The 42,268-nt window shown below is 70.0% G+C and carries 35 protein-coding genes and 9 pseudogenes; 24 read left to right on the forward strand and 20 right to left on the reverse strand.

Translation table 11 applies throughout. From position 1 onward, the window contains the following. Nucleotides 1–444: 444 nt before the first annotated feature. The 3 genes and pseudogenes from AB0E67_RS32355 to AB0E67_RS32365 all read right to left on the reverse strand — a co-directional run bounded on the left by AB0E67_RS32355 (nucleotide 445) and on the right by AB0E67_RS32365 (nucleotide 2,555). A pseudogene (locus AB0E67_RS32355) lies at nucleotides 445–1,432 on the reverse strand (MBL fold metallo-hydrolase). Beyond that, a complete protein-coding gene (locus AB0E67_RS32360; RefSeq protein WP_362033539.1) occupies nucleotides 1,429–1,875 on the reverse strand; it encodes a PaaI family thioesterase in 447 nt (148 codons plus the stop codon). The pseudogene AB0E67_RS32355 and the gene AB0E67_RS32360 overlap by 4 nt, the downstream one beginning before the upstream one ends. Nucleotides 1,876–1,937: 62 nt before the next feature. After that, entirely contained in the window at nucleotides 1,938–2,555 is a 618-nt protein-coding gene (locus AB0E67_RS32365) for a LysE family translocator (protein WP_362033541.1), read from the reverse strand. A gap of 110 nt (nucleotides 2,556–2,665) precedes the next feature. Here AB0E67_RS32365 and AB0E67_RS32370 point away from each other — a divergent pair, with 110 nt between their 5' ends. Continuing rightward, on the forward strand, nucleotides 2,666–3,118 hold the full coding sequence (locus AB0E67_RS32370; RefSeq protein ID WP_362033544.1) for an Lrp/AsnC family transcriptional regulator: 453 nt from the start codon (nucleotides 2,666–2,668) through the stop codon (nucleotides 3,116–3,118). A gap of 41 nt (nucleotides 3,119–3,159) precedes the next feature. Here the strand turns inward: AB0E67_RS32370 and AB0E67_RS32375 are convergent, their stop codons facing one another. After that, nucleotides 3,160–3,627, reverse strand: coding sequence for a ferritin family protein (locus AB0E67_RS32375; protein ID WP_362033547.1), 468 nt, complete (start codon nucleotides 3,625–3,627; stop codon nucleotides 3,160–3,162). Nucleotides 3,628–4,053: 426 nt separating this feature from the next. Between AB0E67_RS32375 and AB0E67_RS32380 the strand changes: the two genes are divergently transcribed. Continuing rightward, nucleotides 4,054–4,491: a CBS domain-containing protein gene (locus tag AB0E67_RS32380; RefSeq protein WP_362033549.1), complete on the forward strand. Its 438-nt coding sequence runs from the start codon at nucleotides 4,054–4,056 to the stop codon at nucleotides 4,489–4,491. Between the two features lie 139 nt (nucleotides 4,492–4,630). Then, a pseudogene (locus AB0E67_RS32385) lies at nucleotides 4,631–4,961 on the forward strand (CapA family protein); the annotation flags it as partial. A 31-nt stretch (nucleotides 4,962–4,992) separates the two neighbouring features. Here the strand turns inward: AB0E67_RS32385 and polX are convergent. Both polX and AB0E67_RS32395 read right to left on the reverse strand, forming a co-directional pair. Beyond that, nucleotides 4,993–6,720 carry a DNA polymerase/3'-5' exonuclease PolX gene (polX, locus tag AB0E67_RS32390; protein ID WP_362033551.1) on the reverse strand — a complete coding sequence of 576 codons (1,728 nt, stop codon included), beginning with the start codon at nucleotides 6,718–6,720 and terminating at the stop codon, nucleotides 4,993–4,995. 409 nt (nucleotides 6,721–7,129) lie between these two features. Next, nucleotides 7,130–7,483: pseudogene (locus tag AB0E67_RS32395) on the reverse strand (CBS domain-containing protein); the annotation flags it as partial. Nucleotides 7,484–8,726: 1,243 nt separating this feature from the next. On the opposite strand from AB0E67_RS32395, the gene AB0E67_RS32400 reads away from it, so the two are divergent. The 8 genes and pseudogenes from AB0E67_RS32400 to AB0E67_RS32435 all read left to right on the forward strand — a co-directional run. After that, on the forward strand, nucleotides 8,727–8,888 hold the full coding sequence (locus AB0E67_RS32400; protein WP_362033554.1) for a hypothetical protein: 162 nt from the start codon (nucleotides 8,727–8,729) through the stop codon (nucleotides 8,886–8,888). Between the two features lie 394 nt (nucleotides 8,889–9,282). Continuing rightward, nucleotides 9,283–10,209, forward strand: a complete 927-nt coding sequence (locus AB0E67_RS32405) for an alpha/beta hydrolase (RefSeq protein WP_362033556.1) — start codon at nucleotides 9,283–9,285, stop codon at nucleotides 10,207–10,209. After that, nucleotides 10,206–10,769 (forward strand): hypothetical protein, encoded by a 564-nt coding sequence (locus AB0E67_RS32410; protein WP_362033558.1) that lies wholly within the window; start codon nucleotides 10,206–10,208, stop codon nucleotides 10,767–10,769. Before AB0E67_RS32405 ends, AB0E67_RS32410 begins: the two co-directional genes overlap by 4 nt. Before the next feature lie 162 nt (nucleotides 10,770–10,931). Further along, a complete protein-coding gene (locus AB0E67_RS32415) occupies nucleotides 10,932–11,138 on the forward strand; it encodes a linaridin-like RiPP (protein ID WP_362033561.1) in 207 nt (68 codons plus the stop codon). Between the two features lie 120 nt (nucleotides 11,139–11,258). Next, nucleotides 11,259–12,134, forward strand: coding sequence for a hypothetical protein (locus tag AB0E67_RS32420; RefSeq protein WP_362033563.1), 876 nt, complete (start codon nucleotides 11,259–11,261; stop codon nucleotides 12,132–12,134). A 52-nt stretch (nucleotides 12,135–12,186) separates the two neighbouring features. Further along, the gene (locus AB0E67_RS32425) at nucleotides 12,187–12,942 is read left to right on the forward strand and encodes a class I SAM-dependent methyltransferase (protein ID WP_362033566.1); all 756 of its coding nucleotides are present in this window, start codon (nucleotides 12,187–12,189) and stop codon (nucleotides 12,940–12,942) included. After that, a complete protein-coding gene (locus tag AB0E67_RS32430) occupies nucleotides 12,939–14,810 on the forward strand; it encodes an ABC transporter ATP-binding protein (RefSeq protein WP_362033568.1) in 1,872 nt (623 codons plus the stop codon). Before AB0E67_RS32425 ends, AB0E67_RS32430 begins: the two co-directional genes overlap by 4 nt. Before the next feature lie 400 nt (nucleotides 14,811–15,210). Beyond that, nucleotides 15,211–15,578, forward strand: a pseudogene (locus AB0E67_RS32435) (site-specific integrase); the annotation flags it as partial. A 376-nt stretch (nucleotides 15,579–15,954) separates the two neighbouring features. Here the strand turns inward: AB0E67_RS32435 and AB0E67_RS32440 are convergent. From AB0E67_RS32440 to AB0E67_RS32470, 7 genes and pseudogenes are all read right to left on the reverse strand, one after another. Further along, nucleotides 15,955–16,452, reverse strand: coding sequence for a hypothetical protein (locus tag AB0E67_RS32440; RefSeq protein ID WP_362033570.1), 498 nt, complete (start codon nucleotides 16,450–16,452; stop codon nucleotides 15,955–15,957). A gap of 64 nt (nucleotides 16,453–16,516) precedes the next feature. Then, nucleotides 16,517–17,026 (reverse strand): hypothetical protein, encoded by a 510-nt coding sequence (locus AB0E67_RS32445; RefSeq protein ID WP_362033573.1) that lies wholly within the window; start codon nucleotides 17,024–17,026, stop codon nucleotides 16,517–16,519. 695 nt (nucleotides 17,027–17,721) lie between these two features. Then, a complete protein-coding gene (locus AB0E67_RS32450; RefSeq protein WP_362033576.1) occupies nucleotides 17,722–18,126 on the reverse strand; it encodes a GNAT family N-acetyltransferase in 405 nt (134 codons plus the stop codon). A 468-nt stretch (nucleotides 18,127–18,594) separates the two neighbouring features. After that, nucleotides 18,595–18,910, reverse strand: a pseudogene (locus AB0E67_RS32455) (nitroreductase family protein); the annotation flags it as partial. A gap of 59 nt (nucleotides 18,911–18,969) precedes the next feature. After that, nucleotides 18,970–19,200 (reverse strand): annotated as a pseudogene (locus tag AB0E67_RS32460) (hypothetical protein); the annotation flags it as partial. A gap of 71 nt (nucleotides 19,201–19,271) precedes the next feature. Next, a complete protein-coding gene (locus AB0E67_RS32465) occupies nucleotides 19,272–20,186 on the reverse strand; it encodes an MBL fold metallo-hydrolase (protein ID WP_362033579.1) in 915 nt (304 codons plus the stop codon). A gap of 497 nt (nucleotides 20,187–20,683) precedes the next feature. Further along, a complete protein-coding gene (locus tag AB0E67_RS32470; RefSeq protein WP_362033582.1) occupies nucleotides 20,684–20,809 on the reverse strand; it encodes a hypothetical protein in 126 nt (41 codons plus the stop codon). Between the two features lie 19 nt (nucleotides 20,810–20,828). Between AB0E67_RS32470 and AB0E67_RS32475 the strand changes: the two are divergent. From AB0E67_RS32475 to AB0E67_RS32485, 3 genes and pseudogenes are all read left to right on the forward strand, one after another. Next, nucleotides 20,829–20,963, forward strand: a pseudogene (locus tag AB0E67_RS32475) (LuxR C-terminal-related transcriptional regulator); the annotation flags it as partial. Between the two features lie 3 nt (nucleotides 20,964–20,966). Beyond that, nucleotides 20,967–21,827, forward strand: a pseudogene (locus AB0E67_RS32480) (histidine kinase); the annotation flags it as partial. A 245-nt stretch (nucleotides 21,828–22,072) separates the two neighbouring features. After that, nucleotides 22,073–22,204: a hypothetical protein gene (locus AB0E67_RS32485; RefSeq protein WP_362033585.1), complete on the forward strand. Its 132-nt coding sequence runs from the start codon at nucleotides 22,073–22,075 to the stop codon at nucleotides 22,202–22,204. 1,166 nt (nucleotides 22,205–23,370) lie between these two features. On the opposite strand, the gene AB0E67_RS32490 is transcribed toward AB0E67_RS32485, so the two are convergent. Continuing rightward, nucleotides 23,371–23,868, reverse strand: coding sequence for a hypothetical protein (locus tag AB0E67_RS32490; protein WP_362033588.1), 498 nt, complete (start codon nucleotides 23,866–23,868; stop codon nucleotides 23,371–23,373). 93 nt (nucleotides 23,869–23,961) lie between these two features. On the opposite strand from AB0E67_RS32490, the gene AB0E67_RS32495 reads away from it, so the two are divergent. The 3 genes from AB0E67_RS32495 to AB0E67_RS32505 all read left to right on the forward strand — a co-directional run bounded on the left by AB0E67_RS32495 (nucleotide 23,962) and on the right by AB0E67_RS32505 (nucleotide 27,424). Continuing rightward, nucleotides 23,962–24,453, forward strand: a complete 492-nt coding sequence (locus AB0E67_RS32495; protein ID WP_362033591.1) for a helix-turn-helix domain-containing protein — start codon at nucleotides 23,962–23,964, stop codon at nucleotides 24,451–24,453. A gap of 476 nt (nucleotides 24,454–24,929) precedes the next feature. Then, the gene (locus AB0E67_RS32500) at nucleotides 24,930–26,069 is read left to right on the forward strand and encodes an ABC transporter substrate-binding protein (RefSeq protein WP_362033594.1); all 1,140 of its coding nucleotides are present in this window, start codon (nucleotides 24,930–24,932) and stop codon (nucleotides 26,067–26,069) included. 143 nt (nucleotides 26,070–26,212) lie between these two features. After that, entirely contained in the window at nucleotides 26,213–27,424 is a 1,212-nt protein-coding gene (locus AB0E67_RS32505) for a fumarylacetoacetate hydrolase family protein (protein ID WP_362033597.1), read from the forward strand. A gap of 382 nt (nucleotides 27,425–27,806) precedes the next feature. Here AB0E67_RS32505 and AB0E67_RS32510 read toward each other — a convergent pair whose 3' ends face one another. Continuing rightward, entirely contained in the window at nucleotides 27,807–28,802 is a 996-nt protein-coding gene (locus AB0E67_RS32510; RefSeq protein WP_362033600.1) for a LacI family DNA-binding transcriptional regulator, read from the reverse strand. A gap of 319 nt (nucleotides 28,803–29,121) precedes the next feature. On the opposite strand from AB0E67_RS32510, the gene AB0E67_RS32515 reads away from it, so the two are divergent. From AB0E67_RS32515 to AB0E67_RS32530, 4 genes are all read left to right on the forward strand, one after another. Beyond that, the gene (locus AB0E67_RS32515) at nucleotides 29,122–30,315 is read left to right on the forward strand and encodes a CoA transferase (protein WP_362033603.1); all 1,194 of its coding nucleotides are present in this window, start codon (nucleotides 29,122–29,124) and stop codon (nucleotides 30,313–30,315) included. Between the two features lie 102 nt (nucleotides 30,316–30,417). After that, entirely contained in the window at nucleotides 30,418–31,803 is a 1,386-nt protein-coding gene (locus AB0E67_RS32520) for an MFS transporter (protein ID WP_362033605.1), read from the forward strand. 1 nt (nucleotide 31,804) lies between these two features. Next, nucleotides 31,805–32,242 (forward strand): MaoC family dehydratase, encoded by a 438-nt coding sequence (locus AB0E67_RS32525; protein ID WP_362033608.1) that lies wholly within the window; start codon nucleotides 31,805–31,807, stop codon nucleotides 32,240–32,242. A gap of 70 nt (nucleotides 32,243–32,312) precedes the next feature. Next, nucleotides 32,313–33,920, forward strand: a complete 1,608-nt coding sequence (locus tag AB0E67_RS32530) for an aldehyde dehydrogenase (NADP(+)) (RefSeq protein WP_362033610.1) — start codon at nucleotides 32,313–32,315, stop codon at nucleotides 33,918–33,920. A gap of 59 nt (nucleotides 33,921–33,979) precedes the next feature. Here AB0E67_RS32530 and AB0E67_RS32535 read toward each other — a convergent pair. Continuing rightward, nucleotides 33,980–34,083 (reverse strand): annotated as a pseudogene (locus AB0E67_RS32535) (IS5/IS1182 family transposase); the annotation flags it as partial. 24 nt (nucleotides 34,084–34,107) lie between these two features. Between AB0E67_RS32535 and AB0E67_RS32540 the strand changes: the two are divergent. Continuing rightward, the gene (locus AB0E67_RS32540; RefSeq protein WP_362033613.1) at nucleotides 34,108–34,245 is read left to right on the forward strand and encodes a hypothetical protein; all 138 of its coding nucleotides are present in this window, start codon (nucleotides 34,108–34,110) and stop codon (nucleotides 34,243–34,245) included. A 780-nt stretch (nucleotides 34,246–35,025) separates the two neighbouring features. Here the strand turns inward: AB0E67_RS32540 and AB0E67_RS32545 are convergent. Then, complete coding sequence (locus tag AB0E67_RS32545; protein WP_362033615.1) at nucleotides 35,026–36,210, reverse strand: FAD-dependent monooxygenase; 1,185 nt, start codon at nucleotides 36,208–36,210, stop codon at nucleotides 35,026–35,028. Then, nucleotides 36,207–39,236, reverse strand: a complete 3,030-nt coding sequence (locus AB0E67_RS32550) for a LodA/GoxA family CTQ-dependent oxidase (RefSeq protein WP_362033616.1) — start codon at nucleotides 39,234–39,236, stop codon at nucleotides 36,207–36,209. The genes AB0E67_RS32545 and AB0E67_RS32550 overlap by 4 nt, the downstream gene beginning before the upstream one ends. A 696-nt stretch (nucleotides 39,237–39,932) precedes the next feature. On the opposite strand from AB0E67_RS32550, the gene AB0E67_RS32555 reads away from it, so the two are divergent. After that, nucleotides 39,933–40,241 carry a hypothetical protein gene (locus tag AB0E67_RS32555; protein WP_362033619.1) on the forward strand — a complete coding sequence of 103 codons (309 nt, stop codon included), beginning with the start codon at nucleotides 39,933–39,935 and terminating at the stop codon, nucleotides 40,239–40,241. A 118-nt stretch (nucleotides 40,242–40,359) separates the two neighbouring features. Here AB0E67_RS32555 and AB0E67_RS32560 read toward each other — a convergent pair whose 3' ends face one another. Then, nucleotides 40,360–40,827: a hypothetical protein gene (locus AB0E67_RS32560; protein ID WP_362033622.1), complete on the reverse strand. Its 468-nt coding sequence runs from the start codon at nucleotides 40,825–40,827 to the stop codon at nucleotides 40,360–40,362. 504 nt (nucleotides 40,828–41,331) lie between these two features. Here AB0E67_RS32560 and AB0E67_RS32565 point away from each other — a divergent pair. Next, complete coding sequence (locus AB0E67_RS32565) at nucleotides 41,332–41,580, forward strand: hypothetical protein (RefSeq protein WP_362033625.1); 249 nt, start codon at nucleotides 41,332–41,334, stop codon at nucleotides 41,578–41,580. A 40-nt stretch (nucleotides 41,581–41,620) separates the two neighbouring features. Here AB0E67_RS32565 and AB0E67_RS32570 read toward each other — a convergent pair. After that, nucleotides 41,621–42,268 (reverse strand): phosphotransferase (locus AB0E67_RS32570; RefSeq protein WP_362033627.1); only part of this gene is annotated, 648 nt, incomplete at its 5' end.

The following is a 42,268-nucleotide window of genomic DNA, read 5'->3' on the forward strand; positions in this document are numbered from 1 at the left end:
GAACTGCAGACCCTGCTCGCGGTCTGGACCGGCGCCTGCCCCACCTGCCACCGCGACATACCCACCCCAATACCAACCTGACCAAGCACTACTAGCGGCTGCTCTTGCTGGCACGTTGGTACCGCTCTGGGCACCCAGTGCCCAGGCGCAGCCGACGGCGATGGAAGTCGTCTCGTACATGCTGCCACTCGGCGCGAGAAACGGGTGCGACGCGCAGGTGCTGGTCTGGCAGGACATGGCGGGGCCTGCGGGTGGGGCGGCTGCCGCGCTTCGTGAAGCAGTACGCCGATGTGCACGATGTACTGCGCGAGGCGGCCCGGGACTTCGCGACCGACGTGGCGGCGGGGACGTTCCCGGTACCGGAGCACGCCTTCCGACCGGAGCGGACGCACGAGGGGCGGGCGAGTGGCTGGAGGCCGCTCGCCCGCCCCACGTTCCAAGGTGTCAGTGCGGCTCGGTCGCCGGCCAGGCTCGGGGGTAGGGAAGGGACAACGCTTCGGGCGCCACAGGGGTGTGGTCGGCGGCGGCGTGGATACGGCCGTCGCGCAGGACTATGGCACCGCTGCCGAGCATGGTCGTGACCAGTTCGGCGGCGAGGACCTCGGGGGTCACGTCCAGGAGGCGGGCGGCGTCGGTCAGCCAGGCACGGTCGTGGAGGTACGACTCGACCTCGTCGGCCGGGATGCCGGCGCGGATCATCAGGGCGAACGCGAAGATCCGCCGGGCGCCGTACCAGACTGCTCCGGTCGGGTCGTCGACGAGCCGCTGGGCACGGAGCAGGGCGGCGGCGAACGCGGCTGCGGAGTCGGCGGGGATCGGGCCGTGGGAGGGGAGGATCCGGGTGGGGGCGAGGTCGGCCATCCGTTTGAGGGAGGCGAGCGCAGTGGCGGCCGCGTCGGGACCGTCGAGGGCGAGGTTGACCCAGCCGACGTCGTAGTCCGACAGCGCGTCACCGACCACGAGCAGCCGCTCCTCCGGCTGCCACAACGCCAGATGGCCCGGAGTGTGGCCGGGGGTGCGGACGACTTCCCAGTCGGCATCGCCCAGCCGTAGGACCTGGCCGTCGTCGAGCGGGACGTCCACGGTGTACGGGGCGACCGGCTGGTCCAGGTACTCGGCGGCGCAGCAGCCGGGGTCCCCGGCGGGAGATCGCCTCGGCCTCCGGGGTTCCTGCGGCGATGCCGGCGCCCTGGGCCTGGAGGAGGGCGTTGCCGCCGACGTGGTCGGAGTGCCAGTGGGTGTTGACGACCAGGTCGATGTTCCCGGCATGTGCGCGAGCCCAGGCGGCGGTCTCGTCGGCGTGGCCGACGAAGCCGGTGTCGATCAGGGCCGGTCGTTGTCCGGGCAGCAGGAGGGTGTTGGCGTCCGGGAAGGGGCGCTGCCACCAGGTCAGCCAGGACGGCAGGGCCGGAGTGGGCGGCTGGGGAGTCATCCGGCGGTCCTGTTGACGCGGATCAGGGTCTGCTGGCCGTTGGCGACGAGCTTGCGGACGCCGTCGGCCTGGACGCCGTAGACCTCCAGCTGGCAGACGGTCAGGGTGCGTCCGGGTTTGAGGACGGTGCCGATCGCTTCGAGATGGTCGTCGGCAGCGGGCGCGAGGAGGTTGATCTTGTATTCGACGGTGAGGACCTCGGATTCCTCGTCGAACAGGGTGAGCGCGGCATAGCCGCCGGCGCTGTCGGCGATGGCGCTGATGGCGCCGGCGTGGATGTAGCCGTGCTGCTGGGTCATCTCGGGGCGGGCCGGGAGCGCGATGTGTACGCGGCCGGGGCCGATGCGGGTGATCCGTGCTCCGAGGTGGGACATCAGGCCCTGCAGGTCGAAGCTTTCCTGGACGCGCTTCTGCACCGCGGGGCTCGCCTGTTCGTGCTGCATCCGGTCTTCCGCGTGCGTGCTCTCCTTCGGGTGAGTAAATCGGGTGGAGCGGAACGGGTTCCTCAGCCGGCCAGGCGTTCCACCAGCAGGAAGGCGCCGATGGCGATCATCATGGCACCGCTGATGCGGGTGACGACCTGGGCAGCCGTGGGTCGGGCGCTCAGGACCGTGCGGGCCAGGACGCCGACGGCCAGGTAGACGACGGCGCACGCGGTCAGGTGCATCGTGCTGAGCAGACCGGTCTGCGCGGCGACCGGCCAGCCCGTGACAGGGTCGATGAACTGCGGGAACAGCGAGAAATACAGCAGCAGCGCCTTCGGGTTCAGGCTGCTGATCCCGGCCCCCTTGAGCATGACCTGCAGCCGGGAGGCGCCCGCGCTGTCTCCAGCAGCCGCCGGAACGGCCGGCTGCCGCAGAACGCCCCAGCCCAGCCACAGCAGGTAACCGGCACCTGCCACGGTCAGGGTGGTGAGCGCCGCTGGGGAGCTCGCCACGATCACCGCCAGGCCCGCGACGGCCACGAGCGCATAGGCCGCGTGTCCGGCGATCAGCCCTGTGACGGCTGGGACGACCGAGCGTCCCCGCAGTCCGGCGGAGATCGCGTAGGCCCAGTCCGCGCCCGGAGTGAACACCAGCAGCAGGTCCACAGAAAGGAAGGCCGCCAGCGTCGTCGTGTCCATGATCGTTCCCTCTCGCACTTCTTGCTCTGGAGGGAAGGTTAGGCCGGATATGCCCGAAGCTGTTTGCGTCCTTACCCCGCGATCGCGCGATATGGGGGAGAATCTTCTCCATGGGCGCCTTGGACCGGAATATTCTTACCGAGCTACAGCTCGACGGCCGCCTGACGATCACCGAGCTGGCTGCCCGCGTGCAGCTCAGCGTCTCGCCCTGCCACCGCAGACTGCGCGACCTCGAACGCGAGGGCGCCATCCGCGGCTACCGCGCCGTCGTCGACCCGGCCGCCGTCGGCCTGAACTTCGAAGCCCTTGTCTTCGTCACCCTGCGCTGGGAGGACGCTGACACCGTCACCGCCTTCGAAGAGGCCGTGTCCGCCGTCCCACACGTGCTCCAGGCACAGCGCCTGTTCGGCGAACCCGACTACCTCCTGCGAGTCGCCACAGCCGACCTCGCCGCCTTCCAGCAGCTGTACGACCAGCAGCTCGCCCGGCTGCCCGGGGTCCAGCGCCTGACTTCCACCCTCGTCATGAAGAACGTGATCGACGACCGGCCTCTGCCCGAGTAGTCGGGAGGAGGCCCCCATGGCCGCTCCCCGGACAGGGAGGATCACTTCCGCCGAGGGCGGCCCGGACAGGACCCGGCGGGGCGCAGCGGGATCCCGTTCTTGAGGAAGGCAAGACGCACAGTGGCGAGACTGGTCTTCTTCGCGGTCGGCGATGTCCTGGAGCGACGGGTGGTCCTGTTCGTACCAGGTGCGCCACTGCCCGAGGCGGGTGGCGGTGTGCTGGGTACGGCGGAACCGGGGCGGGCTGCTTCCGGCCGGTCTCGCGGCTCATCGAGGAGTCGGTGCAGCTGGTTGAGTGCCTGCTGGAAGGCCGCTGCGTGCCTGGTCTCATCGGCGGCGGTGTCGCGGAAGTAGCCGGCGGCGACGGCTTCGCCGACGGTCGCGGCCCGCTTGGCGAGCCCCGGGTACGGACCGGTCGCTTCGTTGCGCTCCCCGGTGATGGCCTTGCGCAGGTTCGACGGTTCGCACCGGGCGGCGGCGTTTCGTCGAACGTGGCCCGGACCCGTCACCCACCCGGCGAGTGTCCGACCGGCCCGATCAGCCTGCCGCCGGGCGGATGCGACAGCCCGCAGGCCCGCCCGGCCCGGCGCGACAGGGCTTTCTCCCGGAGGGAGACTCGGGTCCAGGGGCTGAACAGGAGACCCCGTGCCGCGATTGCAGGGGTCCTTGATGTGCTTCCATCCGGCGCGAGCGCCCGTGTGGCCAACTCGGGTGCCCACTCTGCGCTGTATCCCCCTCGCCCTTGAGGAGGCAGCTCGCATCCCCCATGGCATCCGTCGACGTGAGCGCCGCGGTGGCCGTCGCCGGGAACGGCCCGGTTTGGCCTGGCCACCCTGCCCGCTCGGCCGGCGGACCATGCGGGCACATCGAGCTACTGGGAGGAGCGGGCGAAGTGACGCCAAGACGGTCGGACGACGTGAGAGGGGAACCCGGTGATGAGGGTCTCCGAACTGATGAGTTCACCGGCGGTGACCGCCGCGCCTGCGACGTCTCTGCGGGATGTGGCCCGGTTGATGGACGCGCACGGCGTCGGTGCCGTAGTGATGACGGAGAGTGGGTTCCCGTCCGGGATAGTCACCGACCGCGACCTCGCTCTGCGCGTCCTGGCCAGAGGTCTGGACCCCGAGTCCCCTGTGAGTGGTGCGATGTCGAGCCCGGTGATCACGGTGGATGTGAATGACGGGGCGCAGGAGGCATACCGGATCTTCCGCCGGTGCGGTGTGCGCCGCCTGCCTGTCCTTGACGAACGGCGGGTCATCGGGGTCCTGACCGTCGACGACATGTTCATGGACGTCTTCCGCCGGATGGCCGACCTGCTCGGCGGCCCCATCGCCTGGAGCGTTCTGGAAGAGCCTCCCGGCCCACCAGGGTAAGAGGCCGGCCCTGGTATCCCGTAAGGCGCCTCGTATCGCGTCTCCTTCTCGGCGGCCGGGCATGCGTGTGGCGCGGCCGGCGGCACAGCGAGGGAGCGGTGACATGCGGCATCGCATTCGGGCCGGGCGGCGGCAGGCGGCGGGGCGGATTCCCCGGCCGGTGGGCTTCCGTCGGCCGTGGGGTGAGGCGCTGGCGGTCCTGGACCGCGCGGCCCCCGACGTGCGGGTGGTCAATCTGGAGACCGCGGTCACCGGCGACGGGGACTTCGCGCGGCAAGGACGTCCACTGCCGGATGAGCCCGGCCAACCTGCCCTGCCTGGCCGCGGCCCGCCCGGACGTCTGCGCGCTGGCCAACAACCATGTGCTCGACTTCGGCCCGCGCGGTCTCGACGAGACGCTCGACGCCCTGGCGGAGGCGGGGCTGCGGACGGCGGGAGCGGGCCGGGACGCGGCGCGAGCGGGACGGCCGTCGTGCCCCTGCGCGTCGGCAGCGCGCGTCCTCAGTCCGTCCGGTCTTTGCACAGGAACCGGCGTAGCCGCCTCAGTGGCCACGTGTTGATCACATCGTCCGAGGTGAGCCATCCGCGCTGTGCCGTGCCGATTCCGTAGCGGAGGCACGCGAGCTGGGGGATCGAGTGGGCGTCGCTGTCGACGGCGAACTTCGCCCCGTGACTCCTGGCGCGGCGGATGTCCTCGTCGCCCAGGTCGAGGCGGTCGGGCTGGGCGTTGATCTCCAGGGCCGTGCCGGTGCGGGCGCACGCGGCGAACACCTCGTCGAGGTCGGCGTCGATGCCCAGCCGTTTACCGATGAGGCGGGTGGTGGGGTGTCCGATGATGTTGACGTGAGGGTTCTCGCAGGCGCTCACGATCCGCGCCGTCATCGTCTTGCGGCTCATGCTGAAGTGGGAGTGCACGGAGGCCACGCAGATGTCGAAGCCTCGGAGGAACTCGTCGGGCCAGTCCACCTCCCCCTCGGGCCCGATGTTGAGCTCGGTGCCGTGCAGCAGCCGTATCCCGTGGTGCCTGCCGTCCAGCGACCGCACCTGCTCGCGCTGGGCGAGGATCTTCTCGTCGGTCATGCGCTGCATGTACAGGTCCGGTGCGTGGTCGGTGACCGCGTAGTAGGCGTAGCCCCGCTCGGCCGCCGCCGCCACCATCTCCTCCAGCGGGGCGAGGCCGTCGGTGAGGTCGGTGTGAGTGTGCAGGTCGCCTCTGATGTCGTCCTCCGCCACGACCTCGGGCAGTTCGCCACGCAGACCGGCTTCGATCTCGCCGCGGTCCTCGCGCAGCGTGGGCGGGATCCACGGCAGGCCGAGTCGGGCGTACACCTCGTCCTCGGTCCGGGAGGCGACCCGCTTCCCGCCCTCGGTTTCGAACAGCCCGTACTCGGAGAGCTTCAGGCCCTGGTGGACGGCGATCGTGCGGGTGCGGATGTTGTGCGCCTTCGAGCCGGTGAAGTACTGCAGGCCGGCGCCCCAGGAGTCGGGTCGCACGACGCGCAGGTCGACCTGGAGGCCCTTGACCGTGCGGATCGAGGTCTTCTTCTCGCCGTGTGTGATGACCTCGGCGGTGGAGGGCAGTCCGGCGAGCGCGTCCATGAAGGCGCCCGACCGGCCGGCGGCGACCAGGATGTCGATGTCTCCGATGGTTTCCTTCATGCGGCGCAGGGATCCGGCGTATGCGCAGTTCTCGCAGCCGGTGATGCGTGAGAGTTCGGCTACGGTCTCCTCGGCGGTCTCCATGGCCGAGCCCAGCGGGATCCGCCCTCCTGCCTGCTGCATGAGGGCGATACCGCGCAGGATGTTCTCCTCGGTCTTCTTCCCGAAGCCCTTCAGGTCGCGCAGCTTCTCTGCCTTGATGGCGTCGGCCAGCTCGGCCACTGAGGAGATGTGCAGGTCCTCGTAGAGGGTCATTGCCTTCTTGGGGCCGAGGGTGGGGATGGTGATGAGCTGCCTCACCCCTGCGGGAATCCTGGCCCGCGTCTCCTCGACCAGCGTGACCTCGCCGGTGCGGAAGTACTCGGTGACCTTCTCGGCGATCGACTTGCCGACGCCCGGGATCTCTTTCAGGCCCGCAACATCGAGGTGGGAGACATCGGCGGGGTAGCCGCCGATCGCACGGGCGGCCTTTTCGTAGGCGCGCGCCTTGAACGCGTCACCTCCGGTGATGGCGACGAGGTCCGCGTACTCCTGAAGGAGTTCCTCGACCTCCTCGTTGGGCCGGGCCACGTCTCATAGTCTAGTGCCGCTCCCGGCAACGTTTGACCCGTCGCGCCGCCCGGCACCTCCCCGAGCTCTCGACTTCGTTCGAGCAGGGGAGACCCCATTCGAGGGCTTCCGGCCGCCTTGCGATCGCACGCACCGGACGACGCTCCTTCCGGGCAAACCTTGCCGGTCACGGCACTAGGAACCTGTCTGTCCAACAGGCCCGTTGTGTTGGGGGCACGTGCCCATTCGTCGGCCTGGCCAACCGCTTCGTCTTGGCCTTCGCCCTGCCGCCGCCTCCAGCGCGCCGATGCCGCGGTGCTCGCCGCCGGGCCACCGCATACGGGGCACGCCGCGCACTGAACCACAGGGCGTGACCACAACCGCTCCACGTCGGCGAACCCCCCCCGTGTTGGTGCGATAGCGCCCAGCAGTCGGTGGACAGCGCTTCCAGGAGGTCACCGAGCTGGGGGTCCGGCGGGCGCGGGCGACACCGGCCTGGGCGATCATGCCGACGAGGCGGTGCCCGTCGACCACGGGCAGCCGACGGACCCGGTGGTCGGCCATGGCGCGCAGGATGGCGGAGGCGTCGTCGTCGGCTCCGATCGTGACGGCTTCGCCCTGCGCCAGTTCCCCGGCGGTCGTGGCCTCGGCGTCCTTACCTGCAGCCGGGTCCGGGCAGCGCGCCGACATCCATGTCCGCCATTTTCCGTGCCGCGCGCAGTACGGACTCGTCCGCACCGATGCGTTCGGCGCCTCCGGTCGTGATTTCTCGCGCAGTGGTCATCGCCTGCCTCCTCCGTCGCCGAGAGCCTCGCGCAGTTCCTGCCTGGTCGTGTGCGCGCGGTCTTCGACGTTCCCTTCCCTGGCTTCCTCGTACGGTTCGTGCCGCGTGCGGTCCGGCAACCGTGGTTCCGTCCCGGGGCGTTGCCGCGGTGCGGGCCCGCACCTTCTTTCAACTCCGCGTGCGAAGCCGGAGCTTCGGGACGCGAGCAAAGACCGGATTCTCGTGATACGAGCATGGGCGAGGGAGCCTGCCTTCCGGGGTCGCCAGCGAAGAGACCGGTGGGGCCGTTCACCCGGGCACGCAGTGGCAAGCGGGTGAGCCGGAGGCAGAGCTTGTGGTCCTCTGTCGGGGTGGCGCGCCGCAGTGGCGCTCGGCCGGAGCGCCTCTCGCGCGAGCCCGTTCGAGGGCGGTGGCCGCGTGCAGTGGTGGCTCCGGGGCCGGCCTCGGACCGCCGTGAGCGTCTGGGGCCTGGCTCTCCGGCCACCAGGACCGGATCGAGCTGCCCGCTGCTTGGGGAACCACTTCTGGGAGGGCCTGGACTCCCACCAGCGGCCTTACGGCCGCACCGAGGTGGGGATGGGGCGGTCTCTTCCCCCGGGTGCCGCCGATCCCGACTCGTTCCCTGATCGGGCTGCTCGGAGCTGGCCGGACAAGGACGCGCGGAACCGGTTCTGCGCCCTTCCCGCGCCGCTGGCCTACGCCAACCATCGTCCCGTGCCGCCCGCCCTGCCGCCACGCCCGGCCCTCACCAGCCGTGCTGGACGGCCCCCAGCACGGTGCCGCCGAGATGCGTGGCGAGTCTCTCAGCCCGCGGCAGGTCGCCCAACTTGTCGACGTGGACGCGAAGACTGTGATTGGCGGCCGGCTTCGACCAGTTGACGTCGTCGCAAGGGCTGGAGACGGCGGGCCCTGGGATGGCGCATACCCAGGGCCCGCCGCGCGGGGGACGGGGCTTTCCCGAGCGTTGGAGGGCATGGCGCCACCGGACCGCGTCCACAGCGTCGCGATCTGCACTGCGGCCATGCGCTCGACGAGGAGGCCGTGGAGTACGTGCGGAGGGATCCGAGGGCTCGTTGCGGTGGTCCGGCGCCCCTTGGCCCACGCGATCGAAGGTTCGTCGAAGGTTTCTTCCAGGCCGGTCGACCACGGTGGAACAGCGGTTGTCGCAGGCGTGATGACCGCGGTTGTACAGGCAGCCCGACCACGCCCGCATGGGGTGAAGAGGTCCGCAGAAAAGGAAATTATGCGTGCACGAACATGGCTCACCGGCGCCGCACTGGGAACCGCCCTGCTGACGGGTGGTACAGCCGCCGCACAGGCAGCCCCTGCCTCCTCCGACGCCAACGTGAGAGCGGTGACCGAGTACTGGAAAAAGACGAAGATGGACTCGCAGCGACAGTGTTGAGCCATGCGGGACTCCTACGCCGACAGTGTCTCGGGCTTCGTACGGCGACAACTTCCCCGGGTTTCCGACGGCGTCGTCTTGCTGTGGTCATGACGCACGGGGCGCAATCCGGACAGGCCCTGGCCAGCCCGGACAGTCCGCGTCTGTCCGGGACAGCCGGCTGCCGTTGCTTCGGCCCGCCGCGGTCAGCAGTCTCTGTGGTGCCCGGTCGGCCGAACCGTCGATACGACACGGCGAGACACATGGCGGGCCCATGCGTACGGGCCCAGCCCGGTCGGCTGACGCACCAGTGGCCGGCTGAACCGCCTTCGGGTGCGACCACCGTCCGGCCGGGATCACGATCGGCTCTTGGGACGCAAGAGGAGAGAGGATGGGCGTGCCAGTAGTGAAGGCGATGTCGATCGAACGGAAGTTCGCCATCGGCGTGGTGGCGCTGTGCGTCGGCAGTTGGGCGACCGGTGCGCGGACGCGGTTTCTCGGGAAGCGCCGACGGATGGCGGCGTTTTCCACGATGACTCGCGCCGATGGCAGTGTGGTCGAGATCGATCAACGGCGGCCGCCGGACGCCGAATTCGGTGTGATCTTCTTCAACGGCCTTGGCCTTCCGCATGAGCAGTGGGCCTGGGTGCGCGAGCACCTGCCCGAAAGTGCCGCCTGCGTGGGCTACAACCGGCCGGGCCACGGGCTCAGCAGCCCGCGGCCGGAGGCCACCTTGGAAGAACAGCTCCGGATCGTCGATGAGCTGCGTGAGCGCTACCTCGACGGGCTGCCCGTCGTGATGGCCGGGCATTCCATCGGCGGCTACCTGGCCGCCGCGTACGCCGAGTCGCGTGGCGACGCGGGGTTGTCCCACGTGGTGATGGTGGATCCCACGATCATCGCCGACCTGCAGGCCGGCCTCGGCGAGCTCCCCGACCGGTGGACGCAGCAGCGGCTGCTGCTGGAATGCCTGTGGGCCGCCTCCGGGCTCAACGTCCTGCGTCCGATGACCCCGGCTCGCGAGCACTACGCCGAGGACATCAAGGAAAGCCTCACCGCGTACCACGCCATGCCGAGCGTGTGGGCCACCGCGTACCGCGAGTACATGGCGGCGCGTGCCTATCCTCCGGTTGAGAGGCTGACCGTTCCGCTGCACGTGGTGACGGCGCTGCAGGGCACGCGCAGTGCCGTGAAGCACCGCACGTCGCAGGAACGGATGCTGGAGCTGTCGGAATTCTCCTGTCACCACGTGTGTGAGGACGCCGACCACATGGGAGTCGTCGCGGAGGAGATACACGCGAAGACCCTCGCCGAGCTGATCGTTCCCGGGAGCAGGGCATGAAGGGGCAGCGTGCCGTGTACACAGCGGTGTCCACCGGGCTTGCGGCGTGGCTGGTCAGCACCGCCGCCGGCCAGCTTCCCGACAGCAGGTTCGACCACCTGCTCGCGAAAGGCCCCCTGCGCCTCTTCCGGGCACCCAACTGGAGGTTCTTCGGCCCCAATCCCGGGGTGTCGGACTCGCACCTGCTCTACCGGGACATCACCGGCGGCACGACGGCCCCCTGGAGGGAGATCGAGGTGACCCCGGACCGGCCCTGGTACGCCCTGGCCTGGAACGCGGGCAACCGCGCGCCCAAGGTCCTCTTCGACGCGCTCCAGGTCATCATCAAGGTGGCCAACGAGTCGTCCGCGGACATGGGCCAGATCGTCTCCAGCCCCGGCTATCGGATCCTCCAGGGCTACCTGACCACGCGAATACCGCACGAACCGGGCGCCGACCACACCCAGTTCATGCTGCTGCGTGCCCACCCCGAGCGTGAGCGACACGCGGTAGAGCCGCTCTTCGCCTCCGAGCACCTTCCCCTCCGCGACCCGTCGCTCGCGAACGCAGCCGCACGGTAGGACCGCTTCGGCCGGAAGTTTCGCCCTCACGCCGCCGTGTTCGCGCGGGAGAGCGGAACCCCCAGCCGAAACGGGCGTCACGCCCCGCTGGGGGGCAGTCACTGCTCCATCGGAAAAGACCACCAAGAGATCTGCCACAAGGATCACGAAGAAAGGGACCAGATGTCTCTCGTTGCCCAGTTCGCCAACCAGTCCCTGACAGACGTCGCGCCGGGGATGCTCTCGGAGACCGACGCCGCCCGTCTGGACACCCCCGCGGACCCCGTGATGGCCACCCCGACCACCGTCCTCGTCACCGAGGTCTTCGCCGTTGCGACGGGGATGCTGGCGGCGAACATCGCCAACTACGTCGACCGCAACAACTACTGACGCCCAGCTGCGAACCGCGTACCGCTGACCTCACCAGCCGGGACAGCCGGCGGCCGGGGACAGGCACCGTTCTGTCCCCGGCACATCATTCCCACCGCAACACCGCCGTAAGGAGACCCCGTGTTACGTCACCTGACCCGGGTGGCCTCGTCCCTCGCCCAGCTGGACCCACCCACCACAGCACGCCGCATCGCCTCCGCCGGAACGTTCATCGCGGCGCTGGAGACACTCAGTCAGCACAAGCGGTTCGTGAAAGGCGACCTGCTGGGAAGTCAGGTCGAGGCCTTCCACCCGTGGCTCGCGAAGCGATACCCCAAGGTGAACCGCGCGCTGGCGTCCAGGGCGTTCCCCTACGCGGTCTTCGGCACGCAGGCCGCGGTGTCGGCGGCCACCTTCCTGTGGCCCAGGAACCGGCCGCTGCGGATCGCAGGCGGCGCGACGCTGGCCGCCCTGCAAAGCGCGCAGTCCACCTTCATTCCGTTCGGCCGCGACGGCGCCGACCAACTGCAGCAGGTCATCAACGTCACGATGGCCTCCACCGGGCTGATCCGCGAACGCGAGCAGGCCGACGACCTCGCCATGCGGACGCTGGCGCTGGAGGCCTCGCTGTCCTACGTCGCCTCTGGGCTGGTGAAGGCCGTCTCTCCGGTCTGGCTGAAGGGAGACGCCGTGGCCGGGGTGTTGCGGACCAAGAACTACGGGGACCCGCGCGCCCACCGGTTCCTCACCCGCTACCCGGCGATCTCCAAGGCGCTGTGCTGGGGCACGATCGCCATCGAGTGCGGCTTCCCCCTCGTCTACGTGCTCCCCAAACCCGCCGCCCGCGCCTACCTCGCCACGATGACGTCGTTCCACCTCGGCATCGGCGAGTTCATGGGACTCAACCGGTTCGTTCTCGCCTTCGGCGCCACGCATCCGGCGATCCACTACGTGCTGTCACAGCGTCGGCGCGAGCTGGCCGCCACGTCCCGGCCCACCGCCGCCCTCGCCGCATGAACCGCGTGGACGCGCCACCCCGGCACGCCGTGACCACAGAAACGGAGAACTCATGACGATCACGGATATCGGCTACGGCAGGCAATTCGCGGGCTGGTACGACCGGATTTTCCAGAACGACGCGCTCACGCGGGCCACCGTCGATGCGGTGGCCGGATTCCACCCCAACCCGGATTGGGGCACGCTGGAGCTCGGCGTCGGCACCGGCCGCATCGCGTTGCCGCTGTCGCACCGGGTCGGCCCGATCACCGGTGTGGACTCCTCGCCGGAGATGCTGGCGGCTCTGGAGAAGAAGGCCGACGAGGGCGAGGTGACCGCACAGCTCGGCGACATCCGGACCTGGCGCGCCGAGCGGCGGTACGGCCTCGTCTACTGCGTCTGCTCCACGCTCTCGCTGATCCTCGACCACGAGGGACAGCGGGAAGTCATCGCCCGCGCGGCCGAACACCTGCGCCCCGGTGGCCGGCTGCTGATCGAGACGCACAACCGTCCCGGCGTCGTGATCCTGCACCAGGGGCTGGCGCACTCCACGATGTTCGTGCCCTACCCAGAGCCGGACACCGGCATCCAAATGCACGCCACACTCATGGCGGACAACCAGATCTGGCAAGTGTCCACCCTGTTGTTCGAGGCGAACGGCACCCACCGCATCGGCACCGAGACCACGCGCCTGCTCACGCCGGACGAGGTGGATCTCTACGCCCAGGACTCCGGGCTGCGGCCCGAGGGCCACTACAGCGACTGGCAGCGGGCCGACTACGTTCCCGCGTCCGGCCTGTTCGTCGCGTCCTACCTCAAGCCGGCATGAACCTCCGGGAGACGGTCCGCCGCCACTGGGTTCTGCTGGCCCTCGGCTTGGGCATGGGCCTGGCCGGAGCGGCGGCCAAGCTCGCCCAGCCCTGGATGCTGGGCCGGCTGATCGAAGCCGTGGCCCTGGACAAGGCGATCGCCTGGCCCATCACGTTCATCGTGCTGTTCTTCCTCACCGACGCGGGCCTGAGCGCCGGACATGCCTACGCGATCGGCCGGGCAGGCGAGAACATCGTCTTCGACGCCCGGCGCACCCTCGGCGGTCGCCTGCTGCGCAGCCAGATCCCGCACTTCTCGCGTCTGGAGCACGGTGACGTCTTCGCGCGCACCGTGTCCGACACCTCCATCGCCTGCCTGGTCATCGCCCAGGCGATGGCGCAGATGGCCACCTCCGTGTTCATGGTCGGCGGCGGCATCGTGCTGATGGCAAGGCTCGACTGGCAACTGCTGCTCACCACCGTCGGCTGCCTCGGCCTGGCCAGTGGCGGCGCGGTGCTGCTGGCCCGCCAGGTGCGCATCGCCGCCCTGCGGAACCGGGAGCGCATCGGAGCGTTCGGCTCGGGCCTGCAGCGGGTGCTCGGCGCCCTCACCACGGTCAAGGCGTCACGCGCCGAGGAACGGGAGACCCAGGAGCTGGCACGGCTGGCCGACCGGGCGCGGCGCAGCGGGATCCGGGTCGCCGGGCTCAGCTCGCTGCTCACTCCGGCGATGAACGTCGGCACTCAGCTCACGCTCGCCGTCGTCATCTCTTGGGGCATGGCCCGAGTCGCCACGGGGTCACTGCCGGCCGCCGACCTCACTGCGTTCGTGATGTACCTCTTCTATCTGGTGACGCCGCTGGTGCTGCTCTTCCTGGCGATCGGCCAGATCCAGCAGGGCCGTGCCGCCGTCCAGCGTGTGACGGAACTGGCAACGATCCCGCAGGAGGAGGAAGGGGAAGCGGGCACCGGACCCGGGCAGCGGCAGGAACACGAGCCCGCGGTGGCGCCGACGCCCGCAGTCCGCTTCGAGCACGTCAGCTTCTCCTACCACGACAACGCCCCGGTGCTGCGGGACGTCTCCTTCACCCTGCCGCGCCGCGGCCTGACCGCGATCGTTGGTGCATCCGGCGCCGGCAAGACGACGACGTTCCAGCTCATCGAACGCTTCTACCGGCCGAACTCCGGCACGATCCAGGTCGCGGGCCACGACATCGCCCCCCTCAGACTCGCCGAACTACGGTCGCTGGTCGGCTATGTCGAGCAGGACACGCCGCTGCTGCGCGGCACGATCCGCGCGAATCTGACGTATGCGAACCCCAGGGCCAGCGCCGCCGACATCGCCCGCGCGCTGCGGCTCGCCAGCTTGGAGGGCTTCGTCGCCGAGCTGCCCGACGGGCTCGACACGGAGCTCGGTGAGCGCGGCGCCGGCCTGTCCGGCGGCCAGCGGCAGCGGCTCGCCATCGCCCGCACGCTGCTGCAGCGGCCGGAGGTGATCCTGCTGGACGAGGTCACCGCGCATCTGGACAGCGACACCGAGGCCGCGCTGCGCGACGCGATGACGGAAGCCGCTCGCGAGTGCGCCGTGCTGGCCATCGCGCACCGGCTGTCCACCATCGTGCAAGCCGACCGCATCATCGTGATGGAGGAGGGACGCGTGCGGGCGGTCGGCACCCACCGGGAGCTCATCGAGTCCGACGAGGTGTATCGGCGGCTTGCCGGCCAGCAGTTCGCTGCCGAGGAAGCGCTGGCAAGACGCTCGCCGACGCCGACGCCGACGCCGACGCCGACGCCGACGCCGACGCCGACGCCGACGCCGACGCCGCCGCCGTCGGCAGCGGCCCGAACGGTCTGGCCGCCGCCGTCACCATGGCCCGTGCGAGGCTGACCGCGCACGTCCACGAACAGGCCGCCACCGTCGGCGGAGGCCTGCGCGGTGAGGAGCTGGCCGGCTCGGCCCGGACGGGCGCCGCTGGTGCGGCACAGTACGGGCGTAACCGACTTCCTGCTGTCCGGCCGGTGGTCCCCGCCGTACGACGTCGCCGTCCCGCTTCTGCTCGGCCCGCGCGTGCTCGGACACCCGCTGCGGGCCAACGGGCCGCGCACCGAGGCTGCCCGAGCGCTGCTCACCGGGTTCGCGGCGCACACGATGGGCAGACTGCCAGCCTGCCCGTCGGCGCCATCGCACTGCTGCTCGGGCACCTGGCACACGCGACCGGCCGGCCGCTGCCCCAAGGCGGCAGTGTCCGCATCGCCGAGGTCCTGCCCGACGACCTGTGGATGAGGCCCCGGTGAAGGTCAAGGGCGCCCGGCCGCGCACCCGGCGCCGAGGCGCCCCGCGCCAGGAGTTCGTGCTGGAGACCGTGTACCGAGGCGCTGGCATCGCCCGGCCGCTGCCCCGGATCAAGGGTCGTACGCGCGGGCCGGCCTTCGTCACCCACCGCAAGCCGGGCCCGGGGAAAGTTCTCCCGCCGCGCGATGTCTGCCCGGACACCGGCCTGGTCCGGCTGTCGTATGGCCAGGCCCGCGCCCTGCTCGACGCTCACACCGCGTTCGGCGGACAGCCCGGCACGGACTGGGACCTGCATGAGTACCGGCACTCCGGCCTCACACACCTCGGCGAGGCCGGGGCGGCCTGCCCATGCTCACGGCGAAGAGGCAGTCCGAGGAGTTCGTACGCACTCGGAACTCGGAGCACATGCTGGTCGGCAATGGGCCGTACCTGGCCGACGCGTCGACGGGGGACTGCACCAGATCGGCGTCGTATCTGCCAGAACCGGAGAGGGCTGTCGCGTAACCCTTGGCGGGCGCACGACGACAGCTGCGGCACCTCGCCGCGTTGTCGGAACGTCCGCATACATCCGGCATGCGGACGTCCCTCCGCCTTGCGATGCACCGCATCCGACGCCGCGCGCTGATCCACCAGGGATTACGGGACAGCCCTCAGCCGAGAACGGATCTGATCGTAAGCCGTGCAACCCCGGACCACGTGGCACTCGGGGCCACCACGGAAAAGAGAACGAGGCCCCGGATCAGAAAGAATCGAAGGTCATCCAGATCATCCCGGGTCGGCCCGGCGTGACCCCGAACCAGAAGAGGGCCATGGCCAGCTCGTCAACCGCGTCGAGGGGCTGCGCACGCTCAAGCACGGACCGGCCGAACCGACCCTTGCGCCCGACGGCCAGGACGCGGCCGTCGAGCAGCAGCGTTGAGCGCCACCGACGGGCGTGCCGGACGTCATACCTGCGGCCGTGCAGCCCGATCCATCCGTTGTGGTCGCGGCGACGCACCGGGCGCGGCCGGCCGTTGTCGACGACGGCGTCGCCGGCCGGTGTCGCGCCTTCGAGGAGCTGCACCGTGTGCTGCTGGTTCGGCCATAGCTTGACGACCTGCAGGAGGGCGCTTCGCTCCTGCTGTGTCCAGGTCGCCCTGGACTGGCCCTGCGGATCGCGCAGGATCACGGGCGTGCCTGCGGAGTCGCTGGTCGCGGTCCAGCCGAACGGGGATTCGTATGTCTTGGGTTCGCGCATCGCGCCTCTTTCATTTCGGTGACCCGGCTTGCGCCAAAGCGGCAGCACCGCCGTCGAACAACGGTCAGAGCGGGCCGTAGGAGGCGTTGCCGACAGGGTCGTGCCAGGTGGCGAGGTCCTCTTCGAGCAGAGCCCGGAACCGGGCGTCGCGCTGGGCCTTCCGGCGGAGCGACTCACGGGCCCGCCCCATGATGGTGGCCGGGACGACGATCGCGGCGACGATCAAACCGATCACGAACGCCAGGATCACGGCCAGCGTGAGCAGGCGCGAGGAGTCCTGCCAGGTGGCCGGCTTCGCCGTGAGGGCGAAGACCGCGATGAAGACGAACAGGACGAAACCGAGGAACGACAGCGCCTGGCGCGGACCGCCAGGGCCTCGGTGGCTGGTGGGGCGGCCCGTGCTCGGCAGACGGTCGCGGACGCGCACGTAGAACACACGGCAGAGCACGACGAGCGCGGCCCCCGGAAGCCCGAGCGCCAGGGCCGGCGCGAGAGCACCCAGCCGCAGGCTCAGGAAGACACCCAGAAGGATCAGCTCTGCACCCGTTCCGATGCCGGCGGCCCAGGCACCCATGTAAGCGCCGCGTGCTCCTGCGATCTCACGCAGCCGCGACCGGGTGTCCTCAGGGCTGACGTGGGGGAGTTCCGAAGAAAGCCAGTACTCCAACGGCCGCTGCGGCGGAGAGAAGGGCGAGCACCCTAGCTGATCGTTCATCCCTTGCCTTCTGTATCAGTGGAGACGTATCGGATGGGCAGGCCGAGTACGATGAGAACCATCGCGAGTCCGAACACGCGGGGTCCTGTCAACGCCCAGGAGACGGTGCTGTCGCCCGTGATCGCCATGAGGCCCAGGCGTGTATGCGGCCGGTGGTACTGGTGGCATACCCGACGGCGTCTCGCTGCTCATGCGTCCACCCCGTGATCCGCTTCCCCTCTTACCTCATGTGTGAATTCAACACCACGAACCAATGGCAGCCTCCGACCACTGACTGTGGATCGAATCACGACAGAAGACGGTTCTCATTGCTGCAGGAATGGCCTGATGCCGGATCAGCCCGCCCGGGGCGGTTCCGTTGCGCGGCAGGAAACCGAAGCTGAACGCTCGGCAGGAAGCGCATCTCGTGGCGCTGCACAAGGGGGCGAGCGCACCAGCGCCGAGCTTGCCGAGCCGTTTGGAGTGGCCCGCTGCGTATCGGGCAGCCGAGCGTGCGGCGGCGAACCTGGCGTCAGGGGTCTCACCGGGAATGGGTGACGGAGATTCCGCGCCGCTCAGTCGGTGGCGGACAGACGGAACTCCAGGATGTCCTCATCGCCGAGGACCTGCCCGGTGGGGACGAACCCGGCAGAGGTGTAGAGCGCCCTGGCCGCGATGTTGTCCGCGCGTACCCCCAGCCGCAGCACCGGCGCGTCGAACGCGTCCCGCACGTGGGCGATGACCTGCTGGAGAGCGGCTCGTCCCAGCCCCATTCCCTGGTGATCCTTGTCGATCATCAAGCGGTAGAGCCACATCTGACCGTCGTCGGGATCGGGACCGTACATCGCGAAGCCCACGGCGTGCTCATCATGCATGACCGCACGGGTCACGAAGCCCGGCAAGAAGCGACTCTCCGCGATCGAGTACAGGTTGGACGCGATGAGGTCGCGCTGGTCGTCAGCCACCGTCAGGTCGGCCACCTCCTCCCAAGTCTCCCGGCACAGGTCGTCAAGGCTCACACGATTCGGCATGGGTTATCCCTAGCGGATCTCCGCGCGGGCGTCATGCGGATATTCACACGATCAGGTGCATGTGGGCGTCCACCGGGGTCTTCCAGACGCTCACGAAAGCGTTGATCGCCGAGGCCGCGGCACGCGACGACGTCGATCTCAGCCTGGTCAGCGGGGGTTCCACCGTCGCCCGCGCGCATCACCGCGCGGCGAGCATGGCGGTCGACCCGGAGCTCCTGGAGGACCTGGAGAAGGCCCTGTCTTGCGGCACTGAAATCTTCGGAGCCACTCGACAGCGAGCACGTCATCACCTGCACCCTGCAGACCTTCCCCGAGGTCATGAAGCTCATCGAGGACACCCAGGAGCTGCGCGGAAGGCGCTGGGCCGTGGTCGCGGACGAGGCGCAGTCCTCGCAGTCGGGCTCCACTGCGTCGGCAGTCGACGAAAGTCACCGTCTCGGCGAGCGGGGCCCGGTCGATGCGGTCGTGAAACGTGGCCGGGGCCTCGAACCCGATGGACATGCCGCAGAACAGAATCAATCCTGGTAAGGGCGATACGGCCTCTGCGACAGTCCGGCAGTACACCGACCAGGCCATCTGCGGGCAGCTGTGCAACCCTTCGGCACGGAGCAGCAGCATGACGGTCTGCAAGGTGCATGCCGAGGTCGGCCCATTGGGCCGGTCCCATGTCGCGGTCGATGTGGCAGAACAAGGCTGTGGGCGCACCGAAGCAGTCCCGGTTCGCGGCAACGGCCGCGTCGCCTTGCTCCGCCAGTCGTAGTCCGCCCACGCTTCGGCCGGCACCTCGACCTGCTGGGCCACGTACTCCACCGAGGCGGCCGGGGCCTCTTTGGCCGCCTCGGGGAACCGGGCCCCCACCTCGAAGAACTTCAGCAGCAGCGCGAACCCGAGCCGGGTTTGCCCCGGACTTGTTCCGCACCCGGGGCGGCGGGCTGCGGAAGTCCTCGTTGGAGGCGGTGTCCCCCGGGTTCTCGGAGCGGTGCCCACAGCGATGGCAAGTGGGCACCGCTCCACCCTGCTCACTTGAGAACCAGCGGCACATATAGGGCTGGCCTCTCACGCGCTGCTCACGCGTCGGCCCCGACAAAGAGTGGTCAGTAATCCCAGACGACCGGTACGAAACGGAAAGCGTTGTCGGCGACCGCCACGTGGCAGACGGACGGGAACGGCAGGTGAGTGGCCACCAGTTGTTCGCCGCTCGCCGCCAGCTCTGTCAGGAGACGGATCCGGACGCGGGCTGATTCCTCAGGGTTGTGGTCGAAGCCGTTGTGCCAGTCGGGCTTGTCGAACCCGGTCTGGAACACGGCGTCGCCGGCGAACGTCAGCCGGTCGCCGCCGGACTCCAGGCGGATGATGCTGTGGCCGGGGGTGTGACCGCCGGTGCGCCGCATCACCACTCCTGGCGCCACCTCGTACTCCGTCTCGAACGGCCGCAACTGGCTGCGGTACACGTCCAGGAACTGCGAGGCGGTCTTTCGCAGCACGTCCGGTACCGGTGCCGGCATGACGGTGTGGGAGAAGTCAGGCGCGTCCCAGAACTCGGCTTCGGCCGCTGCCAGGTGCACTCGCAGGTCCTGGCGCAGCCGGCCCCTCAGCCCCTCGACGAGCAGCCCGCCGATGTGGTCCATGTGCAGGTGGGTGAGCACCACGTCGGTCACGGACGCGGGATCGATCCCGGCGGCGTCCAGTCGCACGGCCAGCTGTCCGGCTCGCGGGAAGCCCGGGAACTCCGTCCCCAGCCCGGAATCCACAAGGATGGTCCGGTCACCGCTGCGCACCACGGCGACGTTCAGCGGCCAGTTGCACACCTCTGGCGGCAGGAACATGTCACCGAGCCAGGTCGCCAGGTCGTCCTTGGCGGCGTTGGTGGCCAGAGTCGTGGTGGTGATCGGCAGCACGCCGTCGCTGATCACCATCACGTCGATGTCGCCGACCTTCAGCGCGTAGCGCGACGGAACCAGTTCGTCATGCCCCGGTGCATGGGTGTGTGAGAGATTGACTTGGCTCATGTTGTTCCCCTTTGAGGCGAGTTGACCGAAGACGTCGACGGCGCCATGGGTCACACCGTCCAGTCATCCCTGAGGACCGGACAGCAGCCTGGTTTGTGACAGCCGTTCTGCTCCCTCGCCCCGCCCGATCACGCCGAGAATTGGCCCAAGTGATTCCCCGACGCGGCCCCATCGGTCACGTTTCCGCACGTCAGTGCCCCCTTGTGCGTTCGGTGCTGTTCGTCTTCCGTAGCGGCTCCAGCCCTGCTCGACTGGAGGTTCTGCCCCTATCGGGATCGGGACTTTCGCGAAAGCCAGGTCATTTGAGAACGCCGGGCCTCCCGTCTTCTCTAGCAACCTGCCATCCCAGCAGGCCAACAGCTCGCAATCTGACAGAGGCACTTCGACAGGACAAGAACGTGTCGTGGAAGGCCTCGGGGTCCCAGTCGGTGGAGAGGGCGTCGATGAGCTGCGTGGCCATCTTCACCTCGGCAATGGGCTGTTGAGCACCGTGGCGGTCAGTCCAGACGGTCGTATGGGCCCGGTTCCCAGTCGGCGAACAGTGTCAGTGCTTCCGCTGTCTCGGTGCGTTCCGGTGCTGTGGAGGTGGCCGGCCACCAGTGCTCCACCTGATGTGCGTCCACGAGGACGAAGGGCCGGAGCGAGGTGCTCGTGCTGGTCGCGCAGGGGTTGTCCAACGCCGAGATCGGCGGCCGGATCCACCTCAGCGCGGGCACGGTGAAGGACCACGTCAGCGCGAACCTCACCAAGTTGCGGGTGACCAGCCGGGTCCAGGCGACTGAATGCTCCCGCAACCGCCGTCTGCTCACCGTCTGCGCGGTATTGTTCGCGCTCGCCTGCACCCTGGCCTCTGGAAAGCGCCTCCGCACACGAACACACCTGGAACGTCGTCTACTTCTTCTACACCCTCGCCACCGCCGCCGCGCCCGTCCTGCTGGCTCAACTCGTCCAGGCCCGAAGGGACTTGGCGCTCCGGCTCGTCGAGATCGAGGGGGCCCGTGAGCACGAACGCCTCCTGCACTCCCAAGCCGTCCTCACTCGCGAACGCGCCCAGCTCGCCCGCGAGATGCACGACGTCTTTTCCCACCAGGTCAGCCTGATCGCCGTCCAGGCGGGCGCACTCCAAGTCGCCACCAGGGACCCGGACGCCAAGGAGGGCGCCCGCACCATCCGCTCCCTCAGCGTCGACACCCTCGACGAACTGCGCCACATGGTCACCCTGTTGCGCGCCTCGGGCGGCCACGCCACCGAGTTGACCCCCAGCCGACCCTGGCCGATCTGCACAAGCTGATCACCACGAGCGGCATCGACACCGAACTGACCGGCGAGCTTCCCCGTGACATTGGCACGCCCGTGCAGCGCACGATCTACCGCACGGTCCAGGAAGCCCTCACCGACGTCCGCAAGCACGCCCCCGGCGCAACCGCGACCGTATGCCTCCGCCACGAGCCCGGCACCTTCGTCGTCACCGTCACGAACACACCCCCCACCCGTCCCGCCCTTCCTCTGCCCGGCTCTCTCCAGGGCCTGATCGGTCTCAGAGAACGAGCCGAACTCCTGGGCGGCACCCTCGAAGCGGGTACGACCGCGAACGACGGGTACAGGGTGACCCTACGCGTCCCGGCGAACGGAGACGCCTGATGGGGCTGGCCCCACCCGTCACACGACAACCGCTCCTGTCTGTGTAGACGCAGGGGTGGACTGCTTCTCTCTGCTCCTGCGGCCCGCGCGGTACGGATGTTCGCCGGTCGCCGCCGACTGCACAGGTTCCTGCAGGCCGCGGCCTACCCGACTCCGGCGGCATTCTGCGCGACGGAGGCATCCGCCCCCTCCACGTCGACTCCGCGGATTCAGCGGCGCGAGCGGGAACTTCAGGGCAGCTCCAGGTGCGCGGACGCGGGCACCGGCTACGGCTGACCGGCTTCGGCAAGCAGGTCCTCGGCGCTGCCCAGCCGTACACGGGCCGGCTCACCACTCCCGCCGACGAGAAGAACCCGGGCCTCTTGAGCACGGAGTGAAACCCGTCGAGGCTCCCGCGGCAGCTGGTGCCGTGACCAGCGACGTTTGCCCCGTCGCGTCGCCCTGCACGCACGCTCGCGGCACCAGCCGAAAGCCACGTACGTGCAGTACGAGGACTTCCGGCCGGCACACCGGGAGCACGCACCCCCACGCCGCCCCTTGACGGGCAAACGCTGCCTGCCGCGGCCACCCAGCTGGCGCGCTCGGGGTGGGCAGCGGCGATGCAGCGCATGGCGGCGTCGTCGCTGAGCCCGGGCAGTCGCATGGGGCGTTTGGCTCTGTTCACGTGTAGGTTCTGGCTCGACTTACGTGCAGCGGCCACGCTCCATCACGCGCTGAGCGTGGACATCCGGGTCCGGGGCCCGGGTTGAGGTTCCTGGTCCTCGGCGTCGGCCGTGCCGGCGGAGGCGGTCAGGAACTGGCTTCCGTCACGGCGTCGACGGACGAGGCGCCGCACCCCTTCGACGGGACGCGGCGCCACTGATGTCTTGTCACCCAGGCGAGCGGCCAAGCGCTGCGATGTGCGGGCACTGCGGACGGGCGCCGCTGCGGGGCGGGAAGCGCCGGTACGGCCAGATCTTGACGGCCTTGGTTGTCTCGTGCGGGGCGGTGTTCACGATTCTTCTCCTTGAATGATCTGGTCGTCATGAGGTGCGGATGCGGCGGAGGGCCGCGGCCGGCCGTGTTCGTCCGTACCGCCGGGGGACAGCGAGCTCAGTGGGTGCGCGTGGCGTATGCGCAGGGACATCGCCGGGCGGTGCGGGGCGGTGAGAGAAGCATTGGGTGCTGCCGCTTCGCGCAACGCATGAGCGCGGCCGGGAAGTTCGGAACCGTCCGGCCGGGTCAGGAGCCGTCCCGTGGGCGAACCGCCGTGAGACCGGCAACCATACGGCCGGGACTTCGACAGGGCCGGACGATTTTGCCAGCCGCTCACCGCGGCAGCACGCCTCGCAGAGCCCGGCCGACCAGCTGCTGCCCGCAGTCCTCGCACGGTGTGGCCTGACGGGCTGCGGCGGCTGCGGCTTCACGTTCCCGTTCCGCCCGCTCCTGGCCGACGGGGAGCCGCATGCCTGGCCGCCCTGTCGGAAGCCGACTCGCGATGGAGGGGTTGGCTCTGCCCGGCTGTGTTACCGGCCGCTTCGATCCCCAATTCGTTCACCGCTCATCAGGGCAGGCGGGTGTGTTCGGCTCGGCTGGCAGCGATCCGCTCACGCGCGAGCGTACGGGCCCGCTTGGTGTCGCCGCCGCTGAGCCGGGCGAGGATCGTCGCGAGCGGCCTGATCTGGCCCCAGCCGCCCCAGTGGCCCTCGGGAATCTCGGTAGGAAACACCCAGATCCGGCTGGCGTCACGCGGCCAGGCGCCGTTCTCGGCGTCGAGGATCGCCTCGGTGACCTCGGCGATGACGCCCGCACGCTTCTGCTCATCGAGCTGGCCCTCGGGGACGGACGGGACGACCTTGTAGCGAGGTGCGTCCACGAGCTCTCCGCCGACGTAGACGCCGGCCGGTCGGTGCAACCAGAGCCAGGAGACGGAACGGCTCACCGGGTCGGCGGGGTCGAATCCCTCGTTGCGGATGAGGATCTCGGTGATGCGGTTCAGCAGCGCCGCCTCGGCGTCCGGCTGGAGAGCACCGTCCGGAATGTACACGTCGAGCATGGGCATGGTCGACCTCCTGCTGGGTTTAGTTCTTCAACTCAGGATGGAGTCTATGTGGCCTAAGTTCAGCTTGTAAACTCAGGGGGGTACACTCGTCCCATGGAGACGCGGCGAATCGACCCAGGGAACTGCTCGGTGGCACGCGCCCTCTCGGTAGTGGGGGAGCGCTGGTCGCTACTGATCGTGCGTGAAGCGCTGGACGGCGCGAGCCGGTTCGGGGAGTTCCACTCCCGCCTCGGGATCGCCAGAAATCTCCTGGCGACTCGGCTCGACACCTTGGTGGCCGCGGGGGTGATGCGCCGCGTGCCGTATAAGGAGCCCGGAGATCGGCAGCGCTTCGCCTACGAGCTCACCGAGCAGGGCCGCGCGCTGCGACCCACGCTCGTGGCGCTCCTGGAATGGGGCGACACGTACTTTGCCGACCCGCAGGGGCCGTCGGTCATCGTTCGCCACCGGCCCGTCCACGATGCGAGCTCATGCGACGAGCCCGTCAGCATCGTCCTCGAGTGCACTGCTGGGCACAGCCACCTCACCCCGGAAGACATTTGCCGTACGCCCGGGCCCGGTGCGCGCTTCGTGGAGGGCTCCTGAGAACCGTATTGGGCCGGGGCGAGGACCTGGTGCGAGGTCGCCCTCGGTGCGCGGGCGCCGCCAGGCGGGGGTTTTGCTGTTGTTTCGTGGGGGTGTAGCAGCTCGACGTCGCCAACATCCTCTCCCAGTGCTTCCAACTGGGCGGTGGCAGCGGGGGCACAGGCTGGTCTCAAGGCCGCGCGCCCGGCGCCGTGGTGGTTTCGGCGTTCTGTCGGCGGAGCTTGCGGGTTCGTTCGGTGACGCAGGTGTCGTAGCCGCCGCATTCCTCGCGTGCCCGCTGGTAGAGCGGTGAGGGGCTGCTGGCACCGGGGCCGGTGTTGCCGCCGCTCCAGGCCCCAGGCGCTGCCTGGCCGGGTCCGGATGATGCGGCCGGGGCATGGGTGTCGCAGGAGGCCCGCGTGTAGTAAGTTAGCGCTAACGGTAGCGCTAACTTAACCGTTGTGACCGCCTCCGCCACACTCGCTGAAGGTGCTTCCATGACCGACTACCGAGGGCTCACCTGGGACCATCCGAGGGGTACGGTCGCCCTGCGCGCCGCCGCCTCGCGTTTTTCCGCAGAGAACCACGAGCACACCCTTGCCTGGGACAGTCAGCCCCTGGAGGGGTTTGAGTCCCATCCCGTGGCTGATCTGTGCGCACGCTACGACCTCGTCGTTCTCGACCACCCGCACCTCGGGGACGCGCTGGAGGCCGATGCGCTCCAGCCGCTGGACGAATTGCTGCCCGCGGCGGTCGTCGAGGAGTGGCGGGCCACGACCGTGGGATCCACCGCCCGCTCGTACACCCTCGACGGCCGGCTGTGGGCCGCGCCGCTGGACGTGGCGACACAGGTCGCGGCCCTGAACCGGGCATCGGTGCCCGAACCCCCGCGGACCTGGGACCGGGCGCTGGAACTGGCAGACGCGGTGCCCGGCGCGCTGTCCCTGGCCGGACCGCACGCCCTGCTGACCTACTTCTCGCTGTGCGTGGCCCTGGGCGACGCCCCGGCCACCCGAGCCGATGCCGTGCCCCTGGTCGGCGGCGCGGCCGGGGCGGCGGCGCTGGGGATGATGCGCGAGTTCCTCGACCGCTGCGACCCCGCCACGGCCGAGCTGAACCCCATCGCGCTGCTGGAAAGGGTCGCGGACGGGCGGATCGCCTACTGCCCCTTCGTGTACGGCTACGTCAACTACGCCTCGGCCGAGGGCGGCCCCGTGCGCTTCGCCGACGTGCCGCGCTGCCGACCCGGCGGGCCGCTGGGCTCCGTACTGGGGGGAACGGGCCTGGCCGTCTCGCGCCGGACGCCGGTGAGCGAGGAACTCGTCGAGCACATCGTCTGGCTGCTGTCCGCCGACACCCAGCGGGACTACCTGCCCCGGCACCAGGGGCAGCCCGCCCGCCGCGAGGCATGGACCGACCCCGCCGTGAACGGACGCAGCGGCGACTTCTACACGGACACCCTCGCCACCACCGAGAACGCCTGGGTACGCCCCCGCCACCCCGGCTACACCGCGTTCCAGACGGAGGCCTCCCGGCTGATCCGGGACGGACTCCTGACGGGCCGTCCGGCCCCCGAGCTGTACGACGACCTGGAAGCGTTCCACCGCGATGCGGCCCGCGCCGCGACGGGGGCCTGAGCCCCGCGGCGGCGTCGACGCACCAGCTACTGACCCACGAAAGCGATCCGCCGACCGCGTGCTTCGCCACCGGTGAAGCGGCCGAGGGCCGCACGCCCTCGGCGGGAAGCGCCGGCCGGCCCTCCACCGAAGGCAGGTGCCCCATGACCACCGACCACGCCCCCACCGCCACGGCCGCGGTGACGCCGGAACTGTCCGCCGAAGCCGCCCTCCCCGAGGACGGAACGGCGGGGAGCCTGCTCGCCAGGATATGGAACCCCGAGGCGGGCGGTCCCTCACCGGCCGCCGTCCGCGCGGACGGCGTCTACGACATCTCCGGCGACTTCCCCACCGTCTCCCGGCTCTGCGAGGAGAAGCACCCCGCCGAGGCGCTCGCCGGCGCGACCGGGCCGCGGATCGGGAGCCTCGACGCGCTGCTGGCGCAGACCGTCCGCCGACCCGGCGATCCGGAGGTGGCGCGCCTTCTGGCGCCGGTGGACCTCCAGCCGGTGAAGGCCGCCGGTGTCACCTTCGCGAACTCCATGGTGGAGCGGCTGATCGAGGAACGGGCCAAGGGAGACCCGGGTGCCGCGGCGGCCATACGCGCCGAACTGGCCGAGGTCCTGGGGGGCGATCTGCGCCGACTGCGCCCGGGAACGCCCGAAGCGGCGGAGGTCAAGAGGCGCTTGGTGGCCCGGGGCGCCTGGAGCCAGTACCTGGAGGTCGGCATCGGGCCCGACGCCGAGATCTTCACCAAGGCGCTGCCGCTCTCGGCCGTCGGCCCCGGCAGCCGCGCCGGGGTCCTGCGCGAATCGGAGTGGAACAACCCCGAACCGGAGATCGGCCTGGTGGTCTCCTCGCGCGGGGAGGTCGTCGGCGCGACCCTGGGCAATGACATCAACCTCCGCGACTACGAGGGGCGTTCGGCCCTGCTGCTGCCCAAGGCCAAGGACAACAACGCCTCCTGCGTGCTGGGCCCCTTCGTCCGGCTCTTCGACGACACCTTCGGCCTCGACGACGTCCGGTCCGCGACCGTGCGCCTGGAGGTCCGGGGGACGGACGGCTACGTGCTGAGCGGCCGGTCGTCCCAGGAGCGGACCAGCCGGGACCCGGAGGACCTGGTCCGGCAGTTGATGGGGGAGCACCACCAGTACCCGGACGGCGTCGTCCTGCTGCTGGGCACGATGTTCACCCCCGCCGACGACCGCGATGAGCCCGGACGGGGCTTCAGCCACCGGACCGGGGACGTGGTCCGCATCTCGACGCCGGAACTGGGCACGCTGGCCCACGAGGTGCGGCACACCCAGGACTGCGCGCCGTGGACCTACGGGGTGGCGGCGCTCATGTCCGGCCTCGCGCGCCGGGGACTGCTGTGACGGCGGGGCGGCCGACGGCCGCGGACGCGCGTACCCGCACGCGGCGGGCGAGGCCACGGACGGGATCGGCCGCAGGCGCCGGGGCAGGGGCGCACCCGCAGTCCGCGTGACCGGACCGCCGCGCGCTCCGTGACGCGAGCGCGCGGCGGCCGACGGCGGGGGGCGACCGACGACGGGGCGGGGTCCGGCTCGGCGGTGGCACTTCTCGCGCCCCGAGGGGGGAGTGCGCCGGCGGCCGGACCCTCCTCGCGGACCGGGCGCCGCGACGCGGCGCGTTCGGAATGCCCGCACCCGGCGCCCCGCCCCCGACAGGCGGCCGTGCCGCCTCGCCCCCGGGCCTCGGACCTGATGCCCCGCCCTCCGGCGTCCTGCGGGGCCGGGGTCAGGCGCTGCCGCGCCGACGGATCTCGAAGCCCATGTCCACCTTCGCGGACTCCGGCTGCTGTCCCCGCATCCGCGTCAGCAGCATGCGGGCCGCCTCCTGCCCGATCGTGGTGTTGGGCAGGGCCACCGTGGTCAGCGCGGGCCGCAGCAGCCGCGACAGTTCGAAGTCGCCGAACCCCGACACCGCGATCTCCTCCGGCACGGCGATGCCGCGCGAGGCCGCCGCGAGCAGGGCCCCGTTGGCGAAGATGTCGGTGGAGAAGACGAGGACGTCGCTCCGGGGATGCGCCTGCCGGGCGAGGTCCAGCAGCTTCCCTCCCGACTCCAGGGTCAGCGGGTGGGCGGAGGCGTCGACGACGCGTGGCTCCCGGCCCGGCCAGTAGGTGTTCACCGCACGCAGAAAGCCGTCCAGTCGCCGCCGTGAGCGGTGGTCGCCCTCCAGCAGCGAACCGACGAAGCACGGTGCGCGGTACCCGGCCTCGTGCAGGTACGAGACCATGGCGTACATGGCGTCCTCGTTCGAGAAGCCGACGAGGGTGTCCAGCGGGTCGTCCACCCAGTCCCAGGTCTCCACGACGGGGACCCGTGCCGCCTTCAGCATCTTGATCACCGCCGGACTGTGCAGGGCACCCGTCATGAAGAACCCGTCGGGGCGCCGGCCGAGCAGCGAGCGGATCAGCTCCTCCTCGCGCGTGTCGTCGTAGTCCGTGTAACCGAGCAGCAGTTGGTACCCCTCCGGGGCCAGTACCGAGGACAGGCCGGTCAGTGTCTCGGAGAAGATGGAGGCGGAGACCGAGGGGATCACCGTGGCGACGATCTTGCTGCGGTTCGACGCCAGATTGCGTGCGGACAGATTGGGCACGTACCCGGCCTCGCGCAGCGCGGCGCGCACCCTGTCCCGGGTCTCCGGGCTGACCTCGTCGGGTATCCGCAGGACTCTGGAGACGGTCTGCGCCGACACTCCGGCGATCGCGGCGACATCCTGAAGTGTCACGGACCTGGTACCGGAACGGCGCCGGTGAACCCGGTCCGCCGCGGCGTCGCGGCTGCTCATGCTGCGCCTTGCCCCTCTGTGCCGAGTGATGGTCAGGGATTGCGTACCGCACAACTCTACGCAGTCGTACCCCCCGTTCAGTACGCGTCCGCGATCCCGGAAGCGGGGACGGCCACACTCCGTATCCCTGTTCGCACACTCGGTCAATTTCTTGTTCGACTCTTCTGTTAGCGCTACCGATAGCGCTAACATTACTTTCTGTTCGCGGGGTCCGCCCCTTTCGTCCACTTTCCGACTCTAGGTGTGAAGAGGTTTGCTCATGAAGGTTCTCGAAGGGATCCGTGTGCTCGATCTCTCGATCGCGATGTCCGGACCGTTCGCGGCCATGAAGCTGGCCGACCTCGGAGCCGACGTGATCAAGGTCGAGCCCGTCACGGGGGAGTGGCAGCGTCACGCGGCGGCGGGCGGCGCCCGGGGCAACGAGGTCAACGCCTCGTTCCTCTCGCTCAATCGCAACAAGCGCAGCCTGTCCGTCGACCTCAAGTCCGAGGAGGGCGGAGCGCTGCTGCGCGAACTGGTCGCCACCGCGGACGTGTTCCTGCAGAACTACCGGCCCGGGGTCGCCCGGCGGCTCGGCGTGGACTACGAGACGCTCAGGAGCATCAAGCCGGACCTGGTGTACGTCTCCGTCTCCGGATACGGGGAGAGCGGTCCGTACGCCGAGCGGCCGGGCCAGGACCTCCTCCTCCAGGCCATGAGCGGGGCCCTGTTCAGCGCCGGCGAACCCGGCACGGCACCGGCGGCGGCCCCGTACTTCCTGGTCGACGCCTTCGCGGCCTACTCCGCCTTCGAAGGCGCCCTCTCCGCGCTCTTCCACCGACTGCGCACCGGTCGGGGACAGTTGGTGGAGGTGAACATGCTCGACGCGATCATCGCCGCCCAGATGCAGGAGATCACCGTCCGCACGGTGGGCGGGGTGCGCCAGAGCCGTACGGAACACGTCCACGCGCACAGCTACATCCGGGCTCCGTACGGGATCTACCCCACCCGCGACGGGTACCTGGCGCTCTCCTTCGCCGAGCCCGCGACACTGGCCGAGCTGATGGGCGACCCCCGGCTGGCCGAGTACGAGGCGGAACGCGACGGTTTCGCCAAGCGCGACGAGATCTCCGCGCTCGTCGAGGAGAACCTGCGCGCAGGCACCACGTCCCACTGGCTGGAGACGCTGGGCCGGGCGGGGGTGTGGTGCGGACCCGTCTACGACTACGACCAGTTGCTGTCGGACCCCCAGGTCGTGCACAACGGGTCGTTCGTCACCTACGAGCACCCCACCGAGGGGACCGTCACCACCCCCGGATTCCCCTTCAGGATGGCCGCGAGTCCGCAGACCGTGGAACGCCCCGCCCCCGTCAACGGCCAGCACACGCGAGAGGTCCTGAACGAACTCGGGCTCTCCGAGGACGCCGTCGACCGGCTCGCGAAGGACGGCGTCGTCTTCTGCGCCTCCGCCTGACCGCCGCGGGACCCGCTCCCCACCCGGGAGCGCCCACCGAGCCCAGCGAAAGGGCTGAGCACCCCCGTCAGTGAGATGATCCATCACAGCAATGGAGCAGACATGGATACGTCCCCAACCTCCACCGCGGACAGAGCCACGACCCGGGCCCGCAGGGCCTCGATGGCCTCGGCGGTGGGCAGCCTCGTCGAGTGGTACGACTTCGGTCTCTACGGTGCCGCGGCGACCCTGATCTTCAAGGACTACTTCTTCGGGACCGACGACCCGTTCGTCGGGCTCATGGCGTCGTTCGCCACCTTCGCCGTCGGCTATTTCGCCCGCCCCTTCGGCGGCATGGTGTTCGGGCACCTCGGCGACCGCATCGGCCGTAAGCCGGTGATGGTGGCCACCCTCGCGCTGATGGGCGTCAGCACCACGCTCATCGGCGTACTGCCCGGCCACGACAGCGTGGGCTTCGTCGCCCCCCTCCTTCTCGTCGTCCTGCGGCTGGCCCAGGGCCTCGGCGCGGGGGCCGAATACGCGGGGGCGGTGGTCCTGTCCTCCGAGTCGGCCCCGCCCGCGCGGCGCGGCTTCTACGCGTCCTGGTCGGGCGCGGGGGTCTGGATCGGCTCGGCACTGGGGCTCTCCGTCTTCCAGGGCGTGCTCGCGCTCACCGGCGACGGCTTCTACACCTGGGGATGGCGCCTGCCGTTCCTGCTCAGCCTGGTGCTGCTGGCCGTCTCCTTCTACATCCGCCGCAAGGTGACCGAGACGGACTCCTTCGAAGCGGTCAAGGAGTCCGACGATGCGCCGAAGGTCCCGCTCGCCCGACTGCTGCGCACGGAGAAGCGCCGCCTGCTCGTCGCCCTGGGATCCAACGTCATCCTGAGCGGATACTCCTACATCCCCCAGGTGTGGATCCTGAGCTACCTCACGGACAACATCGGTCTGGCGGCCGGTCTCGCGCTGGCGGTCAACGCCGTCGTGCTGGTGTCGGGAGCCGCCTTCATGCCGCTCTTCGGCGCCCTCGGCGACCGCATCGGACGGCGCAGGCTCTTCCTCTGCGGAACCGCCTTCGGGATCGTGTGGCCCTTCCCGATGTTCGCGCTCATCGACACCCGCAGCACGCCCCTGATCATCGCGGCGCTGGTGATCTGCTTCGTCTGCTCCGTCACCGTCTGTTACGCCGCCCAGGCGGCCTTCCTCCCCGAGATGTTCCCGCCCGCCCTGCGCTACTCGGGCGTGGCCTTCGCCCGTGAGACCAGCGGCGCGATCCTCGCCGGGACCACCCCGCTGGTGGCGACCGCGCTGTACAGGGCCGCGGACAGCTGGTGGCCCATCGCCGCCTGCATGGTCGTCTACGCCACGATCGCGCTCGTGTCGGTCCACTGCTCGAAGTACTTCAGGTCGGACGCCCGCCAGGGGAGCGGGGCGGACTTCGCCGCGGAGGAGGCATGGGTCTCCACCGCCCCGGCCGAGGCCGGAGCCGCAGCGAAGGCGGTGGTCTGAGATGAGGCTCGTGGAGCGCTACTTCGAGGACTACACCGTCGGCGAGGCCCAGGAGGGCGGCTCGCGGACCCTGGACCAGGGCGACATCAGCGCCTTCGCCGGCCTGACCATGGACTTCCACCCGGCCCACATGAACCGCGCCTTCGCCGAAGAGCGGTACGGCGGCCGGCTCGTCCACGGAGTGCTCACCTTCGGACTGGTCGTCGGGCTCACCGTCGAGTACAACCCCCGTGCGGTGGCTTACGGTTACGAGCGCATCCGCTTTCCCCGGCCCGTGCGCGCGGGCGACACCGTCTCGGCGCACAGCGTCGTCACCGAACTGCGCGACCACCGCAGGCCCGGCATCGGGCTCGTGACCAAGCAGTACACCGGCACCAACCAGAATGGCGAGACGGTCCTGTCCTGCCTGCACATCCTGGCCGTCGACCGACGCGGTTGAGCCGTCCCACCGGGGCGCCGCCCCCCGAGCGGCGCCCCATCCCCTCCCTTTCCAGACGAGGTATACAGCCATGCCCCTCAGCGGAGCCATGTTCATCGGTGCCGAACGACGCCGGGGCAGCGGCCCGGCCGCCCGCTCGGCCGACCCCCGGACCAACGAGCCCTTGGAACCGCCCTACCCGGCGGGCGGTGCGCAGGACGTCGCCGACGCGTGCGCACACGCCGCGCGGGCCGCCGTCCACTACCGCTCCGTACCACCCGCCGAGCGGGCCGCGTTCCTGGAGCGGGTGGCCGACCGCATCGAGGACCTGGGAGACGAACTCGTCGACCGGGCCGTCACCGAGAGCGGTCTGCCCCGAGGACGGATCAGCGGAGAACGCGACCGCACCACCGGCCAGCTCCGCCTGTTCGCCGAGGAGGTCCGCGCCGGGGAATGGGCCGAGGTCCGCGTCGACCCCGCACCGCCCGCCGGCCGCCGCACGGCCGGACCCGAACTGCGCCAGCGCCACCTCGCCGTCGGACCGGTGGCCGTCTTCGGCGCGAGCAACTTCCCGCTGGCCTTCTCCGTGGCCGGCGGGGACACCGCGGCGGCACTCGCCGCGGGCTGCCCGGTGGTGGTGAAGGGCCATCAGGCCCATCTGGGAACCTCCGAACTCGTGGGCTCCGCGGTGGCGGCAGCCGTCCGGGACAGCGGACTGCCCGAAGGGGTGTTCTCGCTCCTCTTCGGGGCCGGCAGCGATCTCGGACAGGCTCTGGTGGCCGATCCCCGGATCCGTGCGGTCGGCTTCACCGGCTCCCAGGCGGGCGGCCTCGCCCTGATGCGTACCGCAGCGGCCCGCCCCGTCCCGATCCCGGTGTACGCCGAGATGAGCAGCGTCAATCCGGTGTTCCTGCTGCCGGGTGCGCTGCGCGAGCGGGCCGAGGACCTGGGCGAGGGATTCACCGGATCCCTGACCCTCGGCGCGGGGCAGTTCTGCACCAACCCCGGCCTGGTGATCGCGGTGGCCGGAGAAGACCTGGACCGGTTCGTCGCGTCGGCCTCGGCGGACATCGGCCGCAGCACCGCGCAGACCATGCTCACCTCAGGTATCCACCGGGCCTACGAGCGGGCCGCCGCCAGGCTGCGTGCCGGCGAAGGCGTACGGGAGATCGCCACGGGCCTGCCGGGAGAGGGCGAGAACACCGCGACGGTCCGGCTGCTGTCCGTGGCCGCCGACGTCTTCCTGAGCAACCCGGGCCTCCAGGACGAGGCCTTCGGCGCCGCATCGACCCTCGTCGTGTGCCGGAACCCGGAACAACTGGTCCGGGTGGCCCGAGCGTTGCGGGGGCAGCTCACCGCGACGCTCCACCATGGCGAAGGGGACGGGCCACTGGCGTCGGAACTCCTGCCCGTCCTGGAGGACACGGCCGGCCGCGTGCTGTTCGACGGCTGGCCCACCGGTGTGGAGGTGAGCCACGCGATGGTGCACGGCGGGCCTTTCCCCGCCACGTCCGACGGACGCACCACCTCGGTGGGAACGCTGGCGATGCGCAGGTTCCTGCGCCCCGTCTGCTACCAGAACCTGCCCGCCGGACTCCTTCCGCCGGAACTCGCCGACGACAACCCCTACGGCCTGCCCCGTCGGACGGACGGCAGCAGGGCGAACGCACCCGCCGACGGACCGGCACCGAGCGCCTGACCATCGGAGGAACGGGGGAACGGAGGGATGCCGCGCACCAGCGGTTCCAGGCCGAGGCCGTCGTGCATGTGTTGGCGCCGGAGATGCCCAGTGACAGGGGCAGCCCGTTCCGGTCGGTGATCAGGTGGACTTTCGATCCGCTCTTGCCACGGTCGGCCGGGTTCTCATCCAAAGCAGCGGACAGGTAGTGACGCTGGCCTCCGGCTACATGGAGGAGTTCATCGTCGGTGACATGCTGCGGGACGACATGGCCGACATCGCGGCCAGCCCGGTGCTCGACTTCTCCGCCATCCACCGCGGCCTCCCCGTCACCGTCACACGGTGACATCGCCGCCGTCCGCGGCGCGCACCGTGATTGGCGCCCGGGGCGGCACACGGTTCGGGCGCCGAACATCGTGTGGCGCTCGGGCAGGAAGACGCTACTGATCGCGAGCGGGGTTCCCCGTCAGGGATGGTGCGTTCCCAGGTGGCGAGATGAGGAGTTCGCCCCTGTGTGGTGCCCGCTCGTCGAACTGCCCGACCTGTGCACCCCGGCCGCTCGAACCCCGGGACGTCTTTCCGGTTCCGCGCCGGCCTCACCGGTCGGGCGGCGTGTTGCGGAGAGCTTCCTGAGCCGCCCGGACGCCCATGGACTGCCCCCCGCGCCGGGCCCACGGCTTGGAGGCGGGGGCACGAGTCCGAGTTCTTCCTCGGCTCTGGGCCGCATGAGGTCGCACGGCTTGACGCCGCCCAGCCGCAGCGCCGGGACATCGAACTGCGCGATCGTCGTACGGTCCTTCAGCGTCACGTGCTTGCCGTCGCCTGCCTCGCCCATTCCGCCGCCGCTGCATCCCGACAGGGACACCACCGACGTCGTCAACGCTGGTACGAATACCAGCGCGGCCCACCGCTGCATCCCCCATGTTTCCGCCATTCCCCGACAGCACCAACATGGGGGAAAGTACCGGTCCGGACGTCGTATTCGTGGAGAACGGGATGAGCACCACTCCGGAACGTGAACATCCCGGGTGCGGGAACGCGCCACCCGAATGGATGGGCCATCCGACCGCCGCTCGATCTGTGACTCTCAGTTCGGGGTCTCGGGGAATGTTCCGGCGCCTTCAGGCTATGCGGGCGGAGGCTGTCCGCCCGCTCGGCGGCGATTCCAGAAAGGGCTCAGGGGCCAGCGTTGCTCCTGGCCGTATGCATACGCATGGTTCTTTCGGTAGGCCGCCGCGATCCCATCCAGGAACGCCGTGTAGTCGGCGAGCGCGGCGCTCGTGCGCCGTCCGTCGGCGAGGCAGTCGGCCACGGTCTGTCCGGCGCGGGCACCGGTGTGCAGCGCGGTGAGGATGCCCTGCGAGGAGAGCGGGTCGAAGGCGAGGGCAGCGTCCCCGGCCGCCACCCAGCCAGGCCCGGCCGTCGGCGTGAGCCGCAGGCCGTGCGCAGGTGCCCAGCACGGTACGGGAGTTCCGGCCGGACCGTGCCCGGCCAGACGACGCCGGACATGGACGGTGCGGCTGAGCGCGTGCCAGAAGCCCTGCGGGGTGCGCAGCGGCGGGTCGGCGAGGTCGCCGTCGGTCAGGTGGGCGACCAGGCGCCCGGCCGCGATCCGGGTGGTGTACCACCAGCCGTGCGGAGCCGCCTCCACCAAGGTGCGGGCCTCGGCGTCCGCTTGGGCTGCCGGGTCAGCCGGGCAGCGGTCGGGGAACACGACGTACGCGGCTACGAGCCGGTCCTGCCGTCGGCGGTGGCCATGGCGGCGGCCGATGACACAGCGTCGGCCGGTGGCGTCGACCGTCCAGCGGGCGGACAGCTCCACCACGGCGCCGGTGGCCCGCTCGCGGACGATCAGGCGGTCGTCGAGCCGGTCCAGTGCGGTGGCCTGCCGCAGTTCGGCGCCGGCCGCGACGGCCGCATCCCGCAGAAAGGCGTCGAAGCGGAGCCGGTCGAGGTGCCAGCCGTGCCCGTACGGGTCGAACAGGTGGCTGCGACCGTGCAGCGCCGCCGACCCCCAGGCGGCGTATGTGCCGGTGGAGACGGGGTGACCGGAGCCCAGGAAGCCGTCCAGCAGCCCGAGGTCGCCCAGCAGCGGCCGGGCGACGGGCGGCAGGAACTCCCCGACCTTGAACACGGGCCGGCCGGGGGGCGCGGCGCGTGGCGGGGCCCGGCCGCCGTCGTCCAGCAGCTGAACGCGGTGGCCGGCCCGGGCCAGGACGAGCGCCGCCACAGCGCCGGCCGGACCGCCGCCCGCCACGACGGCGTCGACGGGCCCGGACAGGCGCGCGCGATGGGGCGGGGCAGGGGTCACCGGCTCGACCGGAAGCGCTTGACCTTGTCGATGAACCCGGCCGAGACCTCCTCGTCGGGAGCATCCGTCAGGGTGACCGCGGTGGCCAGGGCGGCCGCGCCCAGGACCGGGTCGGCGCCGCGGTCCACGTGCACGGTGATCAGGTTGCGCCCGGCCGGCGGTGCGGGCTCGGGCGGGAAGCTCACCTCGGACTCCACCAGGAGCTCGGCCGGGAGACGGGGATCGTCGGTGGGCCCGGGGCGGCGCTCGACCACCCCGAGCTTGCCGAAGTCCTGCACCATCGCGTTGATGGCGGCCGTGTAGTCGCGGGGCAGCCAGCGGAGCCAGGTGCGCCGGGTCTGGAACGCGGCCAGGCGATCGGCGATCGGGCGGGAGGTGTCGACAACGACGTCGTAGTCCTCCTCGGCGAGCACGTGGTTGGGCACCCGGGCCGGCCAGAAGGTGGGCAGGAACGGGTCGTAGGGGCCGAGGCCGGAGCCGTACTCGTAGCCGGCACGGCAGCTCGCGGTGTCGGTCTGCCAGGGCACGGCCATCCACCGGGTCAGGTCACCCGGCGCCTGGGCGTAGAGCGGGCCGTCGAAGGAGAGCGCGATCTCCGGGGTGAGCTTCGGGCCGTAGGAGGGAGTGGGCGTGAGCGGATCGCGGTGACGGATCCGGAAGGGGCTGGTGTACAAGGTGGTGTGGCGCATCGGCCAGGTGAGCTCGCAGCCGGGGTGGAAGGCGTCGGCGAGGCAGAACGACAGGGCCGCCCGGTCGAGGGTCGCGGGCTGGTCGGGGAACGGGATGTCGTCGAGGGTGGCGGGCAGTGCGGTGTGCGGGTCGTAGTCGTTGACGAAGTCACCGCCGGCCCACCGTTCGAGGAGCCGGTACTGGAGCGCGGAGAGCGTCACATGCTGCCGTACGGACTGGGGCGGCACGTTCATCGCGTCGCCGTAGACCGTCGGCCAGGGCACCGGTGACATGCTGTCGCGGTCGTAGTTGCGGACGGCGAGCCAGATCTGCCGGCGGAGCTCCCGCTGGACCGGTGAGGGATCCGCCAGCTCGGCGATTCGGGCGGGGGCGAGGAGGTCCTCGCGTCCGCCGAAGCCGAACTGGGTGGCCAGTCCCTTGTTGACCCACTGCAGATCGCACAGGCGGCGCAGCACGGGCAGGATGTCGCGGGTGAACGACACCTGCTGCGGTTCGGGGAGGCGGCCGTCGGTCACGAAGGCGTCCCGCACCAGGTCGTACATCGTGCGCACCGAGGTGAGTTCGGGCGCGTAGTTGGGCGGTGCGGTCACCACCCAGGCCGGTTCGACCGGGATCGGCCGTCCGCCGATGCTCACCTCGGCGGTGACCGGGCCGTCGGAGACGTCGTCGTGCCAGCCGTCATTGTTGGCGAAGGTGTCGGCGGGGGTGCCGGCCGCCGAGGCCGAGGCGCCGCGGCCGCCGAGGAAGATCAGCCGGCCGTTGTCGTCGGTGCGCAGCTCGCCGAGGTAGACGGGTTTGCCCATGAAGGTGCCGGTGTCGAAGCGGTGCTCGGGGGCGGAACGGTTACGGCCGCGTACCGAACGGGGACCGGGGTCGATGGTCAGGAGGTGGTCGCGCTGGGCGGCCGGAATCGTGGGGTTGCGCAGGTTGCTGTCGTCGGCCTGGCCCGCCTCCGGGATGTCGAGGGCGATCTGGAACTGGTACCAGGCCGCCTTCGAGTTGGCGATGTGCACGGTCCAGCGCAGGTCGGCGTTGTCGGCGGTCAGTTCGGCGACCGGCTCGCCGGCGGCGTTGTAGCCGTAGACCCGGAACCGGACGGCCTGGCGCTTCAGGGCGCCGGTGACGTCCTTGTAGCTCCCGGCGGGCAGCGGGGACGGCCCGTCGACCTCGGGGGCCAGGACGAAGTCGTCCATCGTGCTGTCGCCGACCCGGGCCACACCGATGGCCGGGTGCACGGCGGCCCGGACGATCCGGGTGTCGCGGGCCGCCGGTGGGATGATCTGCGGGCGGGCGGGGCCGGGCTCGGCCGTCGGGACGCCGTTTACATCGCGACGTTGTTCGGCCGAGGCCAGGTACACCGCCCTGCGCACGTCGGCGATGCTGCCGATCGGGCGGTGCTCCGCGAGGCTGTGCCAGGGGTTGAGGGCGAGGTTCTCGCCGTAGGCGGCCTGACCACGGGCGGTGATGTCCTGCTGCTGGAGGGTCAGCCGGGCCACCTTCACGGGAACGCTCTCGGACTCCTTCCAGCGCACGGTCGCCATGTCCAGCGGCATCGTCTCGTCGTCGGTGCGGAACTGGAGCATCAGATCGAAGACGGCCGGACCGGCCGCGAGCCGGTGGGCCAGGTCGGCGCCGAGGTAGGTGGGGTTCTCGTCGGGCGGCGTGGCGGCCGGGTCGCCGGGCTCGCAACCCGCGGGCACCAGCTTGTACTTGACGAAGCGCTCGGGTCCGAAAGCGTAGGGGAGCACGCCCCAGTAGGTGGCGGTGAGCACGCTCGGCTCGAACTTGGCCATCGCGTCGAGGATTTCGCGGGTGACCGGGTGGGCTTCCAAGTACGTGTCGTAACTGCCGTCGATGACACCGGCCTTGGTGAACTCACACATGTCCTGGGCGGTGTCGACGAAGAAGACGTCGTGGTTCTGCAGCAGCAGGTCCTGGGTGCCGGCCTCGGTGTAGCCCTCCAGCAGCTTCGGGCCGGGCACGCCGAACAGCTTGAGGCCGATGCCGAGTGTGGTCTTCAGGTCGGGAACGCCGGGCACGGTGTCGCTGGAGAACCGTACCCAGGCGTTCAGGCCGCCGGCCTGGGTACGGGCGTTCTCCAGGAAGCCGACGCGCATCTCGGGCGGCAGGTCGTCGGCGACCGTGAGCGTGCCGCGGGCGATGCCGTGTGGCTTGAGGAACACCGGCCGCTTGACAGGGTCCTGGCCGCGGGCCATCCGCGCGCCCTGGGTCAGGTCCACGAACATCTGCTTCAGGGCGCCGATCGCGTCCTCGGCACAGCCTGGCAGGGATGGCATCCCCGCGGTGTCGTCGAAGGGCTCGGGGGTCCCGGTCATGCTGTGCTCCCGTCGATGCGGTGGTCGGTCGGGGCCGGCGGACCGGCTTGGTCGACGCCGCTCGCGGCTTCCGGACCCCAGTCAAGCGTGCACAAACCTTCGAGGCGCGGCGCGTCGACGTACGCCCGGAACGACGAGGCCGCAGGCCCGATGCGGGCCGTTTCACTCCAATCGGCCAGCAGCGGTCGCCCCGACAGCGGCCCGGTGACAGCCTCGTCGGTGACCGGGCGACCGTCCCGGGGGAAAGGGAGGACCATGACCGAAGTAAGGACTGCGTGTTTCCGTCCATGGCGACCTGCCGCGCGAGGTGCTGGAGAGGATCGGGGACTCGGTGCGATGAGCCGTGCTCGAAGAGGTCGCGGAGCTCGATCTCGCGCCGCCGCTGCGTGAGGTGCCGTTCGGCAACGTCGGCTCTCCCCGCGACGCGGTGGAAGAGGTGATGCGGCGGCCGGAGCCGATCGGACCGCGTGATCCGGTGAAGCAGCCGGTTCACGATGTCTGGGCTCGGGCGGGAGCGCCGTCCAGGGAGCTGCGGAGTTCAGGCCCGGCAGGTCGCTTCGTGTACTCCGACCATGGGCGGACTGAACTTCCATCGCTGGAATGCCCGCGCAGGAGGATGAAATCTGATAGCGCACGAGCCCTGCGAGGAAGGTTCTGCGAGAAAGACGCCGAGTCTCTACTGAAGGAGTGGCTCCATTGCCTGAGATCGTGAAACTGCAGCCGGAGAACGGTGATGGCTATCTACCGCCTGTGTTCTACCTCAAGTTCGACCAAGAGGAGTTCCCGAAATTCCTCGCGAACCCCACAGGCACGCTCAGGGAGCTTGGCCAACCGGTGAACAATGTGTCAGTCGTCGTGAAAGATCACGTCTGGGAAACCAGCAAGCAGAGATGGATCACCGACCAGGACGATCCAGTTGTCCGGGATTTGCCTGGGTCCAGCAGCTGGGGGTGGCTGTGCGGATACCAGGACGAACAGTGCGTGTGCGAAAGAGTCCTCATGTAGTGCAACTGACGGCCCAGTGCATTGTTCGTTGAGCCGAAGCCGTCGGAGGTCGAACGGGGCATGCCCAGTCTTCGTCGACCGCCGACGGTTTCGGCTTGCGCCAGCTGGCCGTGTGGGTTCACTGGCACATGGAGGCCGCCGGAGGGGGATCGGTCTCATTCACAATGCGCAGCATTTCGGCAGAGGGCGCAAACTGCTTCGTCACGATCTGCGGGCAGCGTCGACACAGATCTCCGCCCTCCTGATGAAACCAGCGGCACTGCGTCCGGATCGGACACTTGGGCAGGTTGGCGACCACCTCGTCCAACAATGCGGCGCTGCGGGTGGCGATTTGGCAGGCTGCGTTCTTGAAGTGAATGCAGCCATTGGCGCGGCATGTGGCCGCGAACCGAAAGACCTCGGTGGGGGCTACAGGCCCTGCCATATCGATGAGCTCGGGAGTCACCGGCATCGCGCGTTCGGTCGGAATGATTCGCGTGCCATCCGTTGATCCGGACACGACTCCGATCAGAACCGACTCGGGCTGCGCCGGTGCGCTGGGACAGAGGAGCTCTTCGCTGATTCTGTCCGTCTCGTCGTGAGGCATGAATGCTACTGACCAGGGGGGTGCGGCTCAATTTTTCGCACCTGGAATCCTCCCGTGGCCGCATTTCGCTCCAGCGTCACTTCGAAGAGTGCGTCGGGAAAGTATCCGGCAACGACAGGTCCGCGGGACTCGATGTCGCCAGAGACGTTCCGGGCGGCGAGTGCGATTGCAACGCCCTCGGCGGCAGCCCTTGCGATCTGTTCTGGAGCGATTCTTTCCGCGTGCATCCATCCTCCAGTCGCCTTGGTGAGTGACCCCCCGATTAGCGAGCAACTCTGACATTTCACCATTTCGGGTCAGACGGCAACAAGGTGCCGCGCCGAAGTCCTGCGAATGGAGCTGGCGCGATCCAGGGGAGCGGCCGGCGCCGGTTGGCGAGGGCCGGGACGCTGGCGCGGTACCGAACCCCGACCGAGGAGGAGTGGGACGCTTTCCTCGCCCACTTCGAGAAACGGAAGGTGTCCATCGGCATCTCCGTACGCGCCTTCGGATCCCCTTGTATTCATGAGCATGCTTGCGCCAGGTGCTCACTTCCTCCGACCGGAGCCGGCCCGACGGACACGGCTCGTCGACATCCGCGACGATCTCATCGCCCGCATTGCCGAAGCCGAGACGGAAGGCTGGCTCGGCGAGGTCGAAGGTCTCCAGATCAGCCTGGCTGGCGACGAGGAGAAGCTCCGCCAGCTCGATCGGGGCCACGGGCAGCATAGGGCCGTGGACCTTGGCATCCCCACCACGCGTGGTGATCGATGAACCCACGAAGGTGGGATACCGCATGGCCCTCAACCAAGGATCAAACGCCCTTCAGAATACGATCAAGTGCCGCCCGGCCTGCGGGTCCCCAGTTCGGCTTGCCGCCGGGAAGACCTCGATCCCCGTTCTGCCCCATGAGCATCAGGAAGAGGCTCTTCATAGCGGCCAGCCCGCGGGCGCGCCGGATCGCCGCCTCGTCTGCATGCGCGTACATGTCGAAGAACCGTGAGGCCGTGCCCGCGGGCAGCAGCACCCATGCGGCGGAGAGGTCCCACGCCGGATCGCCGGCGAACATGCAACCGAAGTCGACGATGCCCGAGAGCGTTCCGTCCGAGACGACGACGTTCGCGGGATGGAGGTCGCCGTGCACCCACACCGGCGGGCCCTCCCACGCCTGGGCCGCAACGGCGTCGTCCCACACGGCCCGGACGTCGGCAGCGATGTCGTCGGGGGCAACGGCCCGGAAGAGGCTCTCGAAGCCGTCCGTGCAGTTCCCGGGATGGGCACCGCGGTCCGTAGCGATCGGCGCCTCGGCGGGCGCCTCCACATGGAGCGCCCGGAGGAAGCCCGCCAGGGTGTCGGCCGCGTGGGCACCGCGGCTGATCGAGCCGTGGTCCAGCGGCTCGCCGGGAACCCACGTCATCACGGTCCAGTACCTGGGGAAGCGCTCGGACGGTTCGCCGAACCG

The organism is Streptomyces sp. NPDC032161 (genome assembly GCF_040636995.1).
Taxonomy (GTDB): Bacteria; Actinomycetota; Actinomycetes; order Streptomycetales; family Streptomycetaceae; genus Streptomyces.

Bases quoted from the DNA above. Each gene is read 5' to 3' on its own strand.
- AB0E67_RS32360 (WP_362033539.1), bottom strand. From the start codon at position 1,875: ATGCAGCACGAACAGGCGAGCCCCGCGGTGCAGAAGCGCGTCCAGGAA.
- AB0E67_RS32365 (WP_362033541.1), bottom strand. From the start codon at position 2,555: ATGGACACGACGACGCTGGCGGCCTTCCTTTCTGTGGACCTGCTGCTG.
- AB0E67_RS32370 (WP_362033544.1), top strand. From the start codon at position 2,666: ATGGGCGCCTTGGACCGGAATATTCTTACCGAGCTACAGCTCGACGGC.
- AB0E67_RS32380 (WP_362033549.1), top strand. From the start codon at position 4,054: ATGAGGGTCTCCGAACTGATGAGTTCACCGGCGGTGACCGCCGCGCCT.
- AB0E67_RS32400 (WP_362033554.1), top strand. From the start codon at position 8,727: ATGCGTGCACGAACATGGCTCACCGGCGCCGCACTGGGAACCGCCCTG.
- AB0E67_RS32405 (WP_362033556.1), top strand. From the start codon at position 9,283: ATGTCGATCGAACGGAAGTTCGCCATCGGCGTGGTGGCGCTGTGCGTC.
- AB0E67_RS32410 (WP_362033558.1), top strand. From the start codon at position 10,206: ATGAAGGGGCAGCGTGCCGTGTACACAGCGGTGTCCACCGGGCTTGCG.
- AB0E67_RS32415 (WP_362033561.1), top strand. From the start codon at position 10,932: ATGTCTCTCGTTGCCCAGTTCGCCAACCAGTCCCTGACAGACGTCGCG.
- AB0E67_RS32425 (WP_362033566.1), top strand. From the start codon at position 12,187: ATGACGATCACGGATATCGGCTACGGCAGGCAATTCGCGGGCTGGTAC.
- AB0E67_RS32430 (WP_362033568.1), top strand. From the start codon at position 12,939: ATGAACCTCCGGGAGACGGTCCGCCGCCACTGGGTTCTGCTGGCCCTC.
- AB0E67_RS32440 (WP_362033570.1), bottom strand. From the start codon at position 16,452: ATGCGCGAACCCAAGACATACGAATCCCCGTTCGGCTGGACCGCGACC.
- AB0E67_RS32445 (WP_362033573.1), bottom strand. From the start codon at position 17,026: ATGGGTGCCTGGGCCGCCGGCATCGGAACGGGTGCAGAGCTGATCCTT.
- AB0E67_RS32465 (WP_362033579.1), bottom strand. From the start codon at position 20,186: ATGAGCCAAGTCAATCTCTCACACACCCATGCACCGGGGCATGACGAA.
- AB0E67_RS32490 (WP_362033588.1), bottom strand. From the start codon at position 23,868: ATGCCCATGCTCGACGTGTACATTCCGGACGGTGCTCTCCAGCCGGAC.
- AB0E67_RS32495 (WP_362033591.1), top strand. From the start codon at position 23,962: ATGGAGACGCGGCGAATCGACCCAGGGAACTGCTCGGTGGCACGCGCC.
- AB0E67_RS32500 (WP_362033594.1), top strand. From the start codon at position 24,930: ATGACCGACTACCGAGGGCTCACCTGGGACCATCCGAGGGGTACGGTC.
- AB0E67_RS32505 (WP_362033597.1), top strand. From the start codon at position 26,213: ATGACCACCGACCACGCCCCCACCGCCACGGCCGCGGTGACGCCGGAA.
- AB0E67_RS32515 (WP_362033603.1), top strand. From the start codon at position 29,122: ATGAAGGTTCTCGAAGGGATCCGTGTGCTCGATCTCTCGATCGCGATG.
- AB0E67_RS32520 (WP_362033605.1), top strand. From the start codon at position 30,418: ATGGATACGTCCCCAACCTCCACCGCGGACAGAGCCACGACCCGGGCC.
- AB0E67_RS32525 (WP_362033608.1), top strand. From the start codon at position 31,805: ATGAGGCTCGTGGAGCGCTACTTCGAGGACTACACCGTCGGCGAGGCC.
- AB0E67_RS32530 (WP_362033610.1), top strand. From the start codon at position 32,313: ATGCCCCTCAGCGGAGCCATGTTCATCGGTGCCGAACGACGCCGGGGC.
- AB0E67_RS32550 (WP_362033616.1), bottom strand. From the start codon at position 39,236: ATGACCGGGACCCCCGAGCCCTTCGACGACACCGCGGGGATGCCATCC.
- AB0E67_RS32560 (WP_362033622.1), bottom strand. From the start codon at position 40,827: ATGCCTCACGACGAGACGGACAGAATCAGCGAAGAGCTCCTCTGTCCC.
- AB0E67_RS32565 (WP_362033625.1), top strand. From the start codon at position 41,332: ATGAGCATGCTTGCGCCAGGTGCTCACTTCCTCCGACCGGAGCCGGCC.